The organism is Bradyrhizobium yuanmingense (genome assembly GCF_029167105.1).
Classification (GTDB): domain Bacteria; phylum Pseudomonadota; class Alphaproteobacteria; order Rhizobiales; family Xanthobacteraceae; genus Bradyrhizobium; species Bradyrhizobium yuanmingense_A.
The window spans coordinates 341,732-397,005 of sequence record NZ_JARFML010000002.1 but is presented as its reverse complement, the minus strand read 5'-3'; the positions used below and the strand labels follow the sequence as shown (position 1 = coordinate 397,005).

59 protein-coding genes and 1 tRNA gene (2 of these 60 running past the window's edge) are annotated in these 55,274 nt (G+C 64.5%); 38 read left to right on the top strand and 22 right to left on the bottom strand.

The window, feature by feature from the left end; genetic code table 11:
• The 6 genes from ribD to P0R31_RS04655 form a co-directional block, all read left to right on the top strand.
• A protein-coding gene (gene ribD, locus P0R31_RS04680; protein ID WP_275513043.1) for a bifunctional diaminohydroxyphosphoribosylaminopyrimidine deaminase/5-amino-6-(5-phosphoribosylamino)uracil reductase RibD crosses the window boundary here: on the top strand, positions 1-143 show its final stretch. It extends 1,006 nt beyond the left edge of the window; only the last 143 of its 1,149 coding nucleotides appear in the window; its start codon lies off the left edge, out of view; its stop codon occupies positions 141-143.
• Positions 143-766, top strand: coding sequence for a riboflavin synthase (locus P0R31_RS04675; RefSeq protein ID WP_275513042.1), 624 nt, complete (start codon positions 143-145; stop codon positions 764-766). The genes ribD and P0R31_RS04675 overlap by 1 nt, the downstream gene beginning before the upstream one ends.
• A gap of 111 nt (positions 767-877) precedes the next feature.
• Positions 878-1,369 (top strand): 6,7-dimethyl-8-ribityllumazine synthase, encoded by a 492-nt coding sequence (ribH, locus tag P0R31_RS04670; protein WP_057029742.1) that lies wholly within the window; start codon positions 878-880, stop codon positions 1,367-1,369.
• Between the two features lie 4 nt (positions 1,370-1,373).
• On the top strand, positions 1,374-1,871 hold the full coding sequence (nusB, locus tag P0R31_RS04665; protein ID WP_036010453.1) for a transcription antitermination factor NusB: 498 nt from the start codon (positions 1,374-1,376) through the stop codon (positions 1,869-1,871).
• Between the two features lie 116 nt (positions 1,872-1,987).
• Positions 1,988-2,986 carry a thiamine-phosphate kinase gene (gene thiL, locus P0R31_RS04660; RefSeq protein ID WP_275513041.1) on the top strand — a complete coding sequence of 333 codons (999 nt, stop codon included), beginning with the start codon at positions 1,988-1,990 and terminating at the stop codon, positions 2,984-2,986.
• A 235-nt stretch (positions 2,987-3,221) separates the two neighbouring features.
• A complete protein-coding gene (locus P0R31_RS04655) occupies positions 3,222-5,342 on the top strand; it encodes a sodium-translocating pyrophosphatase (RefSeq protein WP_157283495.1) in 2,121 nt (706 codons plus the stop codon).
• A gap of 111 nt (positions 5,343-5,453) precedes the next feature.
• On the opposite strand, the gene P0R31_RS04650 is transcribed toward P0R31_RS04655, so the two are convergent.
• On the bottom strand, positions 5,454-6,455 hold the full coding sequence (locus tag P0R31_RS04650) for a Bug family tripartite tricarboxylate transporter substrate binding protein (RefSeq protein WP_275513040.1): 1,002 nt from the start codon (positions 6,453-6,455) through the stop codon (positions 5,454-5,456).
• Positions 6,456-6,670: 215 nt separating this feature from the next.
• Complete coding sequence (locus P0R31_RS04645) at positions 6,671-7,156, bottom strand: outer membrane protein assembly factor BamE (RefSeq protein WP_036010444.1); 486 nt, start codon at positions 7,154-7,156, stop codon at positions 6,671-6,673.
• 98 nt (positions 7,157-7,254) lie between these two features.
• Here P0R31_RS04645 and P0R31_RS04640 point away from each other — a divergent pair, with 98 nt between their 5' ends.
• The 10 genes from P0R31_RS04640 to P0R31_RS04595 all read left to right on the top strand — a co-directional run bounded on the left by P0R31_RS04640 (position 7,255) and on the right by P0R31_RS04595 (position 14,918).
• On the top strand, positions 7,255-7,806 hold the full coding sequence (locus P0R31_RS04640) for a ubiquinol-cytochrome C chaperone family protein (RefSeq protein WP_128265261.1): 552 nt from the start codon (positions 7,255-7,257) through the stop codon (positions 7,804-7,806).
• Positions 7,803-8,366 (top strand): YceD family protein, encoded by a 564-nt coding sequence (locus P0R31_RS04635; RefSeq protein ID WP_036025465.1) that lies wholly within the window; start codon positions 7,803-7,805, stop codon positions 8,364-8,366. The genes P0R31_RS04640 and P0R31_RS04635 overlap by 4 nt, the downstream gene beginning before the upstream one ends.
• Before the next feature lie 299 nt (positions 8,367-8,665).
• Positions 8,666-9,727 (top strand): phosphate acyltransferase PlsX, encoded by a 1,062-nt coding sequence (gene plsX, locus P0R31_RS04630; RefSeq protein ID WP_128265259.1) that lies wholly within the window; start codon positions 8,666-8,668, stop codon positions 9,725-9,727.
• Positions 9,724-10,704 (top strand): beta-ketoacyl-ACP synthase III, encoded by a 981-nt coding sequence (locus tag P0R31_RS04625; protein ID WP_275513039.1) that lies wholly within the window; start codon positions 9,724-9,726, stop codon positions 10,702-10,704. The genes plsX and P0R31_RS04625 overlap by 4 nt, the downstream gene beginning before the upstream one ends.
• Before the next feature lie 132 nt (positions 10,705-10,836).
• Positions 10,837-11,178 carry an integration host factor subunit alpha gene (locus P0R31_RS04620; RefSeq protein WP_036010431.1) on the top strand — a complete coding sequence of 114 codons (342 nt, stop codon included), beginning with the start codon at positions 10,837-10,839 and terminating at the stop codon, positions 11,176-11,178.
• Between the two features lie 24 nt (positions 11,179-11,202).
• Complete coding sequence (locus P0R31_RS04615) at positions 11,203-11,778, top strand: MerR family transcriptional regulator (RefSeq protein ID WP_271538071.1); 576 nt, start codon at positions 11,203-11,205, stop codon at positions 11,776-11,778.
• 110 nt (positions 11,779-11,888) lie between these two features.
• Positions 11,889-11,966 (top strand) — tRNA-Pro (locus P0R31_RS04610).
• 390 nt (positions 11,967-12,356) lie between these two features.
• The gene (locus tag P0R31_RS04605) at positions 12,357-12,788 is read left to right on the top strand and encodes a DUF421 domain-containing protein (protein ID WP_275513038.1); all 432 of its coding nucleotides are present in this window, start codon (positions 12,357-12,359) and stop codon (positions 12,786-12,788) included.
• A gap of 569 nt (positions 12,789-13,357) precedes the next feature.
• On the top strand, positions 13,358-14,611 hold the full coding sequence (locus P0R31_RS04600; RefSeq protein WP_275513037.1) for an OpgC domain-containing protein: 1,254 nt from the start codon (positions 13,358-13,360) through the stop codon (positions 14,609-14,611).
• Positions 14,612-14,756: 145 nt separating this feature from the next.
• Positions 14,757-14,918 carry a hypothetical protein gene (locus P0R31_RS04595; protein WP_275513036.1) on the top strand — a complete coding sequence of 54 codons (162 nt, stop codon included), beginning with the start codon at positions 14,757-14,759 and terminating at the stop codon, positions 14,916-14,918.
• Between the two features lie 78 nt (positions 14,919-14,996).
• Here P0R31_RS04595 and P0R31_RS04590 read toward each other — a convergent pair whose 3' ends face one another.
• Together P0R31_RS04590 and P0R31_RS04585 are read right to left on the bottom strand one after the other, a co-directional pair.
• Positions 14,997-15,503 (bottom strand): septal ring lytic transglycosylase RlpA family protein, encoded by a 507-nt coding sequence (locus tag P0R31_RS04590; protein ID WP_275513035.1) that lies wholly within the window; start codon positions 15,501-15,503, stop codon positions 14,997-14,999.
• Between the two features lie 310 nt (positions 15,504-15,813).
• The gene (locus P0R31_RS04585; RefSeq protein ID WP_275513034.1) at positions 15,814-16,374 is read right to left on the bottom strand and encodes a TetR/AcrR family transcriptional regulator; all 561 of its coding nucleotides are present in this window, start codon (positions 16,372-16,374) and stop codon (positions 15,814-15,816) included.
• Positions 16,375-16,558: 184 nt separating this feature from the next.
• Between P0R31_RS04585 and P0R31_RS04580 the strand changes: the two genes are divergently transcribed.
• Positions 16,559-17,533, top strand: a complete 975-nt coding sequence (locus tag P0R31_RS04580) for an alpha/beta fold hydrolase (RefSeq protein WP_275513033.1) — start codon at positions 16,559-16,561, stop codon at positions 17,531-17,533.
• Positions 17,534-17,680: 147 nt separating this feature from the next.
• On the opposite strand, the gene P0R31_RS04575 is transcribed toward P0R31_RS04580, so the two are convergent.
• The gene (locus tag P0R31_RS04575; RefSeq protein WP_025036674.1) at positions 17,681-17,920 is read right to left on the bottom strand and encodes a hypothetical protein; all 240 of its coding nucleotides are present in this window, start codon (positions 17,918-17,920) and stop codon (positions 17,681-17,683) included.
• 409 nt (positions 17,921-18,329) lie between these two features.
• On the opposite strand from P0R31_RS04575, the gene P0R31_RS04570 reads away from it, so the two are divergent.
• Together P0R31_RS04570 and P0R31_RS04565 are read left to right on the top strand one after the other, a co-directional pair.
• A complete protein-coding gene (locus P0R31_RS04570) occupies positions 18,330-19,301 on the top strand; it encodes an SDR family NAD(P)-dependent oxidoreductase (RefSeq protein ID WP_275513032.1) in 972 nt (323 codons plus the stop codon).
• Positions 19,302-19,654: 353 nt separating this feature from the next.
• Complete coding sequence (locus P0R31_RS04565; protein WP_275513031.1) at positions 19,655-20,767, top strand: alpha/beta hydrolase family protein; 1,113 nt, start codon at positions 19,655-19,657, stop codon at positions 20,765-20,767.
• A 10-nt stretch (positions 20,768-20,777) separates the two neighbouring features.
• On the opposite strand, the gene P0R31_RS04560 is transcribed toward P0R31_RS04565, so the two are convergent.
• Positions 20,778-21,284 (bottom strand): MarR family winged helix-turn-helix transcriptional regulator, encoded by a 507-nt coding sequence (locus tag P0R31_RS04560; protein WP_036010395.1) that lies wholly within the window; start codon positions 21,282-21,284, stop codon positions 20,778-20,780.
• Between the two features lie 408 nt (positions 21,285-21,692).
• Here P0R31_RS04560 and P0R31_RS04555 point away from each other — a divergent pair, with 408 nt between their 5' ends.
• Positions 21,693-23,180, top strand: coding sequence for a porin (locus P0R31_RS04555; RefSeq protein WP_275513030.1), 1,488 nt, complete (start codon positions 21,693-21,695; stop codon positions 23,178-23,180).
• A gap of 272 nt (positions 23,181-23,452) precedes the next feature.
• Here P0R31_RS04555 and P0R31_RS04550 read toward each other — a convergent pair whose 3' ends face one another.
• The 3 genes from P0R31_RS04550 to P0R31_RS04540 all read right to left on the bottom strand — a co-directional run bounded on the left by P0R31_RS04550 (position 23,453) and on the right by P0R31_RS04540 (position 25,347).
• Positions 23,453-23,932: a GcrA family cell cycle regulator gene (locus P0R31_RS04550; protein WP_275513029.1), complete on the bottom strand. Its 480-nt coding sequence runs from the start codon at positions 23,930-23,932 to the stop codon at positions 23,453-23,455.
• Between the two features lie 75 nt (positions 23,933-24,007).
• Positions 24,008-24,205, bottom strand: a complete 198-nt coding sequence (locus P0R31_RS04545) for a hypothetical protein (RefSeq protein WP_024341172.1) — start codon at positions 24,203-24,205, stop codon at positions 24,008-24,010.
• A 200-nt stretch (positions 24,206-24,405) separates the two neighbouring features.
• Positions 24,406-25,347, bottom strand: a complete 942-nt coding sequence (locus P0R31_RS04540) for an acetamidase/formamidase family protein (protein WP_157283510.1) — start codon at positions 25,345-25,347, stop codon at positions 24,406-24,408.
• A gap of 168 nt (positions 25,348-25,515) precedes the next feature.
• Here P0R31_RS04540 and P0R31_RS04535 point away from each other — a divergent pair, with 168 nt between their 5' ends.
• From P0R31_RS04535 to P0R31_RS04525, 3 genes are read left to right on the top strand one after another with little or no spacing between them, the layout of a single operon-like run.
• On the top strand, positions 25,516-26,283 hold the full coding sequence (locus tag P0R31_RS04535; RefSeq protein WP_036010382.1) for a YdcF family protein: 768 nt from the start codon (positions 25,516-25,518) through the stop codon (positions 26,281-26,283).
• 55 nt (positions 26,284-26,338) lie between these two features.
• Positions 26,339-27,121: a DUF169 domain-containing protein gene (locus tag P0R31_RS04530; RefSeq protein ID WP_275513028.1), complete on the top strand. Its 783-nt coding sequence runs from the start codon at positions 26,339-26,341 to the stop codon at positions 27,119-27,121.
• A gap of 9 nt (positions 27,122-27,130) precedes the next feature.
• Complete coding sequence (locus P0R31_RS04525; protein ID WP_275513027.1) at positions 27,131-28,309, top strand: saccharopine dehydrogenase family protein; 1,179 nt, start codon at positions 27,131-27,133, stop codon at positions 28,307-28,309.
• 99 nt (positions 28,310-28,408) lie between these two features.
• On the opposite strand, the gene P0R31_RS04520 is transcribed toward P0R31_RS04525, so the two are convergent.
• Positions 28,409-29,605 carry an FAD-dependent monooxygenase gene (locus P0R31_RS04520; RefSeq protein WP_275513026.1) on the bottom strand — a complete coding sequence of 399 codons (1,197 nt, stop codon included), beginning with the start codon at positions 29,603-29,605 and terminating at the stop codon, positions 28,409-28,411.
• A 147-nt stretch (positions 29,606-29,752) separates the two neighbouring features.
• Here P0R31_RS04520 and P0R31_RS04515 point away from each other — a divergent pair, with 147 nt between their 5' ends.
• A complete protein-coding gene (locus tag P0R31_RS04515; protein WP_275513089.1) occupies positions 29,753-30,229 on the top strand; it encodes a MarR family winged helix-turn-helix transcriptional regulator in 477 nt (158 codons plus the stop codon).
• Here the strand turns inward: P0R31_RS04515 and P0R31_RS04510 are convergent.
• From P0R31_RS04510 to P0R31_RS04500, 3 genes are all read right to left on the bottom strand, one after another.
• Complete coding sequence (locus P0R31_RS04510; protein WP_275513025.1) at positions 30,198-31,445, bottom strand: O-antigen ligase family protein; 1,248 nt, start codon at positions 31,443-31,445, stop codon at positions 30,198-30,200. The genes P0R31_RS04515 and P0R31_RS04510 overlap by 32 nt on opposite strands.
• Before the next feature lie 217 nt (positions 31,446-31,662).
• Entirely contained in the window at positions 31,663-33,213 is a 1,551-nt protein-coding gene (locus P0R31_RS04505) for an undecaprenyl-phosphate glucose phosphotransferase (protein WP_275513024.1), read from the bottom strand.
• Between the two features lie 118 nt (positions 33,214-33,331).
• Positions 33,332-34,465: a glycosyltransferase family 4 protein gene (locus tag P0R31_RS04500; RefSeq protein ID WP_275513023.1), complete on the bottom strand. Its 1,134-nt coding sequence runs from the start codon at positions 34,463-34,465 to the stop codon at positions 33,332-33,334.
• A gap of 201 nt (positions 34,466-34,666) precedes the next feature.
• On the opposite strand from P0R31_RS04500, the gene P0R31_RS04495 reads away from it, so the two are divergent.
• Positions 34,667-36,955 (top strand): GumC family protein, encoded by a 2,289-nt coding sequence (locus P0R31_RS04495; RefSeq protein WP_275513022.1) that lies wholly within the window; start codon positions 34,667-34,669, stop codon positions 36,953-36,955.
• 238 nt (positions 36,956-37,193) lie between these two features.
• Here the strand turns inward: P0R31_RS04495 and P0R31_RS04490 are convergent, their stop codons facing one another.
• Positions 37,194-38,375 carry a GNAT family N-acetyltransferase gene (locus P0R31_RS04490; protein WP_275513021.1) on the bottom strand — a complete coding sequence of 394 codons (1,182 nt, stop codon included), beginning with the start codon at positions 38,373-38,375 and terminating at the stop codon, positions 37,194-37,196.
• A 128-nt stretch (positions 38,376-38,503) separates the two neighbouring features.
• On the opposite strand from P0R31_RS04490, the gene P0R31_RS04485 reads away from it, so the two are divergent.
• Positions 38,504-39,550, top strand: a complete 1,047-nt coding sequence (locus P0R31_RS04485; RefSeq protein WP_275513020.1) for a polysaccharide deacetylase family protein — start codon at positions 38,504-38,506, stop codon at positions 39,548-39,550.
• Here P0R31_RS04485 and P0R31_RS04480 read toward each other — a convergent pair.
• On the bottom strand, positions 39,534-39,755 hold the full coding sequence (locus P0R31_RS04480) for a DUF2842 domain-containing protein (protein WP_036010340.1): 222 nt from the start codon (positions 39,753-39,755) through the stop codon (positions 39,534-39,536). The genes P0R31_RS04485 and P0R31_RS04480 overlap by 17 nt on opposite strands.
• 110 nt (positions 39,756-39,865) lie before the next feature.
• Here P0R31_RS04480 and P0R31_RS04475 point away from each other — a divergent pair, with 110 nt between their 5' ends.
• Positions 39,866-40,948 carry a COX15/CtaA family protein gene (locus tag P0R31_RS04475; RefSeq protein WP_275513019.1) on the top strand — a complete coding sequence of 361 codons (1,083 nt, stop codon included), beginning with the start codon at positions 39,866-39,868 and terminating at the stop codon, positions 40,946-40,948.
• On the opposite strand, the gene P0R31_RS04470 is transcribed toward P0R31_RS04475, so the two are convergent.
• The 4 genes from P0R31_RS04470 to P0R31_RS04455 all read right to left on the bottom strand — a co-directional run bounded on the left by P0R31_RS04470 (position 40,949) and on the right by P0R31_RS04455 (position 44,370).
• Positions 40,949-41,293, bottom strand: a complete 345-nt coding sequence (locus P0R31_RS04470) for a hypothetical protein (RefSeq protein WP_128265590.1) — start codon at positions 41,291-41,293, stop codon at positions 40,949-40,951. It lies immediately after the preceding gene.
• A gap of 106 nt (positions 41,294-41,399) precedes the next feature.
• Positions 41,400-42,680, bottom strand: a complete 1,281-nt coding sequence (locus P0R31_RS04465) for an O-acetylhomoserine aminocarboxypropyltransferase (RefSeq protein ID WP_036039097.1) — start codon at positions 42,678-42,680, stop codon at positions 41,400-41,402.
• A gap of 150 nt (positions 42,681-42,830) precedes the next feature.
• On the bottom strand, positions 42,831-43,415 hold the full coding sequence (locus P0R31_RS04460) for a CoA-binding protein (RefSeq protein WP_275513088.1): 585 nt from the start codon (positions 43,413-43,415) through the stop codon (positions 42,831-42,833).
• 130 nt (positions 43,416-43,545) lie between these two features.
• Complete coding sequence (locus P0R31_RS04455; protein WP_275513018.1) at positions 43,546-44,370, bottom strand: enoyl-CoA hydratase; 825 nt, start codon at positions 44,368-44,370, stop codon at positions 43,546-43,548.
• 85 nt (positions 44,371-44,455) lie between these two features.
• Between P0R31_RS04455 and P0R31_RS04450 the strand changes: the two genes are divergently transcribed.
• The 6 genes from P0R31_RS04450 (at position 44,456) to P0R31_RS04425 (ending at position 48,132) form a co-directional block, all read left to right on the top strand.
• The gene (locus P0R31_RS04450) at positions 44,456-44,884 is read left to right on the top strand and encodes a PaaI family thioesterase (RefSeq protein WP_024341189.1); all 429 of its coding nucleotides are present in this window, start codon (positions 44,456-44,458) and stop codon (positions 44,882-44,884) included.
• 158 nt (positions 44,885-45,042) lie between these two features.
• Complete coding sequence (gene rplM / locus P0R31_RS04445) at positions 45,043-45,507, top strand: 50S ribosomal protein L13 (protein WP_018642440.1); 465 nt, start codon at positions 45,043-45,045, stop codon at positions 45,505-45,507.
• 1 nt (position 45,508) lies between these two features.
• A complete protein-coding gene (gene rpsI / locus P0R31_RS04440; RefSeq protein ID WP_028178828.1) occupies positions 45,509-45,988 on the top strand; it encodes a 30S ribosomal protein S9 in 480 nt (159 codons plus the stop codon).
• Between the two features lie 229 nt (positions 45,989-46,217).
• On the top strand, positions 46,218-47,438 hold the full coding sequence (locus P0R31_RS04435; protein WP_275513017.1) for a GGDEF domain-containing protein: 1,221 nt from the start codon (positions 46,218-46,220) through the stop codon (positions 47,436-47,438).
• Between the two features lie 60 nt (positions 47,439-47,498).
• Positions 47,499-47,735, top strand: coding sequence for a hypothetical protein (locus tag P0R31_RS04430; protein ID WP_275513016.1), 237 nt, complete (start codon positions 47,499-47,501; stop codon positions 47,733-47,735).
• 100 nt (positions 47,736-47,835) lie between these two features.
• Entirely contained in the window at positions 47,836-48,132 is a 297-nt protein-coding gene (locus P0R31_RS04425) for an antibiotic biosynthesis monooxygenase family protein (RefSeq protein ID WP_025036647.1), read from the top strand.
• An 82-nt stretch (positions 48,133-48,214) separates the two neighbouring features.
• Here P0R31_RS04425 and P0R31_RS04420 read toward each other — a convergent pair whose 3' ends face one another.
• Entirely contained in the window at positions 48,215-49,366 is a 1,152-nt protein-coding gene (locus P0R31_RS04420; protein WP_275513015.1) for an AI-2E family transporter, read from the bottom strand.
• Positions 49,367-49,502: 136 nt separating this feature from the next.
• Between P0R31_RS04420 and P0R31_RS04415 the strand changes: the two genes are divergently transcribed.
• From P0R31_RS04415 to P0R31_RS04405, 3 genes are all read left to right on the top strand, one after another.
• Positions 49,503-50,207, top strand: coding sequence for a hypothetical protein (locus tag P0R31_RS04415; protein WP_275513014.1), 705 nt, complete (start codon positions 49,503-49,505; stop codon positions 50,205-50,207).
• A 90-nt stretch (positions 50,208-50,297) separates the two neighbouring features.
• On the top strand, positions 50,298-51,071 hold the full coding sequence (locus P0R31_RS04410) for a gamma-glutamyl-gamma-aminobutyrate hydrolase family protein (RefSeq protein WP_275513013.1): 774 nt from the start codon (positions 50,298-50,300) through the stop codon (positions 51,069-51,071).
• Positions 51,072-51,107: 36 nt separating this feature from the next.
• Complete coding sequence (locus P0R31_RS04405; RefSeq protein WP_275513012.1) at positions 51,108-51,716, top strand: hypothetical protein; 609 nt, start codon at positions 51,108-51,110, stop codon at positions 51,714-51,716.
• Between the two features lie 250 nt (positions 51,717-51,966).
• Here P0R31_RS04405 and P0R31_RS04400 read toward each other — a convergent pair whose 3' ends face one another.
• Positions 51,967-52,185, bottom strand: a complete 219-nt coding sequence (locus P0R31_RS04400; RefSeq protein WP_275513011.1) for a helix-turn-helix domain-containing protein — start codon at positions 52,183-52,185, stop codon at positions 51,967-51,969.
• A 137-nt stretch (positions 52,186-52,322) separates the two neighbouring features.
• Here P0R31_RS04400 and P0R31_RS04395 point away from each other — a divergent pair, with 137 nt between their 5' ends.
• Positions 52,323-53,705 (top strand): NfeD family protein, encoded by a 1,383-nt coding sequence (locus P0R31_RS04395; RefSeq protein WP_275513087.1) that lies wholly within the window; start codon positions 52,323-52,325, stop codon positions 53,703-53,705.
• Positions 53,702-54,463 carry a slipin family protein gene (locus tag P0R31_RS04390; protein WP_036010294.1) on the top strand — a complete coding sequence of 254 codons (762 nt, stop codon included), beginning with the start codon at positions 53,702-53,704 and terminating at the stop codon, positions 54,461-54,463. Before P0R31_RS04395 ends, P0R31_RS04390 begins: the two co-directional genes overlap by 4 nt.
• Before the next feature lie 156 nt (positions 54,464-54,619).
• Here the strand turns inward: P0R31_RS04390 and glnA are convergent, their stop codons facing one another.
• A protein-coding gene (gene glnA, locus P0R31_RS04385; RefSeq protein ID WP_036010292.1) for a type I glutamate--ammonia ligase crosses the window boundary here: on the bottom strand, positions 54,620-55,274 show its 3' portion. Its footprint extends 755 nt past the window's final position; the window shows 655 of its 1,410 coding nt (coding positions 756-1,410); the start codon falls outside the window, past its right edge; it ends in the stop codon at positions 54,620-54,622.

Below are 55,274 nucleotides of genomic sequence, written 5' to 3'. Positions count from 1 at the left end.
GCGGAGCGGAAGCGGTCGGCGAAGGCGGCGTCGATGCGCTCGATGCATTGCCCCTGTCGAAAATCACGCAGTCGCCGGCCTACAAGGTTCATGCTAGCGAGACCTGCGGCAAGGATACTCTCACCATCTACGAGCGCGCGTAATGTTCACCGGCATTGTCACCGATATCGGCGAGATCGTCAGCTTCACGCCAACGGCGCAGGGGCAGCTGCACCGGCTGCGGATCGCCTGCCGCTACGATCAGAGCACGATTGCGGACGGCGCCTCGATCGCCTGCAACGGCGTCTGCCTGACCGTGGTTGGCTCGGGCGTTGCGGATGGCATGGACTCCAAGCAAAGGACCTGGTTCGACGTCGACACCGCGGCCGAGACGCTGGCGCTGACGACGGCCAAGCACTGGAAGGTCGGCACCAGGCTCAACCTCGAGCGCGCGCTGAAGATCGGCGACGAGCTCGGCGGCCATATCGTCGCCGGCCACGCCGATGGCATTGCAACCATCGTCAGCCGGGAGGACTTGCCGGATATGGCGCGCTTCGTGCTCTCGACGACCCGGGAGCTGGCCCGGTTCATCGCCACCAAGGGCTCGATCACGCTCGACGGCGTCTCGCTGACGATCAATACGGTTGCAGACGTGACCTTTTCGGTGCTGATCATTCCGCACACGCTTGATGTCACGACGATCGGCAGCTGGAAGGCGGGGGATGAGGTCAATATCGAGGTCGACCTGATGGCCCGCTACGCGGCGCGGCTGACGGAAATGAAGTGACGGTGATTAAAGATCGTCATGCGCGGGCTTGACCCGCGCATCCATCCTCTTAAGAGGGGCTTGCCCGATGGATTGCCGGGTCAAGCCCGGCAATGACAGAATAGGTTGACGATGGCAGACGCGCGACGCGCACCCCTGAAGGACCAGACCGACATTTCCGGCGCGCGCGCGCTGATTGTCGAGGCGCGGTTCTATGACGATCTCCAGGATGCGCTGCTGGACGGCGCGGTCGCCGAGCTGAAGGCGGCCGGCCTGACCCACGACGTCATCACGGTTCCCGGTGCGCTGGAGATCCCCGCGGCAGTCGCCATCGCGGTCGATGCCGCGGCGGCGAACGGCAGGCCCTATGATGCGGTGATCGCGCTCGGCTGCGTGATCCGCGGCGACACCATTCATTTCGAGATCGTCTCGCAGGAATCCTCGCGCGCGCTGATGGACCTCGCCGTGGCGCGGAAGCTGCCGCTCGGCAACGGCATCCTCACCGTCAACACCGAGGCGCAGGCCTGGGCGCGGGCGCGCGCCAGCGAACTCAACAAGGGCGGCGATGCCGCGCGCGCCGCGCTTGCGATGCTGCGCATCAAACGCCGCCTGGCGCAGGCCTGAAGCCATGGCCGATAACACCAAGAAGCCGACAGGCGTTGTCGAGAAGAAGGCAAACCGGCGCGGCGCGGCACGGCTCGCAGCCGTGCAGGCGCTGTACCAGATGGACATAGCCGGTGCGGGCATCAACGACATCTTTGCCGAGTTCGAAAGCCATTGGCTCGGCAACGAGGTCGAGGGCGAGACGTATCTGCCGGCGGAAGCCGCCTTTTTCCGCGACGTCGTCTCCGGCGTCGTCCGCGACCAGAAGAAGCTCGATCCCCTGATCGACGAGGCGTTGTCGAAGGGCTGGCCGCTCAAGCGCATCGAGGCGATCCTGCGGGCGGTGCTGCGGGCAGGAGCCTATGAGCTCCAGCATCGCAAGGACGTGCCGGGCCGGGTGGTGGTCTCCGAATATGTCGACGTCGCCAATGCTTTCGTCGACCGCGAGGAGACCGGCATGGTCAACGCCGTGCTCGACCAGATCGGCCGCCAGTTTCGCGGCGACGAGTTCGGGCGGGGGTAGTTGGAGGTCGTCATTGCGAGGAGCGTAGCGACGAAGCAATCCAGACTATTTCTCCGGGGCAGTCTGGATTGCTTCGCTTCGCTCGCAATGACGGCCGGAGATGATGGATCTAGCTGATGACCACTCCGCAAAATTCCTCCGGCGAAGACTCCCTCATCGCGCGCTACTTCAAACCGCTGGCGACCGATCCCGGCGCGTTCGGGTTGGTCGACGACGCTGCGGTGCTGTCCTCGTCCGGCGAGGACATCGTCGTCACCACCGACGCCGTGGTGGAGGGCGTGCATTATCTTGCCAGCGATCCGCCCGACACCACCGCGCGCAAGGCGCTGCGGGTGAACCTGTCCGATCTCGCGGCGAAAGGAGCGACGCCGGCAGGGTTCGTGCTGACGCTGGCGCTGCGCAGCAAGGAGGATGCCTGGCTGCGTCCCTTTGCGGACGCGCTGGGCGAGGATGCGAAGACCTTCGCTTGTCCTCTGCTCGGTGGCGACACGGTGTCGACGCCGGGCCCGCAGATGATCTCGATCACCGCCTTCGGCCGCGTGCCTCGGGGGCGGATGATCGGCCGCACCGGCGCAAGGCCGGGCGACCGCGTCCTGGTGACGGGCACGATCGGCGATGCCGCGCTCGGCCTCGACGTGCTCAAAGGCGGGGCTGCCGCCAGCGCGCTGACCTCCGATCCCGCGGCACGGGATTTTCTGGTCTCGCGCTATCGGGTGCCGCAGCCGCGCAACGTGCTGGCGCGGTCCGTGCGCGATCATGCCACCGCGGCGATGGACGTCTCCGACGGCCTCGCCGGCGATCTGACCAAGCTCTGTGCCGCCTCCGGGGTCTCGGCTTTGGTCGACGTGACGAGCCTGCCACTCTCGGCCGCGGCAGCCGGCCTTCGCGCCCGCAACGTCGCGTCTGTAGAGACGCTGCTTACGGGGGGCGACGACTACGAGGTGCTCTGCACCGTTCCGCCGGCACAATGCGAGACGCTGATTGCCGCGGGGCAGTCCCTCGGCGTTGCCGTGACCGCAATCGGTACGATCACGGAGGGGCAGAAGCCGCTGCGCTTCCTGGACGGGCAGGGCCAGGATCTGCTTTTGACGCGGCTGTCCTACAGCCACTTCTAGGAATTGCTCCAAACCGGCATCTGAGTTCTCAGCGCTTGGTCCTAAATACCTGCCGAGATCGGCCTTTTCGGCCTGATCCGGCGTTGCACCCTCAATGTGATTTTGGCAAGCTCGCGGCCGACTGGAGCCGTCCCTTAAGGGCAAGGGGGCGGCTTTGTTCAAAATCAAGGCGCTGCACCGCACGACGGACAACAAAGGCGCCGGGGGTACATCAAGGATCTGAGGCAAACATCACATGACAGCATTATGGTTGATCGTGCTCTGCGGAGCGCTTTCCGTCGCCTACGCGATTTGGGCGACGTCTTCGGTCTTGGGCGCGGATGCGGGGTCGCCGCGCATGCAGGAGATCGCAGGGGCGGTGCGCGAAGGCGCACAGGCGTATCTCCGGCGCCAGTACACCACGATCGGTATCGTCGGCATCGTCATCTTCGTGCTGCTTGCCTATTTCCTCGGGCTCTATGTCGCGATCGGTTTCGCCATCGGCGCGATCCTGTCCGGCGCCGCGGGCTTCATCGGCATGAACGTCTCGGTCCGCGCCAATGTGCGCACCGCCCAGGCCGCGACGACGTCGCTGGCCGGCGGCCTGGAGCTCGCCTTCAAGGCGGGCGCCATCACCGGCCTTCTGGTGGCGGGTCTGGCGCTGCTGGGCGTGACGCTCTATTTCGGCTTCCTGGTCCATTCGCTGAAGCTCGCGCCGGATAGCCGCGTCGTCGTCGACGCCCTGGTGGCGCTCGGCTTCGGCGCCTCCCTGATCTCGATCTTCGCCCGTCTCGGCGGCGGCATCTTCACCAAGGGTGCGGACGTCGGCGGCGACCTCGTCGGCAAGGTCGAGGCCGGCATTCCCGAGGATGACCCGCGCAACCCCGCGACCATCGCCGACAACGTCGGCGACAATGTCGGCGACTGCGCCGGCATGGCCGCCGACCTGTTCGAGACCTATGCGGTGACCGCGGTCGCCACCATGGTGCTGGCGGCGATCTACTTCGCCAAGACGCCGATCCTCGCCAACATGATGACGCTGCCGCTCGCGATCGGCGGCATCTGCATCATCACCTCGATCATCGGCACCTTCTTCGTCAAGCTCGGGCCGAGCCAGTCGATCATGGGCGCGCTCTACAAGGGCCTGATCGCGACCGGCATCCTGTCGCTGATCGGCATCGCCCTGGTGATCTACTACCTGATCGGCTTCGGCAAGCTCGACGGTGTCAACTACACCGGTCTGGCGCTGTTCGAATGCGGCGTGGTCGGTCTCGTCGTCACCGCGCTGATCATCTGGATCACCGAATACTACACCGGCACCGACTATCGTCCGGTGAAGTCGATCGCCCAGGCCTCGGTCACCGGCCACGGCACCAACGTGATCCAGGGCCTCGCCATCTCGATGGAAGCGACCGCGTTGCCTGCGATCGTCATCATCGCCGGCATCCTGGTCACCTACAGCCTCGCCGGGCTGTTCGGCATCGCGATTGCGACCGCCACCATGCTGGCGCTGGCCGGCATGATCGTCGCCCTCGACGCTTTCGGCCCTGTCACCGACAATGCCGGCGGCATTGCCGAAATGGCGGGACTGCCGAAGGAGGTGCGCAAGTCGACCGACGCGCTTGACGCGGTCGGCAACACCACCAAGGCGGTCACCAAAGGCTACGCGATCGGCTCCGCTGGTCTCGGCGCCCTGGTGCTGTTCGCGGCCTACAACGAGGACCTCAAGTTCTTCGTGGCCCGCTCCGCGCAGCATCCCTACTTCGCCGGCGTCAATCCGGACTTCTCACTGAACAATCCCTATGTCGTGGTGGGCCTGCTGTTCGGCGGTCTGTTGCCGTACCTGTTCGGCGCGATGGGCATGACCGCGGTCGGCCGTGCGGCCGGTGCAATCGTCGAGGAGGTCCGTCGCCAATTCCGCGAGAAGCCGGGCATCATGCAGGGCACCGACAAGCCTGATTACGGCAAGGCGGTCGACCTGCTCACGCGCGCGGCAATCAAGGAGATGATCATCCCCTCGCTGCTGCCGGTGCTGTCGCCGATCGTCGTCTACTTCCTGATCTATGCGATCGCGGGCGGCGGCGCGGCGGGCAAGTCGGCGGCGTTCTCGGCCGTCGGCGCCATGCTGCTCGGCGTGATCGTGACGGGCCTGTTCGTCGCGATCTCGATGACCTCGGGCGGCGGCGCCTGGGACAACGCCAAGAAGTACATTGAGGACGGTCATTTCGGCGGCAAGGGCTCTGATGCCCACAAGTCCGCGGTGACCGGCGATACCGTCGGCGATCCCTACAAGGACACGGCGGGACCTGCGGTGAACCCGATGATCAAGATCACCAACATCGTGGCCCTGCTGCTGCTGGCGATCCTGGCGCACTGAGCGGCGCTGACGCGCCAAGAGAAAACCCCGCGGCGCGAGCCGCGGGGTTTTTGTTTCTCGCCCTCATTCCGGGTTCGGCTCTATCGAGCCGCCCCGGAATGACGCTTTGCGTCACTGCACGTCCATCTGCAGGCCTTCCTTCTGGATGATGCCGGCGAACTTCTTCGTCTCGGCGTCCACGAAGGCGGCGAACTGCTCGGGCGTGCCGTAGTCGGCGCGGGCGCCCATGGCGGCGATCTGCTTCTTGACGTCCTCGCGCTCCAGCATCGCCTTGACCTGGAGATTGAGCGCGCCCAGCACCTCGGGTGAGGCGCCCTTGGGCAGGAAGACGGCGAACCAGGAGGACACGTCGAAATTCGCCAGCTCCGGCGCACTCTCACGCATGGTCGGCAGGTCTTTGGCGAGGTCGCTGCGCTCGGGCGTGGTGACGCAGAGACCGTTGAGCGTGCCGCTCTGCACCTGAGGCAGGGTCGGATAGAGATTGTCGAACAGGATCTGGATGTCGCCGGCAAGGGCGGCTTGGAGCGCGGGGCCGGCGCCGCGGAACGGGATGTGCGTCATCTTCAAGCCGGTGAGCTGGAGAAACCAGGCGCCGGTAAGGTGAGGGCTCTGGCCGACGCCGGAGGAGGCGTAGCTGAGCTTGTCCGGATTGGCCTTCAGATACGCGATCAGCTCGGGAATCGTTTTGATGCCGGTCTTCGGATGCGCCGAGACGATGTTCGGAATCCGGATCATGTTCGAGACCGGCTGAAGCTGGTCCGGCTTGTAGCTGAGGTTCTTGAAGATGCTGTAGGCGATCGCGTTCGGGCCGGGGTTGCCGACCAGGATGGTGTGACCATCCGGCTTGGCGCGCACGGCCTCGGCGGTGCCGATCGTGCCGCCGCCGCCGGAGCGGTTTTCCACGACGGCCGACTGACCCCAGGCGGTTTGCAGATGCGCGGCCAGGAGCCGGCCCATCACGTCGGTCGAGCCGCCGGCCGCGGCCGGCACGATGAGACGAACGTTTTCAGTGGGCTTCCAGTCGGCAAGGCTCGATCGCGGCAGAATCGCTGCGGCCGAAAGGCCGGCAGCACCGGCGAGCACACGACGGCGGGACAACAAAGGCTTATGCACGAATCCACTCCTGCTTCTTGCTTTGCGGGAACCGTAGGGAACGGCACGTGCGACCGCAAGTCGCGCGCGACGACAAGTGCCGCGCAGAGAGCGGCACGACGACGCAGGCGTAAGCTCATATACCTTGCGATGGAATTAAACGGCTTCAGGAGTCTCGTTCGACGCGCATTTCGACGCGAAGCGACAAGCCGCTTCGATCGAATCCTTCGACGGCCTCAGTTGAAGCTGAGCAGCTTGAACAGCGGGGTGAGGTAGCTCATCTCCTGACCCGACGTCGGCGTGGTGCGGCTGATGAAGTCGAAGATCTTGCCGTCCTGGAGACCGTAATTCGCAAGCCGGCGCACGCGCCGGGTCTTGTCGAAATAGACTGCGATGACACGCTGATCGACCACCTTCTGGTTCATGAAGGCGACCGGGCGCTCCGAGCGCTGCGAGATGTAGTAGAACACTTCACCGTCGAGGGTCGCGACCGTCGAAGGCGTGCCCATCACGATCAGCACCTGATCCTGGCTCGCGCCGATCGGAATCTGCTCGAGCGCGCCGGGCGGCAGGATGTAACCCTTCTGGAACTGCTCGCCGGTGCAGGCTGCAAGGGCCACGCCGATCACGGCGGTGGCCGCGAGCATGCGCAGGCCGCGCCAGCAGGCATGAAGGCCGCGCCGCATGTCCGCGCGCAGGCTGATCTGGTTCGTTGTCGTCATAGCGGAACTGATTCCGTCCCCTTGCGTCGCGCGAGGCGCTGAAGTACCGGGCTGGGCGTCTGAATGCAACTCGCGCGCGCCCGCTTGCGGAAACCACAATGCTTTGGCCGTTCAATCACTTCAGGAAACCCCGGCGAACCCCGCCCGGCACCATTGAGGCCATCTATGGCATGATCGTGACGCAGGCGCGAGAACCCCTGTTTTACCGGGTCTTGGGTGTGCCCGATACGGTTAACGGGCGTTTCGACCTGTTGCTGCTGCATCTCTGGCTGCTGCTGCGCCGTCTGCGCGCCGTTCAGGGCGCCACGGAGCTGTCGCAGGCGCTGTTCGACCGCTTCTGCGAGGACATGGACGACAATCTGCGCGAGATGGGGGTGGGCGACCAGACCGTGCCGAAGCGGATGCGGGCCTTTGGCGAGGCATTCTACGGCCGCGTCCAGGCCTACGACCAGGCGATGGAAGCCGGCGGCGAGGCGCTGGCAGCGGCGATCTGCAAGAATATCTTGAATGGGACCGGCTTCGACCAGGCGGAGCGGCTCGCGGCCTATGCGAGGGCCAGCGAGGCCGATCTTGGCCGGACCGACGAGGCCGCGCTGCTGCGCGCGTCCTTCAAGTTTCCCCGGGCGCTGTCAGAGGATGTCACGCCATGAGCCGACCAGATACCGAGCGCGATCCCTGGCGGGCGCCCGTCATCGTTGCGCAAATCCCGGACGGCGGGCTGCATCGCGAGCTCGAGGCCTCAGTGGCCGAGCGGCAGGCGATGGCGGAGGTCGCGGGCTTGCGCGAGATCCTGTCCGCCCATGCCAGCTTCGATGTCGTGCCGAAAAGCGGGGGGCGGGTCCAGGTCACGGGCCTGGTTCGTGGCCGGATCGGCCAGACCTGCGTCGTCACGCTGGATCCGATCGAGAGCGAGATCGAGGAGGAGGTGGACCTGATGTTCGCCCCCGAGGCCGAGGCGCGCCGCCTGGCCGATCTGATCGAGGAGGGGCAGGACGACGAGGCGCCGCCCGAGGTTGCCGACCCGCCCGAGCCGATCACGGGCGGCATCATCGACCTCGGCCGGCTCGCCACCGACGTCCTGTTCCTGGCGATCGATCCCTATCCGCGCAAGGAGGGGGCCGTGTTCGAGGCGGAGGTCACCGCTCCCGACCCCGAAGATCATCCCTTCGCCGTGCTGAAGGCATTGCAGGACAAGAAGAAGGGCCAATGAGGGGCATTTTGGCTCGCGGCCGCCTTGCCAGGGGACGCGAGCCATTTGCCTCGATGGTTTGAGACAGCTGTTTATCTGTCTGATACCAATGTATTTCTCGCGAAATCCGCGGCCGGCGGCCGGATTGCCCCGAATGCAAAAGGCTGGGGGCAAGAGGTTGTTTCGGGGGTACAAAACGCTATTGTCGCGCCCCGGTCCGGGTGCGGCGTGGCGCTTGGCCGGCCGCCGTCCCGGCGGCGAACCCATTTTGCGGCCCCGCTGATCCCAAGACCGCACCAGACCAGGTTTCCAGGACTTTCATGCCAAGCAAGGTTCGCATCGCGCTGGACGCCATGGGGGGCGATGTCGGTCCAGCCGTGGTCATTCCGGGCGCCGCCATCTCGCTTGGCCGGCATCGCGACACCGAGTTCCTGCTGGTCGGCGACCGCGCCAGGATCGAGCCCGAGCTCGACCAGCACCCGAAGCTGAAAGCCGCCTCCAAGATCGTCCATACCGACGTCGCCGTCAGCATGAAGGACAAGCCGAGCCAGGCGCTGCGGCGCGGCCGCAAGACCTCCTCGATGTGGCTCGCGATCGATGCGGTCAAGAAGGGGGAGGCGGACGTCGCGATCTCCGCCGGCAATACCGGCGCGCTGATGGCGATGGCGCGCTTCCATCTGCGCACCCTGCCGGGCATCGACCGGCCGGCGATCTCGGCGATCTGGCCGACCCTGCGCGGGGAGTCCGTCGTGCTCGACCTCGGCGCCACCCTCGGCGGCGATGCCCACCATCTGGTGTCGATGGCGGTGATGGGCGCGGCCAAGGCGAGCGTGCTGTTCAACAAGACCCGGCCCACGGTCGGGCTGCTCAATATCGGCGCCGAGGAGATCAAGGGGCACGAGGAGATCCGCGAGGCCAGCGAGATCCTGCGGGCGCGGAACCTGCCGGAGCTCGACTATATCGGCTTCGTCGAGGGCGACGGCATCGGCAAGGGGCTCGCCGACGTGATCGTCACCGAAGGCTTCAGCGGCAACATCGCGCTGAAGGCGGCCGAGGGAACCGCACGGCAGATGGCGGAATTGCTTCGTCATGAGATGCAGCGGAGCTGGATGTCCAAGCTCGGCTATCTCTTCGCGCGCAGCGCCTTCCAGGCCCTGCGCAACAAAATGGACCCCAACAAGTCCAATGGTGGCGTGCTGCTGGGACTGAACGGGGTGGTGGTCAAGAGCCACGGCGGAACCAACGCCGAAGGCTTTGCCTATGCGATCGATGTTGGCTATGAGATGGCTCACTACGATCTCCTGAACAAGATCAATCAGATGCTCAACCGCGAGGGTGGTGCACTCAAATTCGTGCAGCCCGCGCCGGAGGATGTTTCGTGACTCAGATTCGTTCGGTCGTGCTCGGCTGCGGCTCTTATCTGCCGGAGCAGGTGGTGACCAACGCCCAATTGGCGGCGCGCATCGATACCTCCGACGAGTGGATCGTGCAGCGCACCGGCATTCGCGAGCGGCACATCGCGGCCGAGGGCGAGTTCACCTCGCACCTCGCCATCAAGGCGGCACAGGCGGCGCTCCGCGATGCCGGCGTTGACGCGCAATCGATCGAGCTGATCGTTCTGGCGACCTCGACGCCCGACAACACCTTCCCCGCGACCGCCGTCGCCGTGCAGCACGGCCTCGGCATCAATCATGGCGCGGCCTTCGATCTGCAGGCGGTGTGCTCGGGCTTCGTGTTCGCGCTCGCCACCGCCGACAATTTCCTGCGCACCGGGGCCTACAAGCGCGCGCTGGTGATCGGCGCGGAGACCTTCTCGCGCATCCTCGACTGGAACGATCGCGGCACCTGCGTGCTGTTCGGCGACGGCGCCGGCGCCGTGGTGCTGGAGGCGCAGGAGCAGCCCGGCAATGCCGCGACCGACCGCGGCATCGTGACCACGCATCTGCGCTCCGACGGCCGCCACAAGGCAAAGCTGTTCGTGGACGGCGGGCCGTCCTCGACCCAGACCGTCGGCCATCTGCGCATGGAGGGCCGCGAGGTCTTCAAGCACGCGGTCGGTATGATCACCGACGTGATCGTCGATGCTTTCAAGGCGACCGGGCTCGATGCCGACGGCATCGACTGGTTCGTGCCGCACCAGGCCAACAAGCGAATCATCGATGCCTCCGCGCACAAGCTGCACATCGCGCCGGAGAAGGTGGTCCTGACGGTGGACCGCCACGGCAACACCTCGGCGGCCTCGATTCCGTTGGCGCTCTCGGTGGCGCGCAAGGACGGCCGCGTCAAGAAGGGCGACATGGTCCTTTTGGAGGCCATGGGCGGCGGCTTCACCTGGGGCTCCGCGCTGGTGCGCTGGTAAGCCACACCGATAAAATTTTGCCGGAATCCGCGCCGATTATCGCGACGTCTGCATTGATGTGCGGTGTTGACCGCACTATCGTAAGCTCATAATTTCAGACAAGAATTGTTCGCCGTGAGGTGGGGCAGGGCGATGAGCGAGACCAGCAAAACCGTAACGCGTGTCGATCTGTGCGAAGCCGTCTACCAGAAGGTGGGCCTGTCGCGTACGGAATCGTCTGCCTTCGTGGAACTCGTGCTGAAGGAGATCACCGACTGCCTGGAGAAGGGCGAGACGGTGAAATTGTCCTCGTTCGGCTCCTTCATGGTGCGCAAGAAGGGGCAGCGCATCGGCCGCAACCCGAAGACCGGCACCGAGGTGCCGATCTCGCCGCGCCGCGTCATGGTGTTCAAGCCGTCGGCGATCCTGAAGCAGCGGATCAACGCCCAGCACCGCACCAACGGCGACGCCACCCAGGCTCAAGAAGAGGCGTAACCGCCTTTCGGAAAGGACTGGCCTTTGGACAAGGCGCCGGATGCGTTCCGAACCATCAGCGAAGTAGCGCAGGAACTCGACATTCCGCAGCACGTGCTGCGGTTCTGGGAGACCCGCTTCTCCCAGATCAAGCCGATGAAGCGCAGCGGCGGCCGCCGCTATTACCGCCCCGACGACGTCGACCTGCTCAAGGGCATCCGCCGGTTGCTCTACGGCGAGGGCTACACCATCCGCGGGGTGCAGCGCATCCTGAAAGAGCACGGCGTCAAATCGGTGCAGGGCCTCGCCGACAGCGCGGCCGCGGTCTCGTTCGGCGCGATCGAGGACGCGATCGGCGCGAGCCTGATGGAGCCGGAGGACGAGGCCCCCATCAAGGGCGTCACCGACACCGACGATGACGACTATCAGGGCGACGAAGAGGAAGGCATCGACTTCCGCTTCACCGAGATCGACGACGAGGAGATCCTCACCACCTTCCGCAAAGGCGGCGCCGCCGCGCCCGCCGGCCCCAGCGCGCTCGACCGGGAGCGGCTGGAGCGGGTCCTCGGCGACCTCGTCGCCTGCCGGGAGATGCTGGATCAGGCCCTGAAGGAGGGCTAGGGCGGTCCCGCGGGCTTTCCGGGGCAGTTCCGGAAGCTTTGGGCGGATACAGCAAAATGCTGCGGCCTCGCCTTGCGCAAAGCGGCGATCCTAGCTAATGGAACGGCATTCGGAGCGTGGCGCAGCCCGGTTAGCGCACTAGTCTGGGAGACTAGGGGTCGGAGGTTCAAATCCTCTCGCTCCGACCATTTTTTCAACATCTGTCGGGTTGACCGTCGGCGCGGAGCCTGCTCCGGGCCGCGAGGGATGCCTGTGAGCGGAAGCGGGGCCTGCGGCGGGCGGTACATCAAGACGCCGAAAACAACCCCATGCACAGCAGCGATGTCATTGGGACATAAGGTTTTTCCGAATCGATGTGACGCATCGGACAGGGGTAAGGAGCGGATCGTCGGACAATGACGACCGAGCTGTCGGCGAGAGGCTCCATCTTGACCATTCTCCTCGCAATCCGAAACCGTTCGTGTCGATAAGAGTTTCGATACGCGGCATCAGGACGCTTCCATTTAGGCGAGGGCAACATGTTTCAGCTATCGTGGAGCGAGATCTTCGTCCCGACGCATTCCGTCACGGAAATAATCGTGCGGGGCACCATCATGTATCTCGGCATCTTCACGCTGATGCGCTTCATTTTGAAGCGGCAAACCGGCGGGCTCAGCATCCCTGATGTGCTTCTCGTCGTCCTGCTGGCGGACGCGGCGCAGAATGGCATGGCGGGCGAATACCGCTCGATCACAGAAGGTATCGTGCTCGTTGCCACCATCATTTTCTGGAATCTCGCCATCGACTGGGTCGGGTATCACGTGCCTTTCGTGGAGCGGCTTGCTCGCCCGGCGCCGCTCCTGCTCATCAAAAACGGGCAGGTCCTTCGCCGCCACATGCGGCAGGAGCTGGTGACGATGGACGAGTTGATGAGCAAGCTGCGCGAGGAGGGCATAGCGAGCCCCTCGGACGTGGTCGAGGCATATATCGAGGGCGATGGAAATATCAGCGTGAAAAAGAAGGAAGCCTGACGGCCTTCGTCTGCCCGCCGAAATGATCGGCGTTGCGGAGCATCGACGATAGACTAATTGTTATCCTGCGAGGAGCTTCCGCCGGCTTCCATAAAGGCACACGCGCCGAGGACTGACGCCACCTACCTCGAATACCCCATCGCGATCCGCGTGGTCCACCAGCGTGCGCACCATCTCCCACGACCAACCGAGGAAACGCCCATCAGGTCAGCCCCGATGACACAGCGCGCGCGTTTGCTCGGAACCAAGATTCCCTGCCAGCTATTCGTGGGAAAATCCGAACGCCGGTTAGCCTCCGCGCGTTCGAGGTCATGCATGTACAGTACTGGGGCACTCGGCGGGTCGCTTGACTCAGGTCAATATCCGGCTGATCTCAGTGCGCCAACATTGTTCTATTGACCGCATCAAACTTCACTCGCTCTCGGCGAGACCGACGTGGTGCAATTGCCTTTGGGCGAAGTCGCTCCTCAAATGAGGCTCTCAGCCCGGCATCTAGCGTGAGCGATCTCGGCAGCTTCTCGGTGCTGGGTCGCGTACATCGATCGCGAATCGTTGCGACGGAAAGCAGAATGAAGCTCGGGCTTGCGCTGCCGCCACCTCAACGTGATTTGCGTCTCGACCTGTTTCGCGGCCTCGCCAACTGGGCGATGTTTCTCGGCCATGTCCCCGGCACGGTGCTGGTGTGGTGTTCGTTCCGAAATTATGGATTCAGCGACGGGGCCGACCTGTTCGTATTCATCTCCGGCTACACCTCAGCGCTCGTATATACGCGAAAGATGGAGCGAGGCTTTGTGTTCGGAACCAGCAGGCTATTCAGGCGCGTATGGCAAATCTACACGGCGCATATCCTGCTATTCCTGATCTACTTGGCTTTTGTCCATTTCCTGTCGGAAAGGTTCAACGCCCCTGATCTGGTCAATCTGTTCAACGCCGGACCGGTCACCAGCGCGCCGGTAGAGATGATGACGCAGGGGCTTTTGCTGAGATACAAGCCTCTGAATTTGGACGTGCTGCCGCTCTACGTCGTTTTGATGGGGCTGTTTCCTCCCATCCTCTGGTTGATGTTGAGATTTCCCGACGCCGTCATGATCGGGTCGGTGCTGTTGTATCTGGCTGCGCGGCAATTCCATTGGAATCTGCCTTCCTACCCGTCGGGAAGCTGGTACTTCAATCCGCTGGCGTGGCAGCTTCTGTTTGTGACGGGCGCATGGCTCGCGTTGACCGGTGCGGGGCGCCTGCATTTCCTGCTACGGTCCAGGTTCGTGCTGGTCGTTGCGATTGCCTATTTGATTTTTGCGGCGCTCATGACGTTAGCTGCTCACCAGCCTCAGCTCCGGGCCTTGTTTGGGCCCGCCTTGTTCGAGCTTTTCAATCCCAACGACAAGACCAATCTGGCGCCCTACCGCTATCTTCATTTGATGGTGCTGATTATCCTGGGTGCCCGGTTCATACCGATCGATGCGCGCGGGCTACAAGCCACCATCTGGCGACCGCTGATAAAGTGCGGCCAGCAGTCCCTCGAAGTGTTTTGTGTGGGTATTCTGCTGGCCTTCATCGGGTACTTCATCCTGCAGTTGGCAGGGAACGGCATCCTCGCTCAACTGCTCGTCGGAGCGGCAGGAATCGCGATCATGACGGCGGTTGCCTACTACAGATCCTGGTCAAAGCGAGTGGAGAAACCTTCACATGAGAGGCCGGTAGATGGAAAGAGAGCGCCGGAAAGCACCGGCTCCCTCGAGCATCTTGTCCTGCGCGGCGGCGGAAGGGTGCCGCAGGTCGCTCGCGAGACGGATTCGCGGCAGCCGCCCTTAACCGAGGTTTGACAACCGCCGCCGGCGCTGACGAAGAGTGCCTCGACAAGGTCGCCCCGGGTACGCGGTTCAATACTCCTGTTCGTAGGCAGAGCCGGCGGCCTTTGTCGCCCAGATGGGCGGGAGGCGAAGCCTTTACCGCGAGCTCAACGCGTTGGTGCGCACCTATCTCGAAAGCCGCCGCAACGAGATGCGCAAGATCGACCTCGATGCGGCGACCTTCATCCGCGTCAGCACGATCGAGTCGGTGGCGCACAACGTGGCCATCGCACCAGTGCGGTATTGTGCGCGACCGGCTTTATCGCGCCGATGCCGATGAAGGCGGCGAGCCACTCGAGCGGGCAGATCCACAAGCGCGTCGGGTTATTCAGTGTCACGGCGCCTCAAGAGTCATCTGCTACAGCACCTCGGCACGAACCTGGGCGACGCCTCGACTCGTAATCCCCAAGCTGCGCGCGGCAGCGAGCGAGAGATCGAGGACGCGGCCACGAATGAACGGGCCTCTGTCATTGATGGTGACGATGACGCTGCTTCCTCCATGGGTCACGCGGACCTTGGTGCCAAAGGGCAGGCTGCGATGCGCTGCCGTGAGGTGGTTCCGATTGAATGACGAACCGCTCGCTGTCTTGCCTTTGGAATACCAATAATAGGAGGCCTTTCCCGAAAAGACTCGATTGAAAGATCGCATGCCCGAGCGATCAGCCGATGGCTCCTGTGCGGTTGGAGGTGGCGCCTCAATCTGACCCTTGTTCGTCTGTTCGAGTCCAGCAGGCGCCGGCTCTGCTTGTGCCTTCGGAATGATAAACCATCGGTCGTTGAAATCCTGTGCTGCAGCGCCATTTGCGTTCAATCCGATCCAAGCAGGGACTGTCGCAATCGCCGCCATTCTGATGAGAGGATGCATCGTCGGCCTCATGAACGATTGAAGATCAAGCCGACAATGCAAGCTTCTGAGGTTGCGTTCCTTGAGACGCGCAGAATGGTGACGGCATACCGACCTCACCTCAAATAATAAGACATTTAATTCGTTGGAATTAAATATATTTAAATATTTAAATAGCCGAGTTCAGCTGCCGGCCCCGCGTCCCGGCGGAGGTGAGCAGCGCAATACGATCAGCTTTGGACGCACGGGGAGCGATCGTCATCATGGCCAGATCCCAAGCTTAAGAAGGTCGTGCGTAGCCAGATCGCAAGTGCCCTGGCTTGACGCCAACCTATCTCAAATACCCCACCACCATCCGCGTCGTCTCGTCCACCAGCACCTTCACCATCTTCTCGGGCAGCATCTCGGCGCTGTTCAGCACCGTGTTGTGCGCGATGGCTTCGATCGTGCTCACGCACATGAACGCTGCGAGCGCGGGGTCGAGCTTGCGCATCTCCTTGCGGTGGCGTTCGAGATAGGTGCGCACGAGGGCGTGGATTTCGTGGCTGTAGGCCTCGACCTCGGCGAGGTGGCCGGAGCGGGGGATCTGCTCGGCGAGCACGCGATGCAGGTTCGGGTCGATGTGATGAGCCTCGATCGCGACCGTAACGAGGCGACGCACGGCTTTCTCGATCGGGAGGTCGGCGACCTCCGCGAAGGCGGCGCGGACGAAATTCATGATCGCCTCGTTGTGGCGGTCGATCACGGCGGCGACGAGCGCCTCCTTGCTGGGAAAATATTGATAGAGCGAGCCGACGCTGACGCCGGCGATCTCTGCGATGCGGTTGGTGCTCGCTTTCTCAAAGCCTTCCTTGACCAGAATGCGAGCAGTTGCCTCGACCAGCGCGTCCACGGTGGCGCGGGATCGCTCCTGCGAGGCATTTTTCCGGGGTGTTGTGGACGGTTTGCGGGCCACGGACTTGTGATCTGAATGCGAGTAGGAAAAGCGAGTGAATGCTCGCATTATATCGACCAATGGCGGCGGGTCGGCAACCCTCTTCGTCGCCGGGTCGAAACAGCCGGATGGGGATGTGGCGATGAGCGTTGCAAGACTTGTATCGGCCTTTCAATTCTGTCCGGGCAGCTGCGTGTTTGGCGCGCGGGCGCCTCGCGATCCCGCCCCGAGCCTGCAGAGCCGCGCCTTCAACCTGCTGCTGCAACAGCTTCCGTACAAGGCGCAGCTCGCATCCGCCGAAGCGGTGCAGGCGCGCGTGCAGAAGCTGGCGCTGGCCCCGGCCTCTCATGAGCCGATCGGGGTCGGCGGCGGCGTCGAGGTGACGCTGACCAAGATGGGCGGCTGGCCCGTCTACTACACTGCCCCGGCGTCAGGCCACGAGGGCTGCAACTACGTCATGTTCCTGCACGGCGGCGGCTACATCAACGAGATCGTGCCGGCGCATTGGCGCTTCGTCGGGGAGTTGACGCGCAAGGCGCGAATCTGCTGCGTCGTGCCGATCTACCCGCTGGCGCCGCGGGCCACCGCCAAGGACGTGGTGCCGGCGACGGCCGAGCTGCTACGCATGCTGCTGGAAGACGCTGGCGATGCAAAGGTGACGGTCGTCGGCAATTCGGCCGGCGCTGGGCTTGCACTCGCCGCCTGCCAATGGCTGCGAGATCGCGGTCATCGGCAGCCGAGCCGGATGCTGCTGATCTCGCCCGCGGCCGATGCCTCGGTCAGCCGGCCGGAGCAGGTTGCGATCGCGGCGCGCGATCCGATCCAGGATATTCCGGGCATCGTCGAGGCGGCGCGCCTCTACGCCGGCGAGCTCGAGGTCGGCCATCCCTTCGTCAGCCCGCTCAACGGCGGCTTCCACGCGCTCGCGCCGATGACGATCTTTTCGGGCACGCGCGATCTTCTCTATCCCGACAGCGTCGATCTTGCCGCAAGGGCGAGGGCGGTGGGCGTGCCGGCCGAGCTGCATCTTTTGCGCGAGCAGCCGCACAACTTCGCGCTGATGCCGACGCCGGAGGGGCGGCGCGCGCGTGCGATCATCTTGCGTGAGGTGGCTTAGAGGGAGGGCGTGATCATTGTCACAGAGCGCCTGCCGTGATCGGTCTGGCGCTGTGTCCGCGCGGAGGGATAGGCGGCCCCCGGGCGTTTCCTCTTGGATTGATCGTTCTGGTATCCGTGGTCTCGGTACCAGTGGTTTTGCGGGGCCTTAGGCGTGGCCCTTGATCTCATAGTGACCCGGCACGCATTTGTAGCGCTCGAGGCGCCAGTTCGCGTGATAGATCGGATGCTCACCCATCCACTTCGCGAGAGGCGCTTGTGCGCCGATCGCGCACTGCATCAGCGAAATCTCGGGTGTCATGTTGCTGTCGGTCACGATTTCCTCGACACAACTGCCTGAGCTGGCTGCGCCAAGCCGGCAAAGCACGGCAACGACGGTCACGAACATTCCTATCACCTCGTCGGTTGTTTCTGACCACGAAGAGGATGCAAGCGGAGTGCCAGAGCCTGTGACACGCAAACAACACGCTGGCCTGGCCGACTCAATCCAGCGTCCACCCCCATTTGGCGATTCGGATTGTAAAAAAATTGCCATTAACCCGAAGCCGGACAAATACGGGGAACCCGCTGGAGAACACCTGGGAATGATCGATTGTCCGGGCCGTGTCGCCTATGAGCCACTTCACAAGGCCCGCGCGCAGCATCGCGCGTAGTCCGCCCGCCGAAATTACCGAAGGCGAAGAGGGCAAGCGCACGGCTTTTACCCGCGGATGTCGCGCTGCTACAGTTTTGCGCGCGCCGCGGTCAGCGGCGCCGTGACCAAGAAACACACCGACAAGGGGAGGGACCGAAGTCCCATGAAGGATTTTGCTGGAAAGATCGCAGTCATCACCGGCGGCGGCACGGGAATGGGGCGTGAGCTCGCGCGGCAGCTCGTCGCCGAAGGCTGCAACGTCGCGATGTGCGACGTCTCGGAAGCGGCGATGGCCGAGACCAAACGGCTCTGCGAAGTCGAGAAGCTGCCGCAGGGCCTGCGCGTCACGACGCACGTCGCCGACGTGGCGATCGAGGATCATCTGAAGCGGTTTCGCGATGAGGTCGCCGAGCAGCAGAAAACCGACAAGATCCATCTCTTGTTCAACAATGCCGGCATCGGCGGCGGCGGCAGCCTGTTCACCAACACCCGCGAGCAATGGGAGCGCACCTTCAACATCTGTTGGGGCGGGGTCTATCTCGGCGTGCGCAGCTTCCTGCCGATGCTGGTCGCGGCGGACGAGGCCCACATCGTCAACACCGCGAGCGTCAACGGCTTCTGGGCTTCGATCGGCATGGGGCAGGCGCACACCGCCTATAGCTCGGCGAAGTTCGCGGTGAAGGGATTTACCGAAGCGCTGATCAACGATCTTCGCCTGCACGCCCCACACGTCAAATGCTCGGTGGTGATGCCCGGCCATATCGGCACGTCGATCGTCTCCAATTCGCGCAAGGTGCAGAGCGGCGACGGCTCGGAGCGGCTCAACGCCGACGAGGTGGCACTGACCCGCAAGCGCATGGCCGCCGCCGGCGTGCCGGATGCAGACAAGATGTCGGACGAGGACATCCAGGCCGCGTTCGCCGAGCGCGCCCGCAGCTTCCTGGAGGACGCGCCGACCACGGCCGTCCAGGCGGCCAAGATCATTCTGGACGGCGTCAAGGCGGAGCGGTGGCGCATCCTCGTCGGCGCGGATGCCGAGCGCCTCGACGAGCGCGTGCGCGCCACGCCGGAGCAGGCTTACGACCGTGCCTTCTACGAAAGTTTTACGCAGGAGGTCGGCTGGCGGCTTGGTTGAGGCCGCCGCCAGGGCGCCCACCCATCGCACCCGAGGAGGTGCGTCAGCGCCGTCTCGAAGGAGAGGCGTGCGCGCACGCCGCCGCTAGGGCGCATATTCGTTAGCGTGCCAACGAGGCGCGCTAATATGGCTATGATGGTCGTCATGGCAAGAGATGCTCGGACAATTCTATGTGTCAGCTGCTGCCAATGTTCGTCGCGCACCATGTGCTGTTGGAATGTCACCCATCCGTCATGACGATGTTCAAGCGATGTTGATCTCAAATGCCTGTAATGGCGCGCGAGGCGGCTTGGTCGGCGATCTGAAATGGTTTAGTCAATCGGCGTAACGCGACGATTAGAGCGTAGCTTTCGATGATGCCCGCATGCCTCTCCGACGACTGGACCTTTTGCCCGGAGCGAGAGGACATTTCAGCTGAGTTCACGCGGCTGCTCACGGCGGCCCAGGAGGGCGGCGCCACGATCGCGGAATGCCTGATGATCGCGCGGCAGCTGAAGCCCGACGACGACCGCTCCTGGCACCGCGAGTGGAAGAAGCTGGCGCAGACCAATCGGCAGCGCGCGGAGGCCGCGTTCGCGGAGGGCCACCGCGCCAGTGCGCAGCGCAATTGGCTGCGCGCCATGAACTATTATGGGGCCGCAGCGATGCCGCTCGACGCCGCCGACGAGCGCCGCTGGGTGGCGGTGCTGGCCACGCAGGAATGCGCGCGCAGCTACCTCACCGCGCGCAGGCCGGCCGGCGAGGTGGTGACGATACCCTGGCTCGACGGGCATTCGCTGCAGGGCTATTTCCTTCCTGCGTCGTCGGGGACGGAGCCGGCGCCGACTGTGATCTGCATCGGCGAGCCCGGCCACCGCAAGGAAGAATTTCTTTTCAAGCTCGAGCCGCACTCACGCGAGCGCGGCTTCTCGATGCTGGCGCTCGACCTATTCGGCGACCAGCGCGACGATTTTCTCGATGCGCTCTTGCGGCGCAAGGATCTCGAGAGCGCGATCCCCGGCGTCATGGACTATCTGGAGACGCGGCAGGACGTAGATTTCGCACGTGTCGGGATCATCGCCGATGGCTGGGGCTCGTCCTTCGTGGCGCGCGCGGTGCTGCAGGAGCCGCGGCTTGCTGCCGCCGTCTGCGACGGCGGCCTGTGGGACCTGCACGAGCGGGCCTTCTTCGCCAGCCGATTCGCGATGAGCGACGTCAGCATCGTCCCTGTGCCGCACGCGCCGCTGATGGCCTCCAGCGCCGATTGCCCGGTGCTGATCACGCTCGGCGAGGACGGCTGGCTCAAGGCCGACCGGGCGCGTCAGCTCGTCCAGAACTCCCGGTTCGGCAGCTCGGATGTCACGCTGAAAGTGTTCACCGCGGTGGAGACCGGCGCGGCGCAGGCCCATGCCGACAATCCGAGCCTTGCCAACGAGTATATCTTCGACTGGCTGGAATCGCGGCTCGGCGGCGCCGGGCGAATCTAGCGGCGAGCTGTCAGAGGTCCAGGCTGAGGCGGACGCAGGCCTTTTCCAACCGGGTCTTCAGCGTCGCGAGCTTGGTGGTGAATTCGGCGAGCTCGGCCTCGTCGAACTCCTGGAAGACGAATTCCTTGATGGTCTTGTACTGCTCGTTGAGGCTCGCCAGGTGCTTCTGCGTCTTCTCCGTCAGGGACAGCCGGACCACGCGCGCGTCGGTCGGCGAGGGGCGGCGGCGCAACAGGCCCTTCTTTTCCAGCAGCTTGGACTGGGTGGTGACGAAGGACGGATCGACGTGGAGGAGCTTGGACACGACGTTGACCGGAATGCCGTCGTCCTTGTCGAGGTCGGAGATCGCCATCAGGATCAGCCATTGCGGCCCGCTGATGCCGAGCGTCCTCGCCCAGAACTGACGCAGCTCCTCGAGATACATGTTGATCGACGATATCTCCCAGGTGAATCGCCTGATGATATCCAGGTTGCCGATGGTGCGCAGGCGCGCCCCCTCTTTCCTCGTCGCGGACACAGCGTCACTCCCGCAAGCTGATTCTCTTTCCGATCGTTCGTTTGCGGGCATAGTCCACGCAACTCTGCTCTGACGCAAGTGCAGAGCAGGCTAATTGTGTCACGAAAACTACAAATATGACCCGATCAACCTTCTCGGCCCACCCCCGGTGTTGCGCCGCGGACACAGGGTTAGTGAAACTACAAAGCTGATCTAATAAACTATTTTGATTAACGGAGTTGCGCGGGCATATTGATCCGTGACGGTGGGGGGTTCTCGATCGTCCCGTTGCAGGTGGTTCGCTCACGTCCCTCGCGAATGCGGGTACGTCCGAAAACGCGAAGCGGCCGAGCGGATTTGATGAAGAGACGGGGATCTGGGGGGCCTCATGGTCCGGTCTCCGCTAAATGAGCAACTTGGAGGTTTTAAATGAAAGTGGTGAAGAGCCTTTTGCTCGGCACTGCGGCGGGATTGATCGCCGTTGGTGGAGCTCAGGCAGCTGATCTTCCGGTCAAGGCCAAGGCGGTCGAGTACGTGAAGATCTGCTCGCTCTACGGCGCAGGTTTCTACTACATGCCGGGCACCGATACCTGCATCAAGCTGGGTGGTTACATCCGCGCCGACATGCTTCTCGGCGGCGGCGGCGACTATGGCTTCAGGAACAGCTCGAGCACTGTGAACGGCGGGTCCAACAACCGTCTGACCAACTACTATTTCACCCGCGCTCGTCTGGACTTCAACATCGATACCCGCACGGCGACCGAATACGGCGTCGTTCGCACCTACGCCGACCTCGTCGTCAGCTATGACTCCACGAACGTCACTGGCAGCAATCCCTCGGCGTTCTCGACCAGTTCGGCTTCGCTCGGTCTCTACCATGCGTTCATCCAGTTCGCCGGCTTCACCTTCGGCCGCACGGTCTCGATCTTCGACGCTCCTTGGCAGAGCTATCCGGCGGGCGGCCCCGATACCATTCCGGGCGGCTCCAACCACGTCAACGGCGTGAACCAGGTTGCCTACACGGCTGACTTCGGCCAGGGCATCACTGCTTCGTTCGCGCTGCAGGACGAGACGTCGGCGAACAATGGTCAGTCGAACCTCTGGAACGTGTCGTCGGGTACGGCGGCGCAGTTCGTGACCGGCGTCTATGGCGCCAGCGCTTGGGGCGGCACGCGCATGCCCGAGGTGATCGGTCAGGTTCGTGTCGACCAGGCCTGGGGTCTGGCGCAGATCTCGGTCGCGGCCCATGAGCTGCATTCAGCCTATTACGGCGCGACTGAAGTCTCCGGTCATCCCTCCGACAAGTGGGGCTGGGCCGTGCAGGGCGCCTTGTCGATCAAGAACATCCCGACCGGCGCGGGTGACGTCATCAACCTGCAGGCCGTCTACACGGACGGTGCGACCCGCTACAACTTCCAGAGCCTGTTCCCGCAGAGCTTCTTCATGTTCAGCGGCAGCGGCAACGGCGCCTATCAGAGCACCGGGTTCGCCGGTGTCGCCGACGGCGTGTTCGGAACCGGTACCGGCATCGACACCGTCAAGACCTGGGGCTTCCGTGGTGGCTATACCCACAACTGGAGCCCGAACTGGGCCAGCGCCATCTACGGTGGCTATGCCCAGCTGAGGTACGGCACGACGGGCAAAGGCCTGATCTGCACCAACTTCGCTGCGATAGCCGTGGCCGGTTCGACCTGTAATCCGGACTTCAACTTCGCGGTGGTCGGTGTGAACACCGTGTGGACCCCGGTCAAGGGCCTGGCGTTCACTGCCGACTTGAGCTGGTCGCGTCTGGACCAGAAGTACTCGGGCGCAATCAACAGCCCCGGCATTGCCTCGGCTGCGAAGCCGGCGGCCGTGTACGAGCTGAAGGACCAGGACTCGGTGAGCATGCTGCTGCGCGCTCAGCGCAACTTCTGATCATCGATCGCGCAAATCGATCGGAGAACCCCGGCGGGAAACCGCCGGGGTTTTTTCATGGGCAATGGTTTCGGAAATCGAATGGCCGTTGCGGAACACGAAGGCGAGCCATGCGATTCGATCGCATCAAACTTATTTACTTACCTGAGTTACTAAGCTATATAGCTTCTCAGCCAGATACGAAAGTTGCGGCTCTTAGCTTCATGCTAAGCCTCCAGAAACCTCCGGCGATGCCCCGCCGGAGGTTTTTTGTTGTCCAGATGCCCGCAATGTCAGCCGCGTATCGCGCGGGTGCGCGCCGGCGGCCGGTAGGCGAGGCGGCTGTGGCCGGCGCAATAGGGCTGGCCGTCCGGCGCCGTGTTGCCGCAGAAGCAGAAATCGTCTGCGCCCGGCGTCGAGATCGGCCAGCGGCAGCGATTCTCCGACAACTCCAGCAACGAGCAGCGGTTGGCCTCGTCGATTGGGCCGGCAAACACCGGCGCATCGGTCTCGCCATAGATCGTGGCGAGCATCTCGTATTGCAGGCGCGGCACGGCCTTGCGCATCCGCGCCGGCGCCAGGCCTCTGTCCTGGACCTTGCGGTCGTCGACCGTCCGGCCGCGCGTCAGATTGAGCCGCGACAATTTGCCGATCACCGCGTTGCGGCTGACGCCGATGTCGGCGGCGATCTCGCGACAGGAGAGGCCGGCCTCGAAGTGCTGCTTCAGGAGTTCGATTCGTTCGTCGGTCCAGGTCGGTGAGAGAACAGGCATTTGTCGGCGATCCCAGGTTGCAGATGTCGGCCATCCGCGGTCTCGAGATCCGTCCGCCTCACGTACCGAGCGCGCTCACGTCCTGCCATTGTCGCGGATCGACAGAAGACCGTCCTTGATGGCGAGACGGATGCCTTCCTCGATCAATGTCCGTGCGACGCCGGGAACGCTGGTGCCGTGGGTGCCCTGTCTCACCAGCTTCTCCAGATACGCGATGGTCGAGAGCGCCAAGGTTACGGGAATGCGGTCAGTCTCGGCTTTTTCGGTGGCCATGGCCCGAACGCTAGCCTCTTACTCGGGTACATAAAAGTAACGATTAAGACTCTATTTAGGTTCGGGGGTGGAAGTCAAATGCAGGCTGTGCGTGACGCTCAGCATGTTGGAATCGCACGGGAAATTACCTACGACTCAGCGCACCGCGCGGTAGGCCGGGCGGCGGGGTCGTCAATCGGTCGGGGAAGGGGCGGCCCGGCTTAGCCGTGCACGATCGCCTTTTCGATCATGCAATGGATGCCTTTGGCGCCATTGACGGTCTGGGTCACCCGGAGGTCGGCGGCGAGGCTGCAAAGCGTGTAGGCATCTTCGCGGGACAGATTTCGCGTTTCGCCGAGCAGCGCGATCATGTCGCGTAGCGCGCGCACCACGCATTGGTCGAGATCGGGGTCCATCGCCATGGTCATGTAGTGCGTCGGCGTCTCGGCGCGGGGGTAGTCGAGCTTCAGGTCCTTGCGCAGCGTCAGGCGGAAGCGGCCCTGCAGAGCGGTCTCGATTGCGGTAACGCAGACCTCGCCGTCGCCCTGCACGCCATGGCCGTCGCCGCAGGAGAACATCGCACCTCGCACGAATACCGGCAGATACAGCGTCGCACCTGCGCCGAGCTCCTTGTTGTCGAGATTGCCGCCCATCGCGCGCGGAATCAGCGAGGAGATGCGTCCCCAGGCTGGCGGCGGCGATACGCCCATCACGCCGAAGAACGGCTTCAGCGGCAGGTCGAGGCCCCACGGCATGCGGCCGACCATCCTGGTACGGTCGAGCGGAATGTTCAGGATCCGCGTCTCGTGGAAATCGTCGGGCAGGGTGCCGGACAGCGGCTTGATCATGTTCCAGCCCCAATCCTGCCGGAGCTGCACGTCGAGGATCTCGACCGCGAGCACGTCGCCGGGCTCGGCCCCTTCGACCGCGATCGGACCGGTGAGGATGTGGCCCGGCAGCATGCGCTCGTTTTTGGCATGAACCTGGTGCATCTCGGGCGGAATGTGAAACCTGTCGCGATCAGGCAGCATGTCGGGACCGCCGCTGATGGTGTCGACCGTCACCTCGTCGCCGCTGGCCACGGTGAGGACGGGCTTGAGTGCGGCTTCGAAGAAGCCCCAATGGCAGGTTTCGGGGCTGGAATGCAGGTGATGATGGGTCATTTGCCGCGTCCGGTTGGTTTGATCGGTCCGGGCTTGACCCGGCGATCGATCCTCTTTCAAGAAGGATTTCCGAACAAGGCCGGGCCGGCCAAGCCCGGGCATGGCAGGCACGATCATTCCAGCGAGGCTCCTCTGTTTTTCGCTCTCTCCAAGACCATCGGTGTCGCGCTGCTGCCGATCAATCTTCTGGTCGAGCTCGGAATTGTGTCTGTCGTGCTGATGGCGACGCGCTTTGCCGCGTTTGGCCGCCGGCTTGCCGTGACCACGCTGGTGCTGCTGGCGCTCGCGGCGTTCTCGCCGCTCGGCAATCTCCTGATCTACCCGCTGGAGTCGCGCTTCCCGGCGTGGGACGCCTCGCGCGGCGCGCCCGACGGCATCATCGTGCTTGGCGGCTCGGTCGACACCGACCTGTCGGCGGCGCATCGCACGCCGGTCGTCGCGCACGCGGCCGATCGTCTGTTTGCGCCGGCCGAGCTTGCGCGCCGCTACCCCAATGCGCGCATCGTCTTCACCGGAGGCTCCGCGAACCTGGTGTCGAGCGAGGCCAGGGAGGCCGACTATTCCGCGCCGATCCTGGAGAATCTCGGCATCGCGAAGGACCGCCTGATCCTCGAGCGTAACTCCCGCAACACCTGGGAGAATGCGATCTTCACCAAGCAATTGGTATCGCCAAAGCCCGGCGAGCGCTGGCTCCTGGTGACGTCGGCCTTCCATATGCCGCGCTCGATGGGAATCTTCCGCAAGGCCGGATTTGACGTCGAGGCCTATCCGGTGGACTGGCGGATGGGGGGACGTGAGGATCTATTCTCCTTCACCAACATGGGCGCGGACGGCTTGAGACGAACCGAAGTTGCGGTGCGCGAGTGGATCGGTCTTACCGCTTACCGTCTGATGGGCAGGATCTCCGAGTTGCTTCCGGGACCGGGCAGGGACTAGAACGAAGCCGCAGAACAAGAATACGCGGCGCACCATCGCCGGCGCGGAGGAAGCCATGCAACAGCAGAGTACGGACAGGATCGACCTTGCCGGCCTCGTCGCCGATCTCAACAGCCTGCTGCGGCTGAAGACGAACGTGATCGGCATGAAGCTGTTCGCGAGGGTCGCAGAAATGGAGGCGATCCCGAAGATCCGCCGCCCGAACGCAATTCACACCACCGACCAGATCGTCAGCATGGCCGCGCGCCTGGGCTGGACCGTCGGCATCACCGCCGACGATCTCGTGGGTAGCCAATGCCGTGCGGTGATCGGTCTTGCGCCGCAGGACGAGAAATGGCTCGCCGGCGAAAACTATGTCGGGGTCTGGCACGGCACGGCGGAAGATGCGCGCAAGCGCCAGGCGGCGCTGGACGTGGTTCCGTTCGGGCAATATCAGGCGCTCGCCGTCAGCCCGCTCGCGAGCGGCCGGCTCGATCCTCCCGATATCTGCCTCGTCTATGCGACGCCGGGGCAGATGATCATCCTGATCAACGGGCTGCAATATATCGGTTACAAGAAGTTCGAATGGGGCGTGGTCGGCGAGACCGCCTGCGCGGATTCCTGGGGGCGGGCGCTCAAGACCGGGGAGCCCAGCCTATCCTTGCCATGCTATGCCGAACGGCGCTATGGCGGCGTGCCGGACGAGGAGATGCTGATGGCCTTGCAGCCCTCGCATCTCGCCAAGGCAATCGAGGGCATGAAGGCGCTGGCGAAGAACGGCCTGCGCTACCCGATCCCGCCCTATGGCATTCAAAGCGACGTCCGTGCCGGCATGGGCGTGAGCTACGCGAAGAAGTAAAGGCCGATCATGAGCTCTGCGAAATTCGACATCGTCGTCTACGGCGCAACTGGCTTCACCGGTCAGCTCGTCGCCGAATATCTGGCGGCGCACTACAAGGACGACAAGGCGCTCAGATGGGCGATGGCGGGACGCAGCCTCGACAAGCTGACATCGGTGCGCGACGCCATCGGCGCGCCGGCCGACACGCGGCTGATCGTGGCGGATGCGTCGGATGCGGCGTCGCTGAAGGCGATGGTGGCGCAGACCAAATCGGTGATCACGACGGTGGGCCCGTACCAGTTCTACGGCGAGGACCTGCTAGCGGCCTGCGTCGCCGCGGGCGTCGATTATTTCGATCTCTGCGGCGAGCCGGTCTGGATGCGGCAGATGATCGACAAGTACGAGGCTGCGGCGAAAACGAGCGGCGCCCGCATCGTGTTCTCCTGCGGCTATGATTCCGTGCCGTTCGAACTCGGCACCTTCTTCGTGCAGGAGGAAGCCAGGCGCGTGTTCGGCGCGCCGGCAGCGCGCGTGAAGGGCCGCGTGCGCGACATGCGCGGTACGCTGTCAGGCGGCACCGCGGCGAGCGCGAAGGCGACCTTCGATGCCGTCGCCAAGGACCTCAGCCTCGTCGCCATCCTCAACGACCACTTCGCGCTGACGCCTGATTTCACCGGCCCGAAGCAGCCCAAGGGCAACAGGGCGGTCTTCGAGGAGGACCTGCAATCCTGGGCTGCGCCGTTCATGATGGCTCTGATCAACACCCGCAACGTCCACCGCTCCAACATGCTGATGGGCTTTCCCTACGGGAAGGACTTCGTCTACGACGAGATGGTGCTGACTGGCCCCGGCGAGAAGGGCGAGGCCAACGCCAAGCGCGTGATGGCAGCCAATGCCGAGAAGACCGGGCCGAACGCGCCGAAGCCGGGCGAGGGCCCGTCGAAAGAGGAGCGGGAGAACGGCCTGTTCAACCTGCTTTATGTCGCGATCGCCCCCGACGGCCGCATGGTCCGCGCCGGCGTCACCGGCGACCGCGATCCCGGCTACGGCTCGACCTCCAAGATGATCTCCGAATGCGCCATCTGCCTGCTGCGCGATGCGAGCGACGTTCCCGCCGGCTTCTGGACGCCGGGCGCAGCGATGCAGCACAAGCTGATCAAGCGGCTGCAGGACAATGCCGGGCTGACGTTTGGGGTGGAGAGCTAGGTCGGCTCTCGTAGGGTGGGCAAAGGCGCAACGCGCCGTGCCCACCATCTCTCAGTGGTGGGCACGCTGTGCTTTGCCCACCCTACGGCACCGTCTCTGTCACGCCGCCCTTGCATCATACGCGTACATGAAGTCCATGCCCTTGGCGCCCAGCGGCAGCAGCCATTTCAGCATCTGATTGCGCATCCAGGCGCCGGTGGCGCTGAACTCGCGCTTGCTGTTGCCGTTGCGGCGGGCGATCGCGACGATCTTCTCGGTGCGCGGGCGGCGCTCGGCCTCGAAGGCTTGGAAGGTGGCGCCGAGCTCCTGGCCCTCCTGCATCAGCCGAGCAAACCGCATCGCGTCCTCCAGCGCCAGCGAGGCGCCCTGGCCGGCATGGGGGCTGGTCGCGTGCGCGGCATCGCCGATCAAGAGCGATCGCTTGCGCGACCAGGTCGGCAGGGTCGCGACGTCGAGCGTGTCGGTGACCACGATGTTCTCGGCCGCTTCGATGATCGCGGGGATCGGATCATGCCAGCCGTGATGGAAGCTGCGCAGATGCTGCTTCAGCGTCGCATGGTCGAGCGCGCGGAACGTCGCCGCGTCCATGCCGTGCGCCGGCTGCGTGCTCCACCACATCACGCCGTCTTTTCGATCGGAGCTGCAATAGCCGTAGCCGAAGAAGCCGCTCTGTCCGAAGGTCGTTTCGACGTGCTGGCCGCTGGATCTGCCGTCGAGCACGGCATGCGGCACGAAGCCGCCGAAGCCGATCAGGCCGGTGTCGAACGGCTGCGGGCCGTCAGGCACGACCTGGCGGCGCACGACCGAGTGCACGCCGTCGGCGCCGATCAGGAAGTCGCCTTCGGCGGTGGTGCCGTCGGCGAAGTAGGCGATGATCGGCTGGTCGCCGCGATCCTCGATCTTGATCAGGCGCTTCTCGAAATAGAGCGAGACAGAGGCGCACCAGGCCTTGTCGATCAGGATCTCGTTCAGCGTGGCGCGCGCGATGTTGACGGCCGGCTGGCCGAAGCGCCGCGCCAGGTCGCGGTTGATCGAGCCGAGCTTCTTGCCGCCCTGCGAATAGAAGTCGAAGGCTTCCGCGACCGAGCCGCGGCTGATCAGCTGCTTCGCCAGCCCGATCTCCTCCAGGACATGCATGCCGTTCGGTGCGATCTGCAGGCCGCCGCCGATCCCTTTCGAATAGGGCCAGGCCTCGTAGATCGCGGATTCGATGCCGGCGCGGCGCAGCAGGATCGCGGCGACGGGTCCGGCGATGCCAGCGCCGATGATCAGCGCCTTGCGGGGACGGTGGGCCATGGCTTGCTCCCGACGTTTCCGCGGTGCTAGGAGAAAACACGGTCGCTAAATATCTTAGCGACTAAGATACATGTCGAGTAAGATAAGGGGCCGGTCTTGTCAAGGACGAAGGCGCGCGCGACGCTGTTGCTGGAGCTCGAGGAGGCGATGCGCAGGTCGTCGGCACAAGGCGTGCTTTACGGCCAGACCGTCGCCAATGTTGCCGGAATTGCCAATTCCGACCTCGAATGCATGGACATCCTGTATCTCGAGGGCCGCGTCACCGCAGGGAGGCTCGCCGAGGTTACGGGCCTGACGACCGGTGCGATCACCGGCGTGGTCGACCGGCTCGAGAAGGCCGGCCTGGTGCGCCGCGAGCGCGACGAGAAGGACCGTCGCAAGGTGTTCATCGCGGTCGTGCCCGAGGCGATCGCAAAGCTCGGCCAATTCTACGTGCCGATGCAGCAGGCGATGGAGAAGGTCTTCGGCGCCTATTCCGACGAGGAACTGCGCTTGCTGCTGCGCTTTGCCAATGAGGCTCACAAGGGTGTGCTGGCGGCAACCGAGGCGCTGAAGGGGTTGCTCGATACGCCCCCGGAGAAGCGGCCCAAGCTCAAGCTGAAGAAGCGTCCTCGCCAGTCCTAGCCTTGTAGACCTGCGCCGCCGCGATCATGCCCCACACAGCGCCCAGCATCATCCAGAAGTGGCGCCAGTGGTCGGTGTCGATCACCAAGCTTTCGCCGACGGTGCCGAGGAAGGCGGAAAAGATCGCGAGGTAGGCGCGCTGCCACGGCACACGGATGAAGACGTGGCGGAAACCCATGATGACGGTGGTGAAGACCAGCGCGGGATAGCACACGCCGGAGAGCCAGCCGCCGGACATGAAGGCGTTGAGGTAGGAGTTGTGGGTGTCCTCGGGGAAGTAGCGGTTGAATTGCAGTGGACCGATGCCGAACGGCAGATCGAGCGCCATCTCCGCACCCAGGATGTGCCGGCCGAACCGGCCGAAGCGGCCTTCGTCATAGCTCTGGCCGAAGCTCGCGCGCTGCTTGAACATCTCCGCCGTGGAATCGAGCGACAGCAGCACGGCGATCAGCGCGAGGCCGAGCACCGCGGCGACAATCGCCATGATGACGATGCGCGAACGTTGCGCATTGGTGCGGCTGGTCAGCACCATCAGCGCCAGCATGAAGGCGGAGGTCAGCACCAGGCCGCCCCAGGCCGCGCGAGAGAAGGCGAGCAGGATCGCCAGGGACATGATGCCGAAGGCGATGACGTTGCGGAATGCCTTGGCCAATTTATCGGAGACCACGCTCTGAAGCGCGAACAGCGCCGGCAGGATCAGGTAGGCGCCGAGCACGTTCGGGTCCTTGAACGTACCGCGCGCGCGGCCGTAGAGCGTCAAGAGGTCGTTGCCGCCGGGAACCAGGTGGAAGTAGCCGGCGATCGCCAGCAGCGAGGCAATCATCGCGCCGACCATGAGGCCGCGGCGGAGCATGTCGAGCCGGGCTTCGGTGTCCTCGGACATGACCATGGCGAAGAAGACCACGGTCACCGCCATGTACCAGGAGGTCGCGATCCAGCTCACCACCTCCGTCCGCTCGAACAGCGGGATCGCGCTGATGGTGTAACCGACATTGAGCAGGATCAGCATCAACACCAGCGGCATCAGCACAAGCCGCAGCCGCAGCCCGGTAGCGAAAAAGGTGACGGTCGCGAGCAGCGTCGCGATCTCGTAAGGGCTCGGCTCTATGAAGACGATGGCGCCAGAGGCGCCGACCAGCCATACCAGCGCGCGCTGCAGGGCCAGCACGCCGGGCGCGGCTACGTTCACTCCACCGGCTGTTGCCGCATACGCCATCACATGCTCACGCTACTCGCACGCCACACAACGCCGTCATTGCCCGGTTTGACCGGGCGATCCAGTCCTCCGCGGCAGCCATTGCGCAAAACAGCTGCCGCAGCGGCGTACTGGATGCCCCGGTCCCGGCTCCGCCAAGGCTTCGCCGGGCCTTCAGTGTTCGGCCGGCGAAGCGTTAGCGAAGACGGCAGGCCGGGGCATGACAGAGAAACTCAACTCAATACGCGTTCTCGTTCTTGGTCAGCAGCGAGACCGGCGTCTTCAGGAGAATGACGAGGTCGAGCAGCACCGACCAATTCTCGATGTAATAGAGGTCGAACTCGACGCGCTTCTGGATCTTCTCTTCGTTGTCGATCTCGCCGCGCCAGCCGTTGATCTGGGCCCAGCCGGTGATGCCCGGCTTGACGCGGTGGCGGGCGAAATAGCCGTCCACGGCTTCGTCGAACAGCCGGCTCTGCAGCTTGCCCTGCACCGCATGCGGTCGCGGGCCGACCAGCGACAGATTGCCTGCGAACACGACGTTGAAGAGCTGCGGCAGCTCGTCCAGGCTGGTCTTGCGGATGAAGCGGCCGACGCGGGTGACGCGCGGATCGTTCTTGGTCACCACCTTCGAGGCGGTCGGATCCGCCTGATGGTGGTACATCGAACGGAACTTGTAGACGTCGATGCGCTCGTTGTTGAAGCCGAACCGCTTCTGACGAAACAGCACCGGGCCGGGGCTGTCGAGCTTCACGGCGAGCGCGACCAATGCCATCACCGGCAGGGCTGCGAGCAGCGCAAGGCTGCCGACGATACGGTCGAACAGCCATTTCATCACCAGGTCCCAATCGGTGATCGGCGCCTCGAACACGTCGAGCGTCGGCACCTCGCCGAGATAGGAATAGGAGCGGGGCCGGAAGCGCAGCTTGTTCGTGTGCGCGGAGAGGCGGATGTCGACCGGCAGCACCCAGAGCTTCTTCAGCATCTCCAGGATGCGCGTCTCCGCCGAGATCGGCAGCGCGAACAGCACGAGATCGACGCGGGTGCGGCGGGCGAACTCGACGATGTCGTCGACCTTGCCGAGCTTGCGCGCGCCGGCGCAGGTGTCGAGCGCGCGGCTGTCGTTGCGGTCGTCGAACACGCCGAGCACGTGGATGTCGGAATCCTCCTGCGCCTTCAGCGCCTCGACCAGTTGCTCGCCGTTGCTGTCGGAGCCGACGATGATGGTGCGGCGGTCGAGCCGGCCCTGGCGCGCCCAGGCGCGGACCAGCGCGCGCAGCACCAGGCGCTCGGCGATCAACGCGGCGAGTCCGAGGAAGTAGAAGGCGGCGAGCCACAGCCGCGAGATTTCGCTGCCGAACTTGGCGAAGAAGGAGATGCCGATGAAGAGCAGGAAGACGAACGACCAGGACGAGATCATCCGCGTCATCTGCCGGAGTTGGCCACGGAACAGCTGCACCTGGTAGATGTCGGCGGCCTGGAAGCAGACCACGGCGGCGATGGCGACGGCGATGACCTCGGCTGGATAGATCCAGCTGAACGCCCCCGCGAGCGGCATGACGTAGCCGAGATAGATTGCGATGCCGACGAGGCTCAGCAGCGCGAAATCGGCAAGGCGCACGAAGCCGGCGATCACGATCGGCGAATAGGCGCGGGCGACCTTCTGGTTGACGACGTCGAGCGCGGCAGGCGAGAGCCGGCGACGGCGCTCCACGAAGGGCTGGTCAGCGGGCTTTGCCGCAGCGCTGGCCGCGGCATCGAGCATCGAGCGTGCGTTGAGCGGTTCCACGGGCGTTCACGTCCATTCCAGAACCCGCGGCACGGCATTGCGCGCCCGGGCAAGCATACCCTGGCGCTTCGATTATCGAACAAATCGGAAGATTCTCTAAAGCTGGACTTAAGGATGGTTAATGATTGGCAAATGCGTCGCGATAGCCGGCGAGCACGCCCTCGACCATCGCGGCTTGCGAGAAGTGCGTCGAGATGCGCTCGCGCAAGGAGAGTGCGCGTTGCGCGGTGGTTTGCGGATGGTCCAGCGCTGCGGCGATCGCCTCCGCCATGGCCTCGGGATTGCTCGGCGCGAACAGTGCGGGGCTGCCAGCGCCCAGGATCTCGGGAATGCCGCCAATCTTGGATGCGATCATCGGAATGCCCGCGGCGCCGGCCTCGATCACGACATAAGGCATGGAATCGCCGCGCGAGGGGACGACGAGCAGCCGCCCCTTGGAGAAGCCGTAGCGCGCCTTGACGTGGCCGATGAAGCGGATGGCGTTCGCCAGGCCAAGCCGCTCGACCTGCGCCTTCAGCGCGGCCGTCTCCTCGCCGTCGCCGCCGAGCGTGAGCGTGACCTTCTTGCCGGCCTCGTGCAGGCGCGCCACGGCATCCACCAGCAGGTCGGCGCCCTTGATGTGCCTGAATTCGCCGACATAGCAGAGGTCGGTCGCATCCTCGGCGATGATGACCGGCTCGAATTCCTCCGGCGTCACGCCGTTGAAGACGCAATGCACCACGCCCTTGGGCGTGCCGACGATGCGCTGATAGGTGTCGCGGGCAAAGGCACTCTCGAACAGGAACAGGTCCGTCGAGTCCATCAGCGCGCGTTCGAGCCGCGCGTAGAACTCGCCCTTGAAGGTGTTGAGCGGATAGTGCAGCGAGCCGCCATGCGGGGTGTAGATACGGATCGTATCGTCCGAGCGCCGTCGCATGCGGATGAAGGCGCCGGCCTTGGCGCCATGACCGTGCAACACGTCGGGCTTGAGCGCAGTGATAAGCCGCCGCATGCGGAGCCATACCACGACGTCGTCCGGCGACGGTTCGCGGCGGATCGCCATGCGGTGTACGCCGAGCTTCAAGCGCGGCGCGAGCTCGGTCAATGCCTTGTCGGCACGCTCGCCGCCGGTGAGGCTGTCGGCGAGGATGCCGACATGATGGCCGCGGTCGACCTGGCCGTTGGCAACGTCCAGAATGTGGCGGAAGATCCCGCCGACCGGAGCGCGCACAGCGTGCAGGATGCGAAGCGGCCGGTCAGGAGAGGGGGGCATGATCAAAACCAGCTCGACGGCGACTGCCGAACAATTCTCACGAAATAATCGAGATGGATTAAGGGGCCTCGTGGTTAACAAACGGTGACGGGTCGGCGCGCGCAAGGCGCGTGTCGGGGCGATTAACCCAGCGGCAACCTTAATGGAGTGTAATCGCCCCGGTTGAGGTAGAGTCGCAGCGTTGCCCTGCGGGAGTGTTCGATGCGTTTAGCGTTCTGGCGTGCCGGCAAGGACAAGGCTGTGATCGCGCGGGCCGTCGCGAAGTCCAAAGGCGAAGCTGCGCCCAAAAGCGAAGCGAAGGCTGAAAAGAGCGAAGCGAAGCCCGCGCCCGTCATCGCCAAGCCTGGACAGGTCGAATCCGGCGACATCGACCTGCACGCGCTCGGTGCGGCCCTGGCGCGCAAGCGCGGCTGGGTCATCGTGCCGACGGTGCTGGCGCTCGTTGCGTCGCTCGCCATCGTCAATCTCGTCACGCCGCGCTACAAATCTGAAACCCGGATTCTGATCGACGGCCGCGAGAACGTGTTCCTGCGTCCGAACAGCGACCGCGCCGAGGAGCGGCAGGCGCTCGATGCCGAGGCCGTCACCAGCCAGGTGCAGCTGGTGCTGTCGCGCGATCTGGCGCGCGAGATCATCAAGAAGAACAAGCTCGCCGAGCGCCCCGAATTCGATCCGGTGCTGCAGGGCATCTCGCCGCTGAAGTCGCTTGCCGCGCTCGTCGGCATCGGCCGCGATCCGTTCGCGATGACGCCGGAAGAGCGCGTGCTCGATTCCTATTACGAACGCCTTCAGGCCTACGCCGTCGACAAGTCGCGCGTGATCGTGGTCGAATTCCAGTCCGCCGATCCCGAGCTTGCCGCGCGCGTCGCCAACTCGATCGCCGACGGCTATCTCGTGCTGCAGCAGGCGGCGCGGCAGGAGCAGGCCAAGAATGCCAGCCAATGGCTGGCCGGCGAGATTGAGAGTTTGCGCAAGAAGGTCTCGGACGCCGAAGCCAGGGTCGAGGACTTCCGTTCAAAGTCCAGCCTGTTCATCGGTACCAACAACACCACGCTGTCGAACCAGCAGATGGGCGAGGTCAACACCCAGCTCAACAATGCGCGCTCGATGAAGGCGGATGCAGAATCCAAGGCACGGCTGATCAAGGAGATGCTCCAGAGCGGCAAGCCGATCGAGGCATCCGAGGTCGTGAACTCCGAATTGATGCGCCGGCTGTCGGAGCAGAGGGTGACGCTGCGCGCCCAGCTCGCCGAGCAATCGTCGACGCTGCTCGGCAATCATCCCCGGATCAAGGAGCTGAAAGCGCAGCTCGGCGACCTCGACAATCAGATCCGCGATGAAGCCGCCAAGATCTCGCGCTCGCTCGAGAACGACGCCCGGATCGCCAGCGGCCGGGTCGATGGCCTCACCGTGAGCCTGGAGCAGCTCAAGAAGCAGGCTGCCTCCACCAACGGCCAGGACGTCCAGCTCCGGGCGCTTGAGCGCGAGGCCAAGGCGCAGCGCGATCTGCTCGAGACTTATCTTGCCAAGTACCGCGAGGCCAACACCCGCGAGACCATCGACACCGCGCCGACCGACGGCCGCATCATCTCGCGTGCCATCGTCTCGAACACGCCGGCCTATCCGAAGAAGCTGCCGATCGTGCTGATCGCGACGATCGCAACGCTGCTGCTCTCGTCCGGCGTCGTTGTCACCGGCGAGCTGCTGCGCCAGACCGCGCCGCGCGTGGCAACGGGCCCGGCGCAGGCGCCGGTGCGCCAGGAGCCGCTGGTCGTTCAGCAGGCCATCGAGCCCGCAATCGACAGGCGCAGCGAACCAATGTTGGATCCGGTGTTGGCGGAGCCCGCGCCGCTGCAGCCGGAGATGGCGGCCGATTTGGATACGAGCGAATTCGCCGAGATCGAACGTCTGGCCGACGAACTGCATGCCGCAGGCACTGCGGCCAAGAAGGTCACGGTGCTCGGCACGGCGCCGGGCGAAGCCATCACGCTGTCGACGCTGACGCTGGCGCGGAACCTGGCGCGCGCTGCACGCGTCGTCGTGGTCGATCTCGCCGCCTCCTCGCCGACCATTGCCGCAGTCTGCGCCGATACGCAGGCTCCCGGCCTTGCCGAGCTGATGCAGGGCGAGGCCTCGTTCGCCCAAGTCATCACCCGGGACAAGCTGTCGCGGCTGCATCTGGTGATGGCCGGCCGTCCCGGCTTCGACCGCAGCCTGCTGCAGTCGCCGCGCGTCGCACTCGCGATCGACGCGCTGCTGCGGGCTTACGACCACGTGCTGATCGATGCCGGCAGCGCATCCGACCTTCCGGCCGAGCTGCTCACGGCGCATGCCCGCGCCGTCGTGGTACCCGACGCCGCGATGGCCACTGATGCCCGCACGCTGATGTGCGATCAGCTGAGGGCGGTCGGCTTCAGCGAGGTGACGATGCTGAGCAAGCCGGTGCAGGCTTCGGATGCGGTCGAAGCGCCGCGCGTCGTTGCGGCGTAGATCTTTTTCCCTCTCCCCTTGTGGGAGAGGGTGGCTCGCCGCGGAGCGGCGAGACGGGTGAGGGGTCTCTCTCCGAGAGTCCATCTGTTCATCGAGCGCGCGGATAGACACCCCTCATCCGGCGCCATAGCCGATGCGAAGCATCGGCGTCCCTAGTAGACGGCGGCCGAAGGCCGCCTATGCCACCTTCTGCCACAAGGGGAGAAGGGCAGGGCAGCAGTCGTGTAAATGGCAATACCTACCCGAACGCCTGCCGCAGCCGGCGGGCCATGTCGAACAGCATCTGGTTCTGCTTCACCAGCCGCTTGCCGTGGCTGAGGGATGACATTGCCATGGCCGCGAGCTTGCCGCGCGAGGTCAGGGGGACGAAGCTGTCGAAGATCGCCTCGTCGTCCTTGCAGAACATCCGCTTGTAATCGTCCGAGCCGATGCCGAGGTCGAGCGAGCGGTAGCCGCGCTCGCCGTAGCGGTCGATGATGTAGCGCATCAGGATGAGGCCGGGGCTGTAGCGGGCGTGCTCGGACATCGTGTAAGTGTTGAACATCATCGAGAAGCGCTCGCCGTCGGCGACGCCGGCAAAGATCGCGATCACCTCCTCGTCGCATTCCAGCGCATGGATGTCGATCACGTGACCTTCGCCGCGCGGCGCGAGGCAGGCGCTGCGGACGAATTGCTCGACGCCAGGTTCGGAGAAGACGTTCGGGAGCTTCTGCTCGGCCATCCGCGCCGGCTTGACACGGAAGAACCAATCCAGCAGGCGAATGATGTCTGCGTCCGACGTCGCCAGGTGATAGCGGTAGCCGGCGAGGGACTGAAGTTTCTTTTCCTTGCTCTTGAGGCGGCGGCGGAGGGAATTGCTGATCCGCGATGCGGGCGGGCCGCCCGGCTCCATCACCAGTCGCGGGCAGCCGTTGATCGCGCGCTGCCGCGGCAGGACTGCAAACGGGTTTTGCTGGTCGTGCCAGCGCTCGGGCTGCTGTGTCAGTGCGAGCACGTCGACGTGCTCGCCGAGCGGCGCAAGCAGTGCATCGAGATCGGCGCTGGCGGCCTCTGCTGCGAACTCGGCGTTCCATAGGCCCATGTTGAAGGTCGTGTGCTTGCCGCCCATGAAGCCGGCGGTGCGCAAGCCGTGGCCCTGGCGCAGCGAGAGCGGCAGCAGCAGGAGTGGCCGGCGCTCGGCGTCGCGGGCGATCACGATGAACGGCCGGGCACCTTCACGGGCGCCGACCAGCCGCTGCCAGGGGTCGAGCAGGTCGAAGCGCTGGTAGGGCGTGAAAAGATGGCCACTGGCCTCGAAGCCGCGCCAGACCGCCTCGACCTCGGCGAGATCGGTGACGATGTCGACCTGTGCGATACGGCTCGCTCTCGACCGCGCTGGCGCTTCTGCCGTCCGGCTTTGCATCGCCGCAGCCATGGTCATTCGCGAAACCTGTCGAGAAATCGAAAATACGTATTTCGGCCCGTGGCCGACCTTTGCAAACAAAGGTCAACAAAGGGTAATGACTTGGGCGAGGGAACTGACCGCCGGCGCGCGCGAAGGGTGGGATTTTGGCTTCCGACGACAGATGGTTGGAACGGCTGCGCCTCGAGCTGGCCTGGTTCACCGGCCAGGCCATGCTGCGCAGTCGCGGCGCCGGCGCCATCCTGCGTTTCCAGCGCGTGCGGCCGCGACGGCGCGGATTTCAGCCGTTGCGCGAGCACGAGATCACGCCGCAATTCCTCGACCGCGCCATCCGCGCGCTGAAGCGGTGGAAGTACGATTTCCTCGGCATGGACGAGGTCTGCCGGCGCGCGGTGACGCTACCGGAGAAGCGGCGCTTCGTGGCGCTGACCTTCGATGGCACCAGCAAGGATCTCATCAGCGTCGCCTATCCGGTGCTGGCGCGTCACGCCGTGCCCTTCACGGTCTATGTGCCGACCGCCTTTCCCGACGGTGTCGGCGAGGCCTGGTGGCTCGGGCTGGAGCAGGTGATCGCGCGCGAGAGCCGCATCGACCTGATGATGGGCGAGAAGGAGCAGCGTTTCACCGTCGCCGACACGGCCGGGAAGCTGGCGCTGTTCTCGTATCTGGAGAGCTGGCTGCGCTCGCTGCCGCCGGCGGATGTGTCGGCCGCGATTGCCGATCTCTGCACGCGCTACCGGATCGATCTCGCCGCGCTCTCGCGCGAGGCGTCGATGGATTGGGAGGACCTCGCCAGGCTCGCCGCCGATCCGCTCGTGACGATCGCCAGCGCAACGGTGAACTATCCGGTCCTGGCCAACATGAAGAACTCGGCCGCTTTGCGCGAGATGACGATGGGCAAGGCTGTGGCGGAATCGGCTTTCAACCGCGAGATCAGGCATTTCGCCTTTCCGTTCGGCGACCGCGCTTCGTTCCGGCGCAGCCACGTCGTGATGGCGGAGGAGGCGGGCTTCGCCAGCGCGGCCTCGACGATCCCCGGCATCGTGGAGGCGGAGGGACGGACGAACTTGCGCGCGCTGCCGCGCATCCCCTGGGACGGGCGCGTGCGCTCGCTGCGGATGCTGCGCGTGCTGGTGTCGGGCGCCGCCTTTGCGCCGGTGCGGTCGACCGGGAGCGCTACGAGCCAGACCTGAGGCGATCGGGCCGCTGCATCCAGCTCACGATCGGCATCGCCGGCAGCACCCAGCCCATGCCGACCACGACGTAGTAGATCGCCTGCCGCCAGCCGGATTCGGCGATCCACGGCATCTGCGCCGCCGCCATGCCGAGCAGGGCCCAGACGGTGGCCAGCACCAGGAGCAGGATGGCGCCGAGGAACTTGCGGGTGCGGATCGTCATGGCGGGGACTTTAAGGCTTTCGCGTTACTTGCGCTGCGTGAGCGGGGGACTATAAGGGGCACGCAATCCGGTTCAAGTCACTTCGCCACAGGCTTGGTCTTGTCCTTGAAATGACGACGAATTCCGCCCCATCCGAGCCGCATCGCGCCGTGCGCTGGTGGCTGATCGCCGTGGCCGCACTGATCGCGTTGATGGTGCTGGTCGGCGGCGCGACACGGCTGACGGAATCGGGCCTATCGATCGTCGAATGGAAGCCGGTCACCGGCACTGTTCCGCCGCTGTCGGAGGCGGCGTGGGCCGACGCGTTCGAGGCCTACAAGAAGATCCCGCAATATCGCGAGCTGAATTCAGGCATGAGCCTGTCCGAGTTCAAGACGATCTTCTGGTGGGAGTGGAGCCACCGGCTGCTCGGCCGCTTCATCGGCGTCGCTTATCTCCTGCCGTTCCTGTTCTTCCTCTGGCGCGGCGGACTGTCCGGTGAGCTGAAGCGCAGGCTGTGGCTGCTGTTCGCGCTCGGCGGCCTCCAGGGGGCGGTCGGCTGGTGGATGGTCGCCTCGGGCCTGACGGAACGCACCGAGGTGTCGCAATATCGGCTGGCGACGCATCTTTCGCTCGCGCTCCTGATCTTCGCCGGTATCGTCTGGACGGTGCGGCGGCTCCAGGAGCGGCCGCAGATCGCGGCGCCGGCTCGGCTGCGGTTTACGAGCGCGGTGCTGCTCGTGGTGACCTTCGTGCAGATCTATTTCGGTGCGCTGGTCGCGGGTCTGCGTGCCGGGCGGGCCTACAACACCTGGCCTGAGATCGATGGGGCGCTCATTCCGTCGGCGGAACGGCTGTGGTTCGAGACGCCGTGGTGGCGCAACATGTTCGACAATGTGCTGACGGTGCAGTTCGAGCATCGCATGACCGCCTACGTGCTGATCGTGCTGGCGCTGCTGCATGCGGTCGACGCGGTGCGCTCGCGTGCAGGTGCGGCAGCGAGCGGCGCGTTGTGGCTGTTCGCGGCGGTGAGCGTGCAGGCGGTGCTCGGCATCCTCACGCTGCTCAACCAGGTGCCGATCGATCTCGCGCTGACCCACCAGGCGGTTGCGATCGTGGTGTTGACGCTGGCAGTGATGCAGGTGGAGCGGCTGGCGTCACGGCAGTCTGCGCAGGCGCAACCGCGCGCGGTCCCCGTGGGTCAGCCCGGCTGATCAGCAATAGCCGTAGACGCCGCAGGCATAGGGCAGGCGCCAGAAATAATCGACCTGTTTCCCGCCGTAATAGGCGCCCTGATAATCGTAGCTCCAGGGGCGGCCGTAATAGCCAGGCAAGGTGTGGGAGCCCGGCAGCAGCGGCGTGCCCGGCAGGTTGCGGATGTAGCTGCCGATGCCGTAGGCCGGCGAGATCAGCGCATCCGGATCGGTCTCGACATAGACTTGAGGTGGGTCCTGCGGCGGCCCGGCCGCGCGCCGCTTCGGCGTCGCCGGCAGATCGGCGGCAATGGCCGCCGAGACCGTCAGCATCACTGCCAGGGCGGGCACCATCCAGCGCAGCATCGTCGGCTCCGAATCAAAGGGGCGATCCAAGCACGATGTATGGGGCAGATGTGGTTAATGAGGGTTAACCGGCGGCGGCCAAAACGGCCGCCGTCATTCCCAGGCGCTACGCCCCCAGCGCCTGTTCCAGATCCGCGATCAGGTCTTCCTTGTCCTCGATGCCGACCGAGATCCGGACCACGTCCGGGCCGGCGCCGGACTTGATCTTGGCGGCATCGTCGAGCTGGCTGTGCGTGGTCGAGGCCGGATGGATCACCAGCGAGCGGGTGTCGCCGACATTGGCGAGGTGCGAGAACAGCTGCAGCTTCGACACCAGGCTGACGCCGGCGTCATAGCCGCCCTTCAGGCTGAAGGTGAACACCGCGCCGGCGCCCTTTGGTGCGTATTTGCGTGCGAGCTGATTGTACTTGTCGCTCGGCAGCCCGGCATAGCTCACCGAGGCCACCGCCGGATGTCCCGCGAGGTATTCGGCAACGGCCTTGGCGTTGTCGCAGTGCTTCTGCATGCGCAGCGGCAGCGTCTCGATGCCGGTCAGGATCATGAAGGCGTTGAACGGCGACAGCGCCGGGCCGAGGTCGCGCAGGCCGAGCACGCGGCAGGCGATTGCGAAGGCGAAATTGCCAAACGTCTCCTGGAGGCGGATGCCGTGATATTCCGGGCGCGGCTCCGAGAGCATGGGGTACTTGCCGCCCGTGGACCAGTCGAAGGTGCCGGCATCGACGATGATGCCGCCGAGCGAGTTGCCGTGGCCGCCCAGGAATTTCGTCAGCGAGTGCACGACGATGTCAGCGCCATGATCGATCGGACGGATCAGATAGGGCGAGGCTAGCGTGTTGTCGACGATCAGCGGCACGCCCGCCTTGCGCGCCACGGTCGAGATCGCCTCGATGTCGGTGATGCTGCCGGCGGGGTTGGCGATGGACTCGATGAAGATCGCTTTCGTGCGCGGCGTCACCGCACGCTCGAAGCTCGCGATATCGTCGGGATCGGCCCACACCACGTTCCAGCCAAAGCTCTTGAAGGCGTGCGTGAACTGGTTGATCGAGCCGCCATAGAGCTTTCGCGCGGCGATGAATTCGTCGCCGGGTTGAAGCAGCTGCTGCAGCACCACGACCTGCGCGGCATGGCCGGAAGCGACCGCGAGAGCGGCCGTGCCGCCTTCGAGCGCGGCGACGCGCTCTTCCAGCACCGCATTGGTGGGATTGCCGATGCGGGTATAGATGTTGCCGAACGCCTGCAGGCCGAACAGCGAGGCGGCGTGATCGGCATCGTTGAAGACGAAAGAGGTCGTTTGATAAATCGGAGTCGCGCGCGCGCCGGTGGTGGGGTCGGGCTGTGCACCGGCATGCACGGCGAGCGTTGAAAATCCCGGAAGGCGATCGCTCATTTGGGCGTCCTGTTCTTGTGTCCTGAAAATCGCGCGGCATGCTGATCGGCGCCGTGCCCGACGTCAAGGCGCGGCGTCACATCAGGATCATTTTGGTAATGATCGTGCTACGCATTGTCGCGTTCGCGAAACGAAACCTTCGCAATCGCGTCAGCTTTGCTCGCTCTTGTTCTTCGCGGCGCGATCCGATGCGGCGGTGTCGCCACCGCCGACACTCATCCGATTGAGGGACAGCCGCATGCCCTGCGTCGGCGCCGGCGCGCGCTTGGCGCTGAGCGTGCGCGAATTCACGCCCATCCAGGAGATTTCAGACGACAGGCGGCCATATTCGATCTTGGGGCAGCGGTTCATGACCACCTTGATCCCGACTGACTCCGCTTTCGCCGCCGCCTTGTCATCGCGCGCGCCGAGTTGCATCCAGATCACCTTCGGCAGCGGGTCGAGCGTCAGCGCCTCCTCGACGACGGGCATGATGTGGCTGGAGTTGCGGAAGATGTCGATCATGTCGACGGGACGGCCGATGTCCGACAGTGACGCGACGAACGGCTTGCCGAGCAACTCCTTGCCAACATGGCCGGGATTGACCGGGATCATGTCGTAGCCGCGCTGCATCAGGTATTTGAACGCGAAATAGCTCGGCCGCACATTGACCGGTGAGGCCCCGACCATCGCGATCGATTTCACGCTGTTGAGGATGCCGCGGATGTAATTGTCGGGATAGGCGTCGTGGTTCATGTGATCCTTCATTCGTCATTCCGGGCGGCTCGAAGCGCCGACCCGGAATCTCCAGATTCTCAGGTGCGCAATCGCGCACCATAGTTCGATGCTTTCGCATCGCCCCGGAATGGCGGCTTAAGAGATACGGCTACTCATCCCGCCATGTCGGCGCGCGCTTCTCGATGAAGGCGCCGATGCCTTCCTCGGCGTCGCGCGCCATCATGTTCTCGGTCATCACCTCTGCGGCATAGCGATAGGCGTCTGCAAGGCTCATCTCGGCCTGGCGGTAGAAGGCCTCCTTGCCGAGCTTGATCGTGTAGGCGGATTTCAACGCGACCTGTTGCGCGAGCTCGATCGCGGCGCCGAGTTCGGTGCCGGCGGGAACGACACGGTTGACGAGCCCGATCTCGCGGGCGCGGTCGGCCGTGACAGGCTCGCCCGTCAGCAGCATCTCCATGGCCTGCTTGCGCGGGACGTTGCGCGACAGCGCCACCATCGGGGTCGAGCAGAACAGGCCGATGTCGATGCCGGGCGTGGCGAACTTCGCCGCCTCCGAGGCGATCGCCAGATCGCAGCTTGCCACGAGCTGGCAGCCGGCCGCGGTGGCGATGCCTTGGACGGCAGCGACCACGGGCTTGGGCAGGCGCACGATCGCCTGCATCATGGCACTGCACGCCGTCATGATCTGCGCAAAATAAGCCCTGCCGCGATCCGGATCGATGCGGCGCGCGGTCAGTTCCTTCAGGTCGTGGCCGGCGGAAAAAGCGGGGCCGTTGGCTGCGATAACGACCGCACGGAGGTGCTTGTCTTCCGCGATCGCATTGAGGCTCGCATGCAGCTGTCCGATCATTGCCTCTGAAAGGCTGTTGCGCGCGGCTGGTCGGTTCAGCGTGAGCACGGCGACGCTGCCTACGATCTCGCGCAGCAGGATCGGGGGTTGCGGGATGGGAGCGCGGGCGGCCTGAACGGACATTGACGCGATTTCCGCTAGATGATTGCAATTGGATGACACCGATAACTTAATGTAACAGGGCAGGCGAAGCGAGGGTGGGGACGGCATGGCGTTAGCGAAAATGAGCGTGGCGGAGCTCGAGCGGTTCCTCCGTGACGAGTTTCCCCAGGCCTTCAGTGGTGACGACATCACGATCGAGAGCGCGGACGGCCAGACCAGCCTCTTGCGGCAGCGCTACAGCGAACGGATGTTGCGGCCCGGCGGAACCGTGTCCGGGCCGACGCTGATGGCGCTCGCGGATTTCGCGATGTACGTGGTGCTGCTGTCCGCGATCGGGCCGATCGGGCTCGCCGTCACCACCAATCTCAACATCAACTTCCTGCGCAAGGGCCAGCCCGGGCAGGACGTGCTGGCCGAGGCCCGGCTGCTCAAGCTCGGCAAGCGCCTTGCGGTCGGGGAGGTGAACCTCTTGTCCGGGACCTCACCCGATCCGATCGCCCATGTCACCTCGACCTATTCCATTCCAAACGTTTGATCATTTTGCAGGTAATATCGCACCATATTTTTAAGATATTGAATTTGCTTAACTATTTTCAGATCTGGGGCATTGACCGTTGCGCCGCTCTTCTCTAGAACCGCGCGCAGTCTGGTGCGGTGTTCGCGCCGATATCTCCCGTCCACGGAAACTCCGACATGAAAACCTTTTCGGCAAAGCCGGCTGAGGTGACGAAGAAGTGGGTGCTGATCGACGCCAAGGGTCTGGTCGTCGGCCGCCTCGCCACCATCGTCGCCATGCGCCTGCGCGGCAAGCACCTCCCGACCTATACCCCGCACGTCGATTGCGGCGACAACGTCATCATCATCAACGCGCAGCATGCGGTCCTCACCGGTCGCAAGCGCGAGCAGAAGACCTACTACAAGCACACCGGCTATGTCGGCCACGTCAAGGAGCGCACCGCGCGCCAGATCCTCGAGGGCCGTCATCCCGAGCGCGTGCTCGAGAAGGCCGTCGAGCGCATGATCCCGCGTGGTCCGCTCGGCCGCGTGCAGATGGGCAACCTCCGTGTCTACGGCGGCGCCGATCATCCGCACGAGGCGCAGCAGCCCGAGAAGATCGATATCGCCAAGTTGAACCGCAAGAACACGAGGGCCGCATAACATGGCCGAATCAATTCAGTCGCTCGACCAGCTCTCGCAGCTCAAGACGGCGGCCGCGCCCGAGGCGCCCAAGCACGAGAAGAAGGTCGACAAGTTCAACCGCGCTTACGCCACCGGCAAGCGCAAGGACGCGGTCGCCCGCGTCTGGATCAAGCCGGGCGCCGGCAAGGTCACCGTCAACTCGCGCGAGGTCGAAGTCTATTTCGCCCGTCCCGTGCTGCGCATGATGATCGAGCAGCCGTTCTCCGTGGCCCAGCGTTCGGGCCAGTATGACGTGATCTGCACCGTCGCCGGCGGCGGCCTGTCCGGCCAGGCCGGCGCGGTTCGTCACGGCATCTCCAAGGCGCTCACCTATTTCGAGCCGGAGCTGCGCGGCGTGCTCAAGAAGGGCGGCTTCCTCACCCGCGACTCGCGCGTGGTCGAGCGCAAGAAGTACGGCAAGGCCAAGGCCCGCCGCTCCTTCCAGTTCTCGAAGCGTTAATCGCTTTTGTCGCATTCGCCGCGAAAGCGGCTTCAATGAGATGCAAAAGGGCGCTGATTTCAGCGCCCTTTTTGTTGTTCGTTTGTATGCAAATTGATGGCGTGTTTCCCGAAAACTTAGGGATCGGCGAAAACCTGAATGGAACCCGCGAGACCTAGCGTCGCCTTCGGAAGGGCGCGCAAATCGGCTGGGCCGATCGCGTAACTGCTATGTTCTAGAGGGGGCCGACATGATGTCGCTCGATAGCATCACGCTCTATTTGGTCGCCACAATGGTCGCCGCACTGCTCGGCGCCATGATGGTGTTTTTCGGCAAGCAGGAGAACAGCCCGGCGCTGAAATGGTGGGGTACCGCCTATCTGCTCGGCGCCGCCTCCGTCGCACTATGGACCGCGGCGGGCGACAGGCTGGGGCCGCAAATTTACCTCGCACTGAACGCCGTCGGTTTCGTCGCCTGCGGCATGGTCTGGAACGCGGCGCGCGTCTTCCACGGCCGCAACCCGAACTGGCCGGGGCTCGTGCTCGGTGCGCTCGCCTGGGTCGCTGCTGCGACGCTGCTCGATCCCGCGGCATCGATGCTGCGCATGCTCGTGGGTGCCGGCATCGTCTCGGTGTACGCGGCGCTGACTGCGAGCGAGCTCTGGACCGAACGGCGCAAGAGCGTGCAACGACGCTGGCCCGCCTTCGTGATGCCGGTGATGCACGGCTGCGTGTTGATGCTGCCGATCCTGATCGGCAGCTTCCTGCGCCCGCATGATGCCGGCTTCTCCTCGAGCATCTGGGTCACCGTGTTTGCGGTCGAGCTCATACTCTATGCCGTGGGTACCGTGTTCGTGATCTTCATGCTGGTGTCGGAACGCACCGTCACCGCGCACCGGACGGCGGCATCGACCGATCCTTTGACCGGCATGCTCAACCGGCGCGGCTTCTCGGAGGCTTGTGCGCGCGTGATCGAGCGCGAGGCCAAGGCCGGGCGGCCGGTGACCGTGATGATCTTCGACATCGACCACTTCAAGTCGATCAACGACCGCTTCGGCCATCCGGCCGGCGACGAGATGCTAAAGCTGTTCTCCACCGTCGTGGTCAGCAATTTGCGCATCTCCGACCTGTCGGGCCGCATCGGCGGCGAGGAGTTCGCTGCGCTGTTGCCGTGCTCGCTGGAGGAGGGCGTGCTTGTCGCCGAGCGCGTGCGCGAGGCGTTCGAGACCTCCGGCGTCGTGGTCGACGAAGGCCCGGTCGATACCACCGTCAGCATCGGCGTTGCCGGCGGTCCGGCCGGCACCGAGCTGGAGGTGCTGCTGGCCTCCGCGGACACCGCGCTCTACCAGGCCAAGCGCGGCGGCCGCAACCGCGTCGAGGCGGCCGAGGAGCTGCCGCTGTCGCTGGAGAACTGGCGCCGCCAGAGCGCCGCACGGATCGGCGCATCGCAGGCGCGTCCGGCCACCGCGTGAGAATGTAGGGCGGGCTTGCGGTAAATCTCTGTTTACCATTCGATCCCTACCATCGTGGTCATGGAATCGATCCGTCGACGGAATCCGCAAGCCGCCCTGATGTCGCTCGAAGCCGAAGCTGCCTCGGCCCGCGGCGGTTTCGCCTGTCTGTTCTCCACCGCGGACGAATACGATAGCGCGCTGATCACCGAGCGCCGCGCGCAAGGACGCTATACGCAGCAACGCAGCTACTGGCCGTTCGTGATGTTCGCCGGTTGTGCGCTGATCGTCGCGGGCACGGTCCTGCTGTTCGCCTGACAGGCCTGCATTTCCAGGCCGGGCAGGGCGCCGCTTCGGTGCCTTTTTCTTTGTCGCCATCTGCGGTAGACACGGCCATCAACAAAAGGGTGGAAAGCCGATGATCACCGAGATCGCGCAAATCGACGTCAAGCCGGGCAGCGAGAAGGATTTTGAGGCCGCCGTTGCCAAGGCCAAGGCCGCTTTCGGCCGCTCCAAGGGCTTTCACGGCTTCGAGCTGCACAAGTCGATCGAGAAGCCGCAGCGTTACCGGCTGATGGTGAAATGGGCGACGCTGGAGAACCACACCGTGGACTTCCGCGGCTCGGAAAATTTCACGGAATGGCGCGGCCTGGTCGGCCAGTATTTTGCCGCGCCTCCCGAGGTCGAGCACACCGAGACCGTGCTGACGACCTGAGGCTTTATCTCGGGAGCATGATCGTATCGGAAAACCGCTCCACACTTTGCGCTAACGCGGCCCTCCGGGTCCGGATCATGCGTCAGGCCGCCTCCGCCAAAGACGGCGTCTCATACGTCTTGACATGGTCGATCATGACCTTGGCGATGGCGACCAGCGGGAGCGCCAGCGCCAGGCCCCAGATGCCGAACACGACGCCGAGCAGGATCTGGAACGCGAACAGCGTGGCCGGCGGGATGTCGAGTGCCTGGCGCTGCAGGATCGGCGTCAGCACGTAGCTTTCCATGGCGTGCACGCCCATGAACAGCAGAAATGCCGACAAAGCGGGAATCCAGCCCGAGGCGAGGCTCGCCAGTACCACGATGACGCCGGCGATGATGGCTCCCACCGTGGGGATGAAGGCGAGCAGGCCCGCCTGGATTCCTAGGATGAACGCGCCGGGGATGCCGATGACGGCAAGTCCGATCCAGGTTACGGCACCGACCGCGATCATGACGATGATCTGGGCGATCAGCCAGCGCTCGAGCGTTTCAGCGATACGGTCGATGACCAGGGCGACACGGGTTCGGTGCCGCGCCGGTGCCAGGAACAGCAGGCCGTCATGATAGACGCTGGGCTGGGCGGCGAAGGCCAGGCCCAGGAACAGCACGATGAAGATGTTGCCGACGCCGTGAATGGTGCCGAGCAGCAGCTTGAATGTCTGGCTCACGATCGCCCCGCCGCTGGAGGCGAGCGTGCCGGCACTGGGCAGCGGAGCGCGCGAAGGCGTTGCCGGCGCGGGCGTCGCCTCCGAGGACGCGTTGGTCGTGGGGTCCGAGGCAGCGTTGCCGAGGTCGAAGAAGCTGGTGTCGATGCCGTGGCTCTCGAGCAGGGACCTGACATTGGTGATCTGCGACTTGATGGTCTTGCTCAGCAGCGAGGCCTGTTCGGCAATGGTGGCGCCGCCGAGATAGGCGATGCCCGCGAGCAGCAAAGCGAGCGCAACGCAAACGATTGCAAGCCGGATTGTGTGAGGCAGCTGGACCCGGCGGCCGAGCGCATTGACCAGAGCGTTGAGACCGAGGCCGAGCAGCATGCCGGTGAAGATCAGCAGCAGGGTGGCGGCAAAATACCAGGTGAAGGCGAGCAGCGCGGTGAACAGCACAACGCCGATGCCTCCGGCCGCGATCGCCCAGGCCTGATCCCGCGCGAGGTCGGCACGGGAGCGGGATCGTTCATCTGCGGGAAAAGTCACATCGTATCCTGTCTTTGGTGGCTGCAATGGGGGCACTCTTTCGACAAACACGTTTCCGATCAAGAGCGGCAACGCGCCGGTTTGACGCTGCCGCGCGAACGGTGCAGAGCGGTGGCGAAAAGGAAGTGAGGGGCGCTTGGGCGTTATCAGCAAGTGGGCCGGTCTGCTCGGGCTGTTGGCTTTGCTCGTCGGCGGCGACCAGATCCGGATCAACCGGCCGGACCACAAATACCGCCTGACGGTCGAGGTGACGACGCCCGCCGGCATCAAGACCGGGTCGGCCATTCTCGCTGTCGTGCCCGATCGCAACTATAACCGCAGCGGCCGCACCACGACGCGCGGGGAGGCCGTGTTCGTCGATCTCGGCCAGGGCAAGAACATGGTGGTCTTGCTGGCGCACCAGCAGGGCGCCAAGCTCGACCTCGACGACATCAACTATGTGGCGCTCCGCGCCTATGGCGCCGCGCGCGGCAGCCGGGTGTCGTTCAAGGACATGAGCCGGCAGACCGGCATTGTCCCGGTGCAAGGGGAGCTCATCCCCGTGCTCGTGAGCTTTGGCGATTTTGGGGATCCCAACACCGCGCGCCTTGTCGCCAGCGACAAGGCAGAGGCAATCCTGGGCGAGGGCTATGCGATCCGCAGCTTCTCCGCCGAGGTGGTGCCCAACGGGTTCTGGCCGATCGACTTCGGAGGCGCGCTCGGGGAGCCCGTGACGCGCGGAATCGAGGCGAAGCTTCCCTGGCTGGCCGCGCCGGGCGAGGCAGCGGCAATTGCGCTGAAGGCCGCGGGTCTGCCCGTGGAGGGCGGGTTGGACGCCCGGGAGGCATTTGCGCGAAAATAGCATTGCCGTCCCGCGATCCCCTCTGTTGAATTTGTTGTATCGGAGGGGCATGTTTGGGGAATCTTCTTATCGGGAGGCGCGGAACGACAGATGAGAAAGCCGGTCGTCGGCGTGATCGGGAATTCCTATCGCGTCGAGAATCGATTTCAGGTCCAAATGGTTGGCGAGCGAAACCTGCGCGCCGTGGCCGAAGTCTCCGGCGGCTTGCCGCTGATGTTCGCGGGCTCGCCCGACATCACGGATATCCCGGCGCTGCTTGATGCCGTGGACGGCATCATCCTGACCGGGGCCCGGGCCAACGTTCACCCGACCCGCTTCAACGTCGATCCCTGCGAGAAGCACGAACCTTACGACATCCACCGCGACGAAGTTGCGCTGGCCCTGTCGGTCGCCTGCGTCGCCCGCGGCATTCCGCTGTTCGGCATTTGCCGCGGCCTGCAGGAGATGAACGTCGCCTTCGGCGGCTCGCTGCATCCCGAGATCCGTGAGATTCCCGGCCGCATGAACCACCGCATGCCCCGGCTCGAGAACGGCGAGATCCATCCCGATCCGACCGTGGTGTTCGCCGACCGTCACGACGTCGAGCTGACGCCCGGCGGCGCCTTCGCGACGATTCTCGGTTGCGAGAAGATCAGGGTCAATTCGCTGCACGGACAGGGCATCCTCGATCCCGGCAAGCGCGTGCTGATCGAAGGCATCGCCGAGGACGGCACCATCGAGGCGATCCGCATCGCGGAAGCCCCGAGCTTTGCCCTCGGCGTGCAATGGCACGCGGAGTACGACCCGCAGCACAATCCGATCAACCGGAAGCTGTTCGAGGCCTTTGGCGAGGCGCTGGTGACAAGGCAGAAGGCGGCGGCGTAGGCTCCGGTTCGTTTTTCGAAGCCGGATTGCCTTGCGATGAAGCTCAGCGTCACCCTGACAACCCTTCTCCTGCTCGCATCCCCCGCCTTCGCCCAAACCGCGCCGCCGCAGGAGGGGCCGATCACCTGCGCTTCACCGGTGGCGCCCGGCGACACCGAGAGAACGTTGAAGCAGCGCTACGGCAAGGACGCCGCGATGCAGGATCTGCCGGGTGCCGAGGGCGAGAAATACAGGGCGCTCGTGCTGTTTCCGAAGACGATGGACCGCCGCATCCAAATTGCCTTCAGCGACGACAAGGCCGGGCGTGCCTCCGGCCTCACGTTGCGCGATGCCAAGACCAGCCGCTGGAGCATTGGCGGCGTCACCCTGGGATCGAGCCTTTCAGACGTGCAGAAAGCCAACGGCAAGCCGTTCCTGGTGAGCGGCTTCGAATGGGACTATGGCGGCTTCGTCACCGACTGGAAGGGCGGCGCGCTCAGCCGGCCGCTGCAAGACGGCTGCACCGTCACCATCCGCTTCGGCAAGAAGGCCGGTGCGCCGAGGTCGCTCTCGGGTGACGGCGTGAAGATCGCCTCCGACAACACGACGCTGGTGAAATGGGCGCCGGTGGTGACCGAGATTGGCGTCAACTTTCCGGACGAGTGACGATGCCGCGCGATGCGAACTCCAAATCTCGGGCCGAATAAACCAATCGGTAGGAATTGCTCCGATGCAATTTTTGCGGCTCTGATTTGTTCTTTGAGAACGAACTGGAGTCAGATGCAGAACGAAAGCTGATGGCCTCTCCGTGGCGCGGGGTTTCTCTGCCGTGTTGAATCGTAGATGCGCTCGGGCTGTGCCCAGCGAGAGCGCCGCGACCGGACTGCGTCCATCGGTCATGCCACCGGCACCAGCCTCACACCGCCCCACTCCATCCGTCGCGCGCGATAGGATTGCGTGACATCAGTGTCAGCTTGCGGAAGCTGTTCTCATCCTCATAGCCGGCAGCGCGCGCGATGGTCTTGATCTGCTGCGTCGTCGATTCCAGCAGGGTGCGCGCGTGCTCGACACGGCTGCGCATGATGAAGGATTGCGGGGGCTTGTGCGTGAGCCCCTGGAATTTTCGGTTCAACATGCGCTCGCCGAGGCCGAACGCGTCGGCAATCCTGCATGGGCATTCCCATTGCGTTGCACAATCGCAATGTTGATCTCCACGCGCAGCATTGAGGTTCATGAGAAGAATACCATATGCTCTGCAAGGGAGCCCGTGCCGTGCAGACCATGAAGGCGGCCCTCGTTGCGGCGATCACCGTCGTGGCTTTGATCTGCTGCCTCCTTCCCAGCTCAGCGGAGGAGAGCAAGCGTGTAGCCCTTGTTGTTTCGATCGACGGGGCGATTGGCCCGGCGTCAGCCAGCTACGTGCGGGAGGCTTTGGCCAAGGCGAGCGAACGGCGCGCCGAGGTCGTGCTTCTGAGGATGAACACGCCCGGCGGGCTCAATTCCAGCATGCGCGAGATCATCGCGGATGTGCTCGCCTCGCCCCTCCCTGTCATTGGCTACGTCGCTCCCTCCGGCGCCCACGCGGCGAGTGCGGGGACCTATATCCTTTACGCCACTCACATCGCGGCGATGGCACCAGGTACCAACATCGGTGCGGCGACGCCGGTCCAGATTGGCGGGCCGCTGCCGGGCCTGCCGAGCGGCACACCCGACAAGGATGGCAAAGACAAGAAGGATGGGCCGAAGGACGCGATGACGGCGAAGGCCATGAACGATGCCGTCGCCTTCATCCGAAGCCTCGCCGAGCTGCGCAACCGCAATGCGGAGTGGGCGGAGAGGGCGGTCCGCGAGGCCGCAACACTCTCTGCCAACGGCGCGCTGGAGGCACATGCCATCGATTTCGTCGCGCGCGATCAGGCTGAATTGCTGCGGCAGGTTGACGGCCGCGTGGTGGAGCTCGCAGGCGGCAAGACGCAACGCCTCGCAACAAAGGATGCCGTCGTTGAAGCCATCGAGCCCGGACGGATATCCCGGTTCCTGGCGGTCATCACCAACCCGAACGTGGCGTTCATTCTCCTGATGATCGGCATCTACGGCCTGATCTTCGAGTTCATGTCTCCCGGAGCCGTCGCCCCGGGAGTCGTCGGCGCGATCTGCCTGCTGATCGGCCTCTATGCGCTCAATTTGCTGCCGATCAACTATGCCGGCCTCGCCCTGATGCTGGTGGGACTCGTGCTTCTCACCGTCGAAGCCTTCAACCCGACCGTGGTGGTCGGCTTCGGCGGGATCATCGCTTTCGTGCTGGGAGCAATGATGCTCTTCAGGAGCGAGGCGCCTGGATACCAACTGTCTTGGTGGGTGATCGGCACCACTGCGGTCGTGTTCAGCGGCTTTGCTCTGATCGTGCTTGGCTCGCTTCGGCGCGTCCGCAAAGCTCCTGCGCTGGTCGGCGCACAGGCCATGCGCGGCTTGCCCGCCGAGGTTCTCGACTGGAACGGGAACGAAGGTCATGTCTTCGCCCATGGTGAGCGCTGGCAGGCGCGCGGCGCCGAAACCTTCAAGCCCGGAGAGACGGTGGAGGTCGCCAATGTCGTCGACCTGACGCTGCTGATACGCCGCACACCCGCCCGGACAGGCGAGGGAGGTACATCATGACGCTGGAATATCTGACGTATGCGGCGCTTGCGCTGCTTGTCATCGTGTTTCTATCCCAGGCTATTCGAATCCTGCGCGAATACGAGCGCGGCGTCGTCTTCACGCTCGGCCGCTTTACCGGTGTGAAGGGCCCGGGCCTGATACTCCTCATCCCGATCGTGCAGCAACTCGTCAAGGTCGATCTGCGGGTGATGGTGCAGGTGGTGCCGCCGCAGGACGTGATTTCGCGGGACAACGTCTCCGTCAAGGTCAACGCCGTCCTGTACTTCCGCATCGTCGACCCCGAGCGCGCCATCATCAAGGTCGGCGACTACATGGCGGCGACCAGCCAGCTCGCCCAGACCACGTTGCGTTCGGTGCTCGGCAAGCATGAGCTCGACGAGATGCTTGCCGAGCGCGACAGGTTAAACGCCGATATCCAGGAGATCCTCGACAAGCAGACTGACGTCTGGGGCATCAAGGTCACCGGCATAGAGATCAAGGACGTCGATATCAACGAAACCATGGTTCGCGCGATTGCCAAACAGGCTGAGGCGGAGCGCTTGCGGCGAGCCAAGGTGATCAATGCGATGGGCGAGCAGCAGGCCGCCGAAAAACTCGTCGAAGCCGGCCGGATCCTGGCGCAGGAGCCTCAGGCAATGCAGCTGCGTTACTTCGCGGCTCTGCACGACATCGCCGGTGAACGCTCGTCGACCGTGGTGTTTCCACTCCCCACCGGCCTGCTCGACCATTTGATGCCGCGACCTGACAACCCGTAACAGAACGCGGCGAGGTGTTAATCGCGAGCGGGCGCCACGGCTCCGACCGAGCTGCAGCGAGTGTTCACGGCGACGTGGTAGCGGTCGAGACTCCTCAAACGAAAAGGCGCCTCCTTCCGGAAGCGCCTTTTGCCTGTCTCGTCCTGTTCAGGCCGATCAGCCCGAATAATACATGTCGAACTCGACCGGGTGCGGGGTCATCTCGAAGCGCTCGACCTCGGTCATCTTCAGCTCGATATAGGCGTCGATGAAGTCGTCGTCGAACACGCCGCCGGCCTTGAGGAAGGCGCGGTCCTTGTCGAGGTTTTCGAGCGCCTCGCGAAGCGAGCCGCACACGGTCGGGATCTGCTTCAGCTCTTCCTTCGGCAGGTCGTAGAGGTCCTTGTCCATCGCCGGACCCGGATCCATCTTGTTCTTGATGCCGTCGAGGCCGGCCATCAGCATCGCGGCGAAGCCGAGATAGGGATTGGCGAGCGGATCGGGGAAGCGCACCTCGACGCGCTTGGCCTTCGGCGAAGCGGTGTAGGGGATGCGGCACGACGCCGAGCGGTTGCGCGCGGAATAGGCGAGCAGCACGGGAGCCTCATAGCCCGGGACCAGACGCTTGTAGGAGTTGGTCGACGGGTTGGTGAAGGCGTTGATCGCCTTGGCGTGCTTGATGATGCCGCCGATATAATGGAGGCAGGTCTCCGACAGGTCGGCGTATTTGTTGCCGGCGAACACCGGCTTGCCGTCCTTCCAGATCGACTGGTGCACGTGCATGCCCGAGCCGTTGTCGCCGTAGACCGGCTTCGGCATGAAGGTGGCGGTC

Coding starts and splice junctions, on each gene's coding strand:
- P0R31_RS04550 (WP_275513029.1), bottom strand. CDS start 23,932: ATGCCTGTTCTCTCACCGACCTGGACCGACGAACGAATCGAACTCCTG.
- P0R31_RS04545 (WP_024341172.1), bottom strand. CDS start 24,205: ATGGCCACCGAAAAAGCCGAGACTGACCGCATTCCCGTAACCTTGGCG.
- P0R31_RS04390 (WP_036010294.1), top strand. CDS start 53,702: ATGACGCTGGAATATCTGACGTATGCGGCGCTTGCGCTGCTTGTCATC.
- P0R31_RS04620 (WP_036010431.1), top strand. CDS start 10,837: ATGAGCGAGACCAGCAAAACCGTAACGCGTGTCGATCTGTGCGAAGCC.
- ribH (WP_057029742.1), top strand. CDS start 878: ATGGCAGACGCGCGACGCGCACCCCTGAAGGACCAGACCGACATTTCC.
- P0R31_RS04480 (WP_036010340.1), bottom strand. CDS start 39,755: ATGACGATCCGCACCCGCAAGTTCCTCGGCGCCATCCTGCTCCTGGTG.
- P0R31_RS04675 (WP_275513042.1), top strand. CDS start 143: ATGTTCACCGGCATTGTCACCGATATCGGCGAGATCGTCAGCTTCACG.
- P0R31_RS04645 (WP_036010444.1), bottom strand. CDS start 7,156: ATGACGACAACGAACCAGATCAGCCTGCGCGCGGACATGCGGCGCGGC.
- P0R31_RS04635 (WP_036025465.1), top strand. CDS start 7,803: ATGAGCCGACCAGATACCGAGCGCGATCCCTGGCGGGCGCCCGTCATC.
- P0R31_RS04555 (WP_275513030.1), top strand. CDS start 21,693: ATGAAAGTGGTGAAGAGCCTTTTGCTCGGCACTGCGGCGGGATTGATC.
- nusB (WP_036010453.1), top strand. CDS start 1,374: ATGGCCGATAACACCAAGAAGCCGACAGGCGTTGTCGAGAAGAAGGCA.
- P0R31_RS04455 (WP_275513018.1), bottom strand. CDS start 44,370: ATGTCCGTTCAGGCCGCCCGCGCTCCCATCCCGCAACCCCCGATCCTG.
- P0R31_RS04570 (WP_275513032.1), top strand. CDS start 18,330: ATGAAGGATTTTGCTGGAAAGATCGCAGTCATCACCGGCGGCGGCACG.
- P0R31_RS04500 (WP_275513023.1), bottom strand. CDS start 34,465: ATGCCCCCCTCTCCTGACCGGCCGCTTCGCATCCTGCACGCTGTGCGC.
- P0R31_RS04450 (WP_024341189.1), top strand. CDS start 44,456: ATGGCGTTAGCGAAAATGAGCGTGGCGGAGCTCGAGCGGTTCCTCCGT.
- P0R31_RS04490 (WP_275513021.1), bottom strand. CDS start 38,375: ATGACCATGGCTGCGGCGATGCAAAGCCGGACGGCAGAAGCGCCAGCG.
- P0R31_RS04590 (WP_275513035.1), bottom strand. CDS start 15,503: ATGCATCCTCTCATCAGAATGGCGGCGATTGCGACAGTCCCTGCTTGG.
- P0R31_RS04475 (WP_275513019.1), top strand. CDS start 39,866: ATGACGACGAATTCCGCCCCATCCGAGCCGCATCGCGCCGTGCGCTGG.
- P0R31_RS04520 (WP_275513026.1), bottom strand. CDS start 29,605: ATGGCCCACCGTCCCCGCAAGGCGCTGATCATCGGCGCTGGCATCGCC.
- P0R31_RS04565 (WP_275513031.1), top strand. CDS start 19,655: ATGATGCCCGCATGCCTCTCCGACGACTGGACCTTTTGCCCGGAGCGA.
- P0R31_RS04430 (WP_275513016.1), top strand. CDS start 47,499: ATGGAATCGATCCGTCGACGGAATCCGCAAGCCGCCCTGATGTCGCTC.
- P0R31_RS04510 (WP_275513025.1), bottom strand. CDS start 31,445: ATGGCGTATGCGGCAACAGCCGGTGGAGTGAACGTAGCCGCGCCCGGC.
- P0R31_RS04525 (WP_275513027.1), top strand. CDS start 27,131: ATGAGCTCTGCGAAATTCGACATCGTCGTCTACGGCGCAACTGGCTTC.
- P0R31_RS04425 (WP_025036647.1), top strand. CDS start 47,836: ATGATCACCGAGATCGCGCAAATCGACGTCAAGCCGGGCAGCGAGAAG.
- P0R31_RS04410 (WP_275513013.1), top strand. CDS start 50,298: ATGAGAAAGCCGGTCGTCGGCGTGATCGGGAATTCCTATCGCGTCGAG.
- P0R31_RS04465 (WP_036039097.1), bottom strand. CDS start 42,680: ATGAGCGATCGCCTTCCGGGATTTTCAACGCTCGCCGTGCATGCCGGT.
- P0R31_RS04530 (WP_275513028.1), top strand. CDS start 26,339: ATGCAACAGCAGAGTACGGACAGGATCGACCTTGCCGGCCTCGTCGCC.
- rpsI (WP_028178828.1), top strand. CDS start 45,509: ATGGCCGAATCAATTCAGTCGCTCGACCAGCTCTCGCAGCTCAAGACG.
- P0R31_RS04460 (WP_275513088.1), bottom strand. CDS start 43,415: ATGAACCACGACGCCTATCCCGACAATTACATCCGCGGCATCCTCAAC.
- P0R31_RS04640 (WP_128265261.1), top strand. CDS start 7,255: ATGCTTTGGCCGTTCAATCACTTCAGGAAACCCCGGCGAACCCCGCCC.
- rplM (WP_018642440.1), top strand. CDS start 45,043: ATGAAAACCTTTTCGGCAAAGCCGGCTGAGGTGACGAAGAAGTGGGTG.
- P0R31_RS04405 (WP_275513012.1), top strand. CDS start 51,108: ATGAAGCTCAGCGTCACCCTGACAACCCTTCTCCTGCTCGCATCCCCC.
- plsX (WP_128265259.1), top strand. CDS start 8,666: ATGCCAAGCAAGGTTCGCATCGCGCTGGACGCCATGGGGGGCGATGTC.
- P0R31_RS04655 (WP_157283495.1), top strand. CDS start 3,222: ATGACAGCATTATGGTTGATCGTGCTCTGCGGAGCGCTTTCCGTCGCC.
- P0R31_RS04515 (WP_275513089.1), top strand. CDS start 29,753: ATGCGCAGGTCGTCGGCACAAGGCGTGCTTTACGGCCAGACCGTCGCC.
- P0R31_RS04435 (WP_275513017.1), top strand. CDS start 46,218: ATGATGTCGCTCGATAGCATCACGCTCTATTTGGTCGCCACAATGGTC.
- P0R31_RS04580 (WP_275513033.1), top strand. CDS start 16,559: ATGAGCGTTGCAAGACTTGTATCGGCCTTTCAATTCTGTCCGGGCAGC.
- P0R31_RS04470 (WP_128265590.1), bottom strand. CDS start 41,293: ATGCTGCGCTGGATGGTGCCCGCCCTGGCAGTGATGCTGACGGTCTCG.
- thiL (WP_275513041.1), top strand. CDS start 1,988: ATGACCACTCCGCAAAATTCCTCCGGCGAAGACTCCCTCATCGCGCGC.
- P0R31_RS04540 (WP_157283510.1), bottom strand. CDS start 25,347: ATGACCCATCATCACCTGCATTCCAGCCCCGAAACCTGCCATTGGGGC.
- P0R31_RS04575 (WP_025036674.1), bottom strand. CDS start 17,920: ATGTTCGTGACCGTCGTTGCCGTGCTTTGCCGGCTTGGCGCAGCCAGC.
- P0R31_RS04400 (WP_275513011.1), bottom strand. CDS start 52,185: ATGTTGAACCGAAAATTCCAGGGGCTCACGCACAAGCCCCCGCAATCC.
- P0R31_RS04600 (WP_275513037.1), top strand. CDS start 13,358: ATGAAGCTCGGGCTTGCGCTGCCGCCACCTCAACGTGATTTGCGTCTC.
- P0R31_RS04495 (WP_275513022.1), top strand. CDS start 34,667: ATGCGTTTAGCGTTCTGGCGTGCCGGCAAGGACAAGGCTGTGATCGCG.